This is a genomic window from Nocardiopsis quinghaiensis (genome assembly GCF_008638365.1).
GTDB classification, from domain to species: Bacteria; Actinomycetota; Actinomycetes; order Streptosporangiales; family Streptosporangiaceae; genus Nocardiopsis; species Nocardiopsis quinghaiensis.
In genome coordinates this window covers 1-57,671 of sequence record NZ_VWVU01000035.1, presented here as the reverse complement: position 1 = coordinate 57,671, position 57,671 = coordinate 1, and the positions used below count along the sequence as shown (strand labels likewise).

The window sequence follows — 57,671 nt, the reverse complement described above, 5'->3', positions numbered from 1 at the left end:
CCCGGATGCCCCGCGAAGGGCGCCCGGGGACCTTTTCCGTACCCGGGGCTTGCCTTCGGAAAGTTAGCGATATATCTTTGAGCTATCGGAACAGAGTATGACAGTCTCTCTGTGTCGCTACCTGTGAAGGAGAACACCATGAGTGCCATGGCACTTCCCGGTCCCTGGTCCTGGGACGCGCGCGGCCCGCGCCGTGCGCGCCGCCCCTGGGGTCGGCGCTCCGACGCCGCCCGGCCAGGGCGCCCCGAACACCACGGCCGCGGACGCGGCGGTGAGCGGGCCGAGTTCGGTCCGGTCCCGCCCGAGCCCCCGACACCGCCCGGAGTCCCGCCGTGGGGAGGCGGGCACTTCGGACCCGGTCAGCCCTTCGGCGGCTTCGGGCCCGGCGGGGGCTTCGGTCCCCGGGGCGGACGCGGCGGAGGCCGGCGCGGGGGCGGACACCGCGCCAAGCGGGGCGACGTGCGCACCGGCATCCTGCTGCTGCTCGCCGAGGAGCCGCGCAGCGGGTATGAGATCATCCGCGAGGGCCGTGACCGCAGCGGCGGCATGTGGCGGCCCAGCCCCGGCTCCATCTACCCCATGCTCCAGCAGTTGGAGGACGAGGGCCTGGTCGCCCAGCAGACGGGTGAGGGGCGGCGGCGCCCCTACAAGCTCACCGAGGAGGGCATCGCCCACCTGGAGGAGAACGGCGCCGACCTCACCCCGCCCTGGGAGGCGGTCGCCGACGCCTACGCCGACAGCCGGTCCCGGTACGAGGAGGTCGGCACGCTGGCCTACCAGCTGACCGCCGCCGCGGCACAGGTCGCCCAGGCGGGCAGCGCGGACCAGCTGGAGCGCGCCAAGCGCCTCCTGGCCGAGACCAGGCGGGGCCTGTACCTGATCCTCGCCGAGGAGGACGGGAGTTCCGGGACCGACGGCGGCACCGAGCTCTGAGGCCGACCGACCGGTCCCGATCGACGCGGGGGCGCCCGCGGAGGGCGATCCGTCCGCGGGCACCCCCGTCCTCTTTCCGCCGTCGGTCCCGGGCCCCGCCGGCGGAGGCGGCCTACTCGCCGGTCACCCCGTCGGCGAGTTCGCGCAGGATGTCCAGGTGGCCGTTGTGGCGGGCGGTCTCCTCGATCATGTGCAGCAGCACCCAGCGCAGCGTGGCGGGGTCCTCACCCCGGCACGGGAGCGCCGCCACGGCGTCCAGTTCCAGCTTGGCGGTGATCTCGCGTGAGCGGGCGCACTGGTCCTCGTACTCGTCGAGCAGACGGCCCAGGGGCAGCTCCGAGCCCCGGCGCCACTCCGCGTCCGGGTCCTGCGGGGTGGCGTAGCCCTCATCGGGCAGCCCCATCAGGGTCATCTCGAACCAGGCGTGCTCCACCCAGCGCAGATGGGACACGACGGCGCCCACGCTCATCAGCGGCGACGTCGGCAGGGGCGTCGCGGCGGCGTGCTCGGCGGACAGGCCGGCGCACTTGGCGTGGACCGTGGCCCGGTGCCACTCCAACCACGTGGTGAGCATCGTGCGCTCGTCGGCCGACTTGGGCGGATCCACACGACCGGGCGCGGCCGTGGATGCGTTCTCATCACTCATTCGGGCATTCTCCCGGCCCCGGGGGCACGCATCCACCGGTTTTGTGAATCTCGGCCGCCCGCTCGCCCGGAGGACGACGCGGGTGCCGGTGGGCCGCGGTCCGCGTCACCCGTGCGCCGTGCGCGGGTGGTCTATTCGCCGGTCACCCCGTCGGCGAGTTCGCGCAGGATGTCCAGGTGGCCGTTGTGGCGGGCGGTCTCCTCGATCATGTGCAGCAGCACCCAGCGCAGGGTCGGATGGGGGCGGGCGCGCCGCGCGCCCGAGCCCAGTTCCAGCTTGGCGGTGATCTCGCGCGAGCGGGCGCACTGGTCCTCGTACTCGTCGAGCAGGCGGCCCAGGGGCAGCTCCGAGCCCCGGCGCCACTCCGCGTCCGGGTCCTCCCCGCTGTAGGGGGCCAGGTCCGGCTGGTTGAGCATCACGGTCTCGAACCAGAACGCCTCCACCCAGCGCAGATGGCACACCACACCGCCCACCGTCATCAGCGGTGAGGTCGGTATCGGCGCCTTCGAGGACAGGTCCGGGGACAGCCCGGCGCACTTGGCGCGGACCGTGGCGCGGTGCCGGTCCAACCAGCTGGTGAGCATCGTGCGCTCGTCGGCGGCCCTGGGCGGGTCGACACGCTGGAGCACGGGGGTGGCCAGGGGACCGTCCTTGTCACTCATACCGGTATTCTCCGTTCCGGCCGTGCCCCGTATCCACTGGTTTTTCCGCAGGCCGGGACGGGACGGAGAGAGTGGGGGAGATGGCGGACCAGAACCGGTCGAACACGTCGGCGGTGCCGCGCCAGCTGACGGCGGGGGCGTGCGTCCTCGGGGCCCTGCTCCTGTTGGGCGCGCTCCTGGGCCCCTTGTGGTGGCAGATCGCGCCCCGGGCGGAGGGCACCGCCCTGGGCGGAGGCGAGGTCTTCACCGGCACCACCGAGGCCGTCTTCGCGGGGGAGGGCTACTTCGTCCTCATGACCGGCCTGGCGGGGCTGGCCACCGGCTACACCGCCTACATGGTCCAGTTCCCGCTGGCCCGCCGTCGGTTCCGGGACCTGCGCCTGGTCTGCCTGGTCGCGGGCTGCCTGGGCTCGCTGGGCGGGGCACTGCTCACGTGGCGCCTCGGCGTTGCCCTGGACGGCCCGGCGCACGCCGCCGTCGCCGCCGCCGAACCCGGCACCACCGTCCAGACCGGGCTCCAGCTCGACGCGACCGCCTTCCTGCTGGTCTGGCCGCTGATGTTCGTCCTGCAGTACGGGCTGCTCGACGCGATCAGCTTCGTGCGCCGCGACCAGCCCGGTGTGCCCGTCCACGTACCCGGACCGGAGACGACGGAGGCGCGGACGGGGACGGACCCGCGGGACACCGGCCCTCGCCCCGGCCAGGCGCCGCCCGCCCGGCCGATCCCGGCCGACGACCAGGCGCGGCCGGAGGACCCTCCCCGCTGACCCGCGCCGCCTCACAGAGTCTGGACGGTGTCCTCGTACATGCCGTCGAGCAGGTCCCGGTACTTGTTCTCGACCGCCCGCCGCCGCATCTTGAGGCTGGGCGTGATCTCGCCCTCCTCCACCGTCAGGTCGTTGGGCAGGATCGTGAACTTCTTGACGGTCTCGTGCCGGGGCAGGTCCCGGTTGAGCTCGTCGATGGCCTCCTGCACCATCTCCCTGGCCTTCGGCTCGCTGGCCAGAGCCGCGTAGTCGAGCTCGGCCAGGCCGTTGTCGGCCGCCCACGCGTCGATGGATTCGGGGTCCAGGGCCACCAGCGCCACGCAGTAGGGGCGCCGGTCGCCGTGCACCACCAGGTTGCTCACGTAGGGGCACAGCGCCTTGAAGCGGCTCTCGATGCTCTGCGGCGCCACGTACTTTCCGCCGGAGGTCTTGATGAGCTCCTTCTTGCGGTCGGTGATGCGCAGGTGCCCGCCCTCCAGGACGCCGATGTCGCCGGTGGCGAACCAGCCGTCCTCGGTGAGCACCTCCTCGGTGGCGCCGGACAGGTTGTGGTAGCCGCGCATCACGCCGCCGCCGCGGAGGAGGACCTCGCCGTCCTCGGCGATCCTGACCTCGGTGCCCGGCATGGGCAGCCCGACCGTGCCGAACCTGATGTCGCCGGGCCGGTTGACGAACGTCCCGGCGCTGGTCTCGGTGAGCCCGTATCCCTCCAGGATGGTGACCCCGGCACCGTAGAAGAACCGCCCGATGTCGGGGGACAGCGGCGCGCTGCCGGAGATGAGGAACTTCAGCCGCCCTCCGAAGAGCGCCCGCAGCTTGGCGAACACGAGCCTGTCGGCGATCCTGTGCTGGAGGGCCAGCAGGCCGGTGGGCTCCCCGCCCCCCTCCTTCCGGCGTGCGACCCGGTCCCCCACACCCACGGCCCACCGGAAGATCCGGTACTTGGCCGCGCCTCCCTCCTTGGCCTGCATGACCACCCGGTTGTAGACCTTCTCGAAGATGCGCGGGGCGGCGGCCATGAAGGTGGGCCGCACGACGGCCAGGTTCTGCACGATCCTGTCGACCCGGCCGTCCACCGCGGTCTTGAACCCGATCCGCAGCTGGCTGACCTGCATGACCTTGCCGAAGACGTGTGCCAGCGGCAGCCACAGGTACTGCACGTCGTCGATGTCCATGAGCTCCCAGCCCTGGGGGCGCAGCTCGGCGTCCAGCTCCTCCATGGCCCGGGCCTCGTAGAGCCAGTTCGCGTGGTCCAGACGCACGCCCTTGGGCCTGCCGGTGGTACCGGAGGTGTAGATCAGCGTGGCCAGGTGGTCGGGCCGCACGCCCGCCACCAGCTCCTCGAACAGGTCGGGCCGCTCGGCGTGCAGTTCGGCACCCGTGCGCGCCAGTTCGTCGAGGGTCATCACCCAGTCGTCGTCACCGCCCGCGGCGCCCTCGAAGGCGATCACCCTGGACAGCCCGGGCATCTGGGCGCGCTGGCCGACCAGTTTGGCGACCTGCTCGTCGTTCTCGGCGAAGGCCACCATGCTGCCGGAGTCGGAGACGATGTAGGCGCAGTCGGGCGGGGTGGAGGAGGGGTAGATGGTCGTGGAGGCGCCGCCCGCGCACAGCACGGCCAGATCGGCGAGGATCCACTCGATCCGGGTGCTGGAGGCGATCGCGCACCGGGCCTGGGGGGTCACCCCCAGGGAGTGCAGGCCCAGCGCGAGGTCGCGCACGCGGTCACGGGTCTGGGACCAGGTGAGGGTCTCCCACTTCTCGTGGGTGCCGCCCGGGTCGGGGAGGGGGTAGCTGAAGGCTTCGGCGTCGCCGGACTCCGCGACGCGGGAGAGGAACATTCCGGGGACCGACTGGAAGGGGGATGAAGTGTTACCCATGTCACAAAACTACTCCTGGGTAGATGGACCGGCAACAACTCGTGCACGGATCCTCCGGGGGAGTCCCGGTGCCCCGCGCGGGTTCCTCACGTGCCCGCGGTCCGGATCAGGGAGAGCCGATCGGCGCGGTGACCGCCTCGGTGAGCTTGATCAGGTCCTGGGGCTTCAGCTCCATCTGCAACCCCCGCCGCCCGGCCGAGACGTAGACCGTGGGCAGGGCGGTCACCGAGGCGTCGATCACGGTGCGCAGCCGCTTGCGCTGGCCCAGCGGGCTGATCCCGCCGCGCACGTATCCGGTGGCCCTCTCCGCCATGGACAGGTCGGCCATGGCGGCCCTCTTGCCGCCGACCGCCGCGGCCAGCGCCTTGAGGTCGAGTGTGGTGCTGACGGGGACGACCCCCACGGTGAGCCGCCCGTCCACATCGGCGATCAGGGTCTTGAAGACGTGCTCGCGGGGGACGCCCAGCGCGTCGGCGGCGTCGGTGCCGTAGGAGTGCCCGTCCGAGGCGCCGTCGGCCTCGTAGGGGTGCAGCGTGTACGTGGTCTTGGTCCGCCCCGCGGCTACGGTCGCGGGTGTGGCTTTTGCGCTCATCGAGTACCTGGTTCCTCTCCTGCGCGTGAACGCGCTGGTGCATGCGCTACGAACACGCCCGGGTTCGGGACCCCGGGCGCGCAGCACCGGTTCGCACAGCAGGCTAGGTGACCAGAGCCGCGAGTGCGTGATGGGGCGTGCGGGAAAGGTGGTGTTTTCGCCGCACGGGCCCGATGCCGGGACCTTCGGCCCATGTCCTCAGTTGAACGAGACGCCGTTGTCGAGGAAGGGACCCGCGGGGAGGTTGGGCAGTGTGGGAGTGGCCACGATGCGGTTCTCCCGACGCAGGAACCGGGCGGTGACGGCCAGCCGGGTCGCCGCGTCCTCCGCCTCCAGCAGCCGCTGCTTCTCCGCCTGGTCCAGGACCGTGGAGGCGGCCACGCTGTAGGACAGCGCGATGGGGTCCTTGGGCAGCTCCGGTGAGGCGTCGGGCGACATCCCGATCGACGCCAGGCGCTGGGAGTAGGTCGCGAACAGGTCCCGCACCCGCTCGGCGTGCTCCTCGACGTCCGGGCCCAGCGGCTCGGGCAGGAGGGCCACCGAAGCGGTCGCGTACTCCTCGGGCGAGGAGGCGTCCACCTCGGCCATGTCGGTGATGGCGAACCGCGCGCCGCCCTCCACAACCAGGTCGTAGCGGCCGTCCTCGTAGGTGCGCACGTCGCGGACCAGGGCGGTGCACCCGGTCGTGCTCACCCGGGGCAGCGAGGTCCCGGGACCGCTGGTGAGGGGCACACCGGTGTCCGCGCCCTCCGCGCTCTGGCCGGACTCGGCGGCCACCTCGTGGCCCAACTCGATCCACACCACCCCGAACCGGTGCGGCCCGCGGCCGGGACCGGTCAGCTCGCCCTGGGCGAGGGTGGGCCCGAGCAGCTCCGAGACCAGGCGGCGGTACCGCCGCTCGAAGACGTGCAGGGGGACGGTCATGCCGGGGAACAGCACGGTGTTCAACGGGAAGACGGGCAGGGCCAAGGGCATGATTCCAGTATGCCCCTCATGCCGGGAACGCGGGCGCCGGCGGCACACCCCGACGCGGGATTTACCGCGGTGGGTCGCCCATGCGGAGCGGCCCGGGCCCGGCGCCCGCGTTCCCCCCTCTGGAACGGGCGCCCGGAGCCCGGGCCGCGGGAGTGGCCGCCCGGAGGCGGCCCGTGGTCGGGGCCCTCAGGAGACGGAGGGGCCGGCGGTGCCGGGCGCGCCCTGGCTGCCGTTGTCCTCGCTGGGCATGTCGCGGGCGACGAAGGTCTCCACGTCGAACAGGTTGCCGTTGGAGCGGTCCACCACGTTGAGCAGGGTGGACATCTTGGCGACCTCCTCGGTCTGCTCCTGGATGAACCACTGCAGGAACTGCTCACCGGTGTAGTCGTCCTCGTCGCGGGCGACCTTGGCCAGGCGGTGGAACTGGTCGGTCACCTCGCGCTCCTGGCGCAGGGCCAGGGCGACCAGCTCGCGGGTGGCGGAGAAATCGGTCTTGATCTCGTCCACGCCCGGCAGGGCGAAGGAAACATCGTTGTCCAGGAGGAACCGCACGATCATCATCGCGTGGTCGCGCTCCTCCAGCGCCTGCTCGTAGAAGACCCGCGCCAACTGGGGCAGGTCCTGGTCGTCGAACCAGGCGGCGATGGCCACGTACTGGTGGGAGGCCGTGAACTCGTGCCGCACCTGCTCGACCAGGAGGCGGTGGAACTTGGAAAGGCCGATATCGCTGCTCGTGCTCGAAGTCATGGCTCCACGATAACGCATAAAAAAGCTTTTCGCGAAACTCCCAAAGTGTCCATGAATTTGTTAGGCAAGCCTTTCTAAAGGTTAATAAGGTTAGGTGTTCCAAAGTTAGGCGAAGCTTAATAGTGGCCTTTGTCGCACTCTGCCCGCCCGTGCTCGGAAGGACGTGTACCCGCCGGTGGAGCGGATGTGGTGTCCATCATTCGGACAGCACCACCCACTGAATGGGAACCTCCCCCTAGACTGGGGCCGTGATCAGTCGAATCGACCTCCGAGGCACCCAGGGCGACCCCCGCCAGGCCCTTCCCCGCGCGGAACTGGACGTGGCGGCCGCCGTTGACCGAGTACGTCCCATCTGCGAGGACGTACGCCATCGCGGGACCGAGGCGCTGATCGAACTCACCGAACGCTTCGACGGCGTGCGCCTGACCGACATCCGGGTCCCCGCGACCGCGATCGAGGCCGCCCTGGCCGATCTCGACCCCTCCGTGCGCGCCGCGCTGGAGGAGTCCGTCCGTCGCGCCCGCGCGGTACACCGCGACCAGCGCCGTACCGACCACACCACCCGGGTCGCGCCCGGGGGCACCGTCACCGAGAAGTGGATCCCCGTCGACCGCGTCGGCCTCTACGTGCCGGGCGGCCGGGCCGTCTATCCCTCCAGCGTCGTCATGAACGTCGTCCCCGCCCAGGAGGCGGGGGTGCGCTCCCTGGCGGTGGCCTCGCCGCCCCAGAGCGGGTTCGGCGGACTGCCGCACCCGACCATCCTCGCCGCCTGCGCCCTGCTCGGCGTCGACGAGGTCTACGCCGTCGGCGGCGCCCAGGCCGTGGCCATGTTCGCCCACGGCGCGGGTCCCTGCGAGCGCACCGACATGGTCACCGGCCCCGGCAACATCTGGGTGGCCGCGGCCAAACGCCTGCTCAAGGGCGTCATCGGCATCGACGCCGAGGCCGGTCCCACCGAGATCGCGATCCTCGCCGACGCCACCGCCAACGCCGACTACGTCGCCGCCGACCTCATCAGCCAGGCCGAGCACGACGTCGTCGCCGCCTCCGTCCTGGTCACCCCGGACGAGGCCCTGGCCGAGGCGGTCACCCAGCGCCTCGCCGTCCGCGTGGACGCCACCAAGCACAGCGACCGCGTCCGTGAGGCCCTGTCCGGCCCGCAGTCCGGCATCGCCCTGGTCGACGACCTCGACCACGGCCTCGCCGTCGTCGACGCCTACGCCGCCGAGCACCTGGAGATCATGACCGCCGACGCCGCCGCGTGGGCCGCGCGCGTGCGCAACGCGGGCGCGGTCTTCGTCGGTGACTTCTCGCCGGTCTCCCTCGGCGACTACGCCGCCGGATCCAACCACGTACTGCCCACCGGCGGCTGCGCCTGCCACACCGGTGGCCTGAGCGTGCAGACCTTCCTACGCGGGGTGCACATCGTCGAATACGACCGTGACGCGTTGGCCGACGTCGCCCACCACGTCATCACCCTGGCCAACGCCGAGGACCTGCCCGCGCACGGCGAGGCCGTCGCCGCGCGCGCGGACCAGGCCTGACCCGACGGCCAGCCAGCCCGGCGGGAACCGGGCGCACCGCGACCCACGGCCGCACCGGCCGGGGAGCCGCGCACCCGACCGCCGCCCACAACCGACCATGAGCGTGGAACCGTGAGCTTCACCCTGAACGACCTGCCCCTCCGCGACGACCTGCGCGGCCACTCGCCCTACGGCGCGCCGCAACTGGACGTCCCGGTGGTGCTCAACACCAACGAGAACCCGCACCCGCCCTCGCCGCGCCTGGCCAAGGCCCTGGCCGAGGCGGTCGCCAGCACCGCCCTGGGCCTCAACCGCTACCCCGACCGGGACGCGGTCCGCCTGCGGGAGGGCCTGGCCGCCTACCTCGGCCACGGCCTGACCGCCGACCGGGTGTGGGCCGCCAACGGCTCCAACGAGGTCCTCCAGCAGATCCTCCAGGCCTTCGGCGGGCCCGGGCGCGTCGCGATGGGCTTCGAGCCGTCCTACTCGATGCACCCGATCCTCTCCCGGGGCACCGGCACCGCATGGGTACCCGTACCGCGCGACGCCGACTTCCGCGTCGACGTGGACGCGGCCCTCACCGCGATCGCCGAGCACCGGCCCAGCGTCGTCTTCCTCACATCGCCCAACAACCCCACCGGTACGGCCCTGGACCTGGCCGACATCGAGCGCCTCGTCCGGGCCGCCCCCGGGGTCGTGGTCGTGGACGAGGCCTACGCCGAGTTCCGCCGCGAGGGCAGGCCCAGCGCCCTGGGCCTGCTGCCCGACCACCCCACGCTGATCGTCTCGCGCACCATGTCCAAGGCCTTCGCCCTGGCCGGGGCGCGCGTGGGCTATCTGGCCGCCCACCCGGCCGTGGTCGACGCCCTCCAGCTGGTCCGCCTGCCCTACCACCTGTCCGCCGTCACCCAGACGGTCGCGCTCACCGCGCTCGACCACGCCGACGAACTCCTCGCCGCCGTCGCCGACCTGCGCGCCGAACGCGACTCCCTGGTCGCATGGCTACGCGCACAGGGCCTCTCCGTCGCCGACTCCGACGCCAACTTCGTCATGTTCGGTAAGTTCGAGGACCGCACCGGGGTGTGGCGGGACATGCTCGACCAGCAGGTCCTCATCCGCGAGACCGGACCGCCCGGCTGGCTGCGCGTCACCGTCGGCACCTCCGAGGAGATGGACGCCTTCCGCCGAGCCCTGCTCCACGCCACCGGGCACTGAGCCGCGGACCGCCACCGGACCGACGCGCACCCGCCCCGCGACAACCACACCACCGAGAGAGTGACGTCACCATGAGCCGCACCGGACGCGTCGAGCGTGCCACCAAGGAAACCAAGGTCCTGGTCGAGATCGACCTGGACGGCACCGGCGTCGCCGACGTCTCCACCGGCGTCGGCTTCTTCGACCACATGCTCGACCAGCTCTCCAAGCACGGCCTGTTCGACCTGACCGTGCGCACCGAGGGCGACCTGCACATCGACTCCCACCACACCATGGAGGACACCGCCCTGGCCCTGGGCGCGGCCTTCCGCGAGGCCCTGGGCGACAAGCGCGGTATCCGCCGCTTCGCCGACGTCAAGGTGCCCCTGGACGAGGCCCTGGCCGAGGTGACCGTCGACGTCTCCGGCCGCCCCTACCTGGTGCACAGCGAGCCCGAGGGCATGGCCCCGGTGATCGGCCGCGACTACGACACCACCATGACCCGCCACATCCTGGAGTCGTTCGTGGCCCAGGCCCACGTGGCCCTGCACGTCCACGTGCCCTACGGCCGCAACGCCCACCACGTCGTCGAGTGCCAGTTCAAGGCACTGGCCCGCGCCCTGCGCGCCGCCACCGAGAACGACCCCCGCGTCAGCGGAATCCCCTCGACCAAGGGTGCGCTGTAGATGGACACCGACCTGTGGGGCATACTCCTCATCGTGCTGGGAGGCTTCCTCGCCGGAGGCACCTACACGGTGTGGAGGGCCAACCGGACCGTCGCCGTCGCCCTGGGCGCGTGCGCGGTGCTCGCGGTGGCCTCCGGTGTGCTCCGACTGGGCTACTTCTAAGAGGAAGGGCAGCTTCATGCCGTCACGTGTGGTCGTCTTCGACTACGGCTCCGGCAACCTGCGCTCGGCACAGCGCGCCATGGAGCGCACCGGCGCCGACGTCACCGTCACCTCCGACCCACACGCCGCCCTGGACGCCGACGGCCTCCTCGTCCCGGGAGTGGGCGCCTTCAGCGCCTGCATGGCCAGCCTCAGAGCCGCGGGCGGCGACCGGATCATCGGCAAGCGCGTGGCCGGAGGCCGCCCGGTCCTGGGCATCTGCGTGGGCATGCAGGTGCTCTTCGACAGGGGGGTGGAGAGCGCCGACCCGGGCGCCGAGGCCGGAACCGAGGTGACCGAGGGCTGCGGCGAGTGGCCCGGCACCGTGGACCGCCTGCGCGCGCCCATCGTGCCGCACATGGGCTGGAACACCGTCCGTCCGCCCGAGGACACCCGGCTCTTCGCCGGGACCGGCCCGCGGGAGCGCTTCTACTTCGTGCACTCCTACGCCGTACGCGAGTGGGAGTTCGCCGCCGTCAACGAGCGCGTCCCCGCGCCGAAGGTGACCTGGGCCGAGCACGGCGAGCCGTTCGTGGCCGCCGTCGAGAACGGGCCGCTGTGGGCCACCCAGTTCCACCCGGAGAAGTCCGGCGACGCGGGCGCCCGCGTCCTGGCCAACTGGGTCGACACCCTCTAGGGGCGCCGGCCCGTCCGCCGGGTTTCCGATCGACGTTCTCCCGACCGAACACGAGAGGGATCCGTAACGGGTTCTCCCGCCTGGATGCGGGGCTTTCGCCCACCGTGGCCGAGGGCCTGCCGTCACCAGCACCAGCCGACACCCGGAGAGGTGACTCGTTGGCCACGCCCCGCACAGGACCGAAGACCTGCCAGGCCGTGCTCCCTCAGCGGTCCGGGTGGCGGTGCGCGGCGGCCACACGCTCCAAACCCCGCGCGGCCCGGTCAAGGCCCCATGGAAGAACCCGCGTCCGCTCCAGCGGGCGGACGGTTACGGCTACAGCACACAGAAGGAGGTAGGGGCTTCCTCTCCCGCCTGAAGGCGAGGAGTATCCGCCCCACACATCAGATGACCGGCGAGACCACCACCCCCGTACTCGAACTGCTGCCCGCCGTGGACGTGGCCGGAGGCCAGGCCGTCCAGCTCGTCCAGGGAAGGGCCGGCTCGGGCGGGCAGTACGGCGACCCCTTCGAGGCGGCCACGGCCTGGCAGGACGCCGGCGCCGAATGGATCCACCTGGTGGACCTGGACGCCGCGTTCGGCCGAGGCCACAACCGCGACCTGCTGCGCGACATCGTCGGACGCCTCGACGTGAAGGTGGAGATGTCCGGCGGCATCCGCGACGACGAGTCGCTGGCCGCCGCCCTGTCCACCGGGTGCAGGCGGGTCAACATCGGCACCGCCGCCCTGGAGAACCCCGAGTGGTGCGCCAAGGTCATCGCCGAGCACGGCGACCGGATCGCGATCGGCCTGGACGTGCGCGGCACGACCCTGGCCGCGCGCGGCTGGACCCGCGAGGGCGGAGACCTCCTCCAGACCCTGGAGCGCCTGGAGTCGGAGGGCTGCGCCCGCTACGTCGTCACCGACGTCAACAAGGACGGCACCCTCAAGGGCCCCAACCTGGACCTGCTGCGCACCGTGTGCGAGCGCACCGACAGGCCGGTGGTGGCCAGCGGCGGCGTGTCCAGCCTGGACGACCTGCGGGCGATCGCCACGCTGGTGCCGCTGGGAGTGGAGGGCGCCATCATGGGCACCGCCCTGTACGAGGGAGCCTTCACCCTGCAGGACGCCCTGGCCGCGGTGCGCGAGGCGAAGGGGGCGGACCAGTGAGCGTGGCGGTACGCGTCATCCCCTGCCTGGACGTGGACGCCGGACGGGTGGTCAAGGGCGTCAACTTCGAGAACCTGCGCGACGCGGGCGACCCGGTGGAGCTGGCGGGCACCTACGACGCCGACGGCGCCGACGAGCTCACCTTCCTGGACGTCACCGCCTCCAGCGGTGACCGGGAGACCACCTACGACGTGGTGCGGCGCACCGCCGACCAGGTGTTCATCCCGCTGACCGTGGGCGGCGGCGTGCGCACCACCGATGACGTGAACAGGCTGCTGCGCGCGGGCGCGGACAAGGTGGGCGTGAACACCGCCGCGATCACCCGCCCCGAGCTCATCGGGGAGATCGCCGAGCGCTTCGGCCGCCAGGTGCTGGTGCTCTCCGCCGACGTGCGCAGGGTGCGCGAGGGCGGCCGGCCGACCCCGAGCGGGTTCGAGGTCACCACCCACGGCGGGCGCCGGAGCGCCGGCATCGACGCCCTGGAGTGGTGTGAGCGCGCCGCCGAGCTGGGCGCGGGGGAGATCCTGCTCAACTCGATGGACGCCGACGGCACCAAGGCGGGCTTCGACCTGGAGCTGATCCGGGCGGTACGCGCCCGTGTGGAGCTGCCGCTGATCGCCTCCGGCGGCGCGGGAGCCGTGGAGCACTTCGCCCCGGCGGTGGAGGCGGGCGCGGACGCGGTACTGGCCGCGACGGTCTTCCACTTCGGAGAGTTCACCATCGCCGACGTCAAGAAGAGCCTGCGTGAGGCGGGCCACCCCGTCCGCTGACCGGAACCGGCCCTGCCACGCCCCGGGACTGGACGGAATAGCGCTGTCGCACCCGACGCTGAAACAATCTGGTGGAACCTGTCGGTACCGCTGGATAGGTTGGCACGACACGCGCACTCCACGGCCCTTCGGCATGCCCGAGGGCCGTCGCGTGCCTGTCGGGCTGTGCCGGGCCTGCCCCGGCCAGGGAAGAGAACGGGGAGCGCATGGCGCAGGGCACGAGTACCAGGGACCCGGAGACGGAAGGAGGTTCGGCCCCGCCCGGGGCCGAAGAGGGCGGCGGGGACGCCGTCCCCCGGAAACAGTCCGGAACGGCCGCGCACACCGGTGTCTTCAGCCGGGGAATGCGCGTACTGGGGACCGCCGCCCGCACCGAGCCGTGGATCTTCCTCGTCGCCGTCATCGGCGCCATGATCCACGCCGCCGTCAACGTCGGCTCCGCCTCCGTGCTCGGCTACCTCACCGACAACACCATCCTCCCCGCCTTCCAAGAGGGCACCACCACCGCGGCGGCCCTCACCACCGCCGCGGCGCTGCTCCTGGCGGTCGGACTCGGCAAGGCCACCGGCATCGCCATGCGCCGCATGCTCGCCGCGCTCATGCAGTTCCGCATGCAGGCCCGCTACCGCCGCGCCGTCGCCCGCAAGTACCTCGGCCTTCCCCTGTCCTGGCACCACCGCCACCCCACCGGACAGCTGCTGTCCAACGCCAACGCCGACGTCGAGGCCGCCTGGCAACCGCTCGCACCGCTGCCCATGGCGGTCGGCAGCGTCTTCATGCTGGTCATCGCCGCCATCGCCATGATCACCACCGACCCGGTGCTCGCCCTGGTCGCCTTCGTCGTCTTCCCCGTCCTGGCCGTCGCCAACGTCATCTTCCAGCGCCGCGTCTCGCCCATGGCCTCCCGCGCCCAGGCCCTGCGCGCCGAGGTCAGCGGCGTCGCCCACGAGTCCTTCGACGGCGCACTGGTCGTCAAGACCCTCGGCCGCGAGGACACCGAGACCGAACGCTTCACCCACGCCGCCCACCGCCTGCGCGACGCGCTCGTCCAGGTCGGCCGGATGCGCTCGATGTTCGACCCCGTGATGGAGTCGCTGCCCAACTTCGGGGTGCTCGCCGTCCTGCTCCTGGGCATGTGGCGGATGTCCACCGGCGCCATCGACCCCGGCGACCTCGTCCAGATCGCCTACCTGTTCACCCTGCTGGCCCTGCCCATCCGCTCCTTCGGATGGATCCTCGGCGACCTGCCCCGCAGCGTCGTGGGCTGGGACCGCGTCCAGTCCGTCCTGAGGTCGGGCGGCGCCATGGAGTACGGCACCCGGACCCTGGAGGACACACCGACCGGTGTCGCCCTGCGCGCCCACGGTGTCACCTTCTCCTACGCCGACTCCTACGAAGGCGCCGGCGCCGAACACGACCTGATGGACGACGGCCCCACCACCGCCCGCGCGACCGTCCTCAACGGCGTGGACCTGGACATCGCCCCCGGTCGCACCGTCGCCCTGGTCGGTCCCACCGGAGCGGGCAAGTCCACACTCACCACCGTGCTCATGCGCCTGGTCGACGCCGACTCGGGCACCGTCACCCTCGACGGAGTCGACGTGCGCGACCTGGAACGCGACCAGATCCCCCGGCACACCGCCCTGGTGCCCCAGGGCACCTTCGTGTTCGAGGACAGCGTCCGCGACAACATCGCCCTGGGCGCCGACACCGACGACGAGCAGGTCTGGGCCGCCCTGCGCCTGGCCCGCGCCGACGGCTTCGTCAGCGAGCTGGACGGCGGGCTCGACGCCCGGCTCGGAGAGAAGGGCACCACCCTGTCCGGCGGCCAGCGCCAGCGCCTGGCCCTGGCACGCGCCGTCGTGCGCCGCCCCCGGCTGCTCATCATGGACGACGCCACCTCCGCCGTCGACCCGCAGATCGAGGCGCGGATCCTCGCGGGCCTGCGCGAACGCGACGACGCCGCCACCGTGGTCGTGGTCGCCTACCGGCGCGCCACCATCGAACTCGCCGACGAGGTCGTCTACATGGAACGGGGGCGCATCCTGGCCCGCGGCACCCACGAGGAGCTGCTCACCACCTCGCCCGGCTACACCAGGCTCGTCACCGCCTACGAGCGCGCCTCCGCCGAGACCGGGGAGGACGCGCCCCTCCCCGAGGAGCCCGGGCCGCTCGAAACCGCCCGACGCAGCGACGACGCCCCCGAGGAGACCAGCCGATGAGCGCACCCGCCCAGACCCGCGCCGAGCAGCAGACCGACCCCGGTGCGCGGCAGGCGCAGGAGGACGGCGCCGCCGACCCGGTCCTGTTCCTGCACCGCTCCTCCGACAGCGCGATGGACACGCTCAAGCGCGGCATCAGGCTCTCCCCGGAGTTCGCGCGGGGGCTGTGGCTCACACTGGCCTTCGCGGTCGTGGCCACCGCGGGCAAGGTCATCGTGCCCGTCGCCGTCCAGCAGATCATCGACAACGGCCTCTCCGGGGCCGACGGCCCCGACATGGGCTTCGTCACCCGCATGGTGACCGTCTGCGCCGCCCTGCTCGTGGTCACCATGGTCTGCTCCTACCTGATGAACGTGCGCCTGTACCGGGCCGCCGAGTCCGGCCTGGCCACGCTGCGCCGCAAGGCGTTCCGGCACGTGCACGACCTGTCCGTGCTCACCCAGAACAGCGAACGCAAGGGCGCCCTGGTCTCCCGGGTCACCAGCGACGTCGACCAGATCAGCACCTTCATGCAGTGGGGCGGCATGCTCCTGCTGGTCAGCAGCGGCCAACTCCTGGTCGCCACCACCCTGATGGCGGTCTACTCCTGGCAGCTCACCCTCGTGGTGTGGATCTGCTTCCTGCCCCTGCTGTTCGGTGTGCGCTGGCTCCAGAAGCTGCTGTCCAAGGCCTACCTCAAGGTCCGCGAGAACACCGGCGACATGCTCGGCGTCATCGGCGAGACCGTCACGGGCGCCGCCGTCATCCGCGCACACGGCATCGAGCGGCGCACCGCCGAGCGCATCGACGCCACCGTCCTGACCACCCGGCGCTCCCAGATCCGCGCCCAGCGGCTGTCCGTGGCGGTCTCACCCTTCGCCGAGATGATCGCGGCCGTCGGTAACACCGCCGTGGTCCTCGTCGGCGTCTGGCTCGGCCTGGGCGGCGACCTGACCGCCGGGCAGCTCATCGCCTTCCTGTTCCTGATGACCCTGTTCATCCAGCCGATGATGATGGCCACCGAGATCTTCAACGAGGCGCAGAACGCCATCGCGGGCTGGCGCCGTGTCCTGGGCGTGCTCGACACCGTCCCCGACATCGCCGACCCCGGCGAGGCGGGCCGGGAACTGCCGCGCGGACCCGTCCAGGTCTCCTTCGAGGAGGTCACCTACTCCTACCCCGAGGGCCCCGTCGTCCTGGACGACGTCAGCGTCGAGATCACCCCCGGTACCCGGATGGCCGTGGTGGGGGAGACCGGTTCGGGCAAGACCACCTTCGTCAAGCTGCTCACCCGCCTGATGGACCCCGCCGAGGGCACCGTCCGGCTCGACGGCGTCGACCTGCGCGAGGTGACCTTCTCCTCCCTGCGCAGCCGGGTGGTCATGGTCCCGCAGGAGGGCTTCCTCTTCGACAGCTCCCTGGGCGACAACATCCGCTTCGCCCGCCCCGAGAGCACCGACGCCGAACTGGAGACGGCCCTCACCGAACTGGGGCTGGCGGACTGGCTCGACGGCCTCGCACACGGGCTGGACACCCCGGTGGGCCAGCGCGGCGAGTCCATGTCGGCGGGGGAGCGGCAGCTGGTGGCCCTGGTACGCGCGTACATCGCCGACCCGGACCTGCTGGTCCTGGACGAGGCCACCTCCGCCGTGGACCCGCACACCGAGGTGCGTATCCAGCGCGCCCTGGAACGGCTCACACAGGGGCGCACCTCCGTGACCATCGCGCACCGCCTGTCCACCGCCGAGTCCGCCGACCGGGTGCTCGTCTTCGACGCCGGGCGCATCGTGCAGAGCGGCCCCCACACCGAGCTGGTCGCCCAGCCGGGTGTGTACGCCGACCTGTACGCCTCCTGGGTGAGCTCCTCGGCCTGAGGCCGGGGGAGCGTCACCGGTCCGAGGCGGCCCACCAGTGCGCCGCCAGCAGCTCCGCCACCAGCGGTTCCACCAGCAGGCTCACGTCCGGATCGAAGTCGCCCGGATAGCGCACCGTCAGCTCCGCCCCCGGCACGCGCTCGCGGCCGGGGGTGGGGCCCACCGCGACGAACGAACCCCGCAGGTGCCGCAGGTGCTCGGAGAACCGCTCGTCGTAGGCCGACCCCGCGAACAGCAGCGCCCGGTAGTCTGTCACCGCCGCCAGGTAGCGGTCGGTGTGCGACCACTCCCCGGTCTCGCACGCGTGCGCCACCCGCACCGGTCCCTTGCGCAGCGCCTGCACCCCCTGCTCGGCCGACGCCGACCGCTCGGCCGGGGCCACCAGGTGCACGCCGTGCGGCGACTCCAGGATCCGGGCGGCCCGGGGCACCCACTCCGGGGCGCCCCCCAACAGCGACTCCGTCGCGTTGGCCGCCCGGCGCAGCAACCCGGGGAAGTTCTGACTGCCCCCCGAGACCGGAGCGCCCAGGCGGTGCCCCAACAGCAGGAGCAGGGCCAGCGCGTGCTGGTAGGCGCGACAGCCCAGGCCGCTCTCCTCCGTGCCCGCGTGCAGCGGTACCAGCAGGTCCGCCTGGCGTCCCACCACGACGTCGACGGACGGAGCCAGCACGATCACCGGTGACCGCGCCACGTAGCGGTCCAGGGCCGTGTACAGCTCCCGTTGCCCGCCGCCCAGGCTCACCGCCACCACCAGCGTCTCCGCGCCCGCGGGCGGCTCCTCCACGGAGGAGGAGAAGTCCGCCGTCGCCGCGATCCCGGCCCGGCGCAGGCGCGCCGCCGCCACCGTGCACGCGTGCCGCGCCGCGCCCAGGCCCAGGAACCGCACCGAGGCGGGCTCGTCGTCCAGCAGGGCGGGCAGCGCGGCGTAGGGGTCCCAGCGCGGGAAGCGTTCGGCGAGCGAGGTCAGCGCGTCGGGCTTACCCGCCAGGTCGGCGGACAGGGACTCGGCGGTCACGGAACCCCCAGGGTGAGAGGAAGATGCGGTGACGGTACGGACGCACGAACTCTAGGACATGTCCCGCGTTCCCTCCCCACCGCGGCCGGACCCCCGGACACCACCCGGTGCGGGACGCTCCACGGCCGGCCATAACCTGGAACGCATGAGCGTCACCAGCCTCGACCCGGACATCGCAGCCCGCCTGAAGCGGAACCCGGACGGCCTCGTCCCCGCCATCGTGCAGCAGCACGACACCGGGGAGGTCCTCATGCTCGCCTGGATGGACGACGAGGCGCTGCACCGCACCCTCACCACCGGCGCCGCCACCTACTGGTCGCGGAGCCGCGGCGAGTACTGGGTCAAGGGCGCCACCTCCGGCAACACCCAGCGTGTGTTCTCGGTCGCACTCGACTGTGACGGGGACACCCTTCTGGTCCGCGTCGACCAGGAGGGCGGCGCCTGCCACACCGGCGACCGTACGTGCTTCGACGCGGGGGGACTCCTGTGAGCCCCTCCGCCCTCCCGGCGCGCACGGGCCGGGAGTACGGCCTGGCCATGCTCGCCCTGGCCGCCGGGGCCGCGCTGCTGCTCGCCGCGGCCGGACGCCACTGGGTGACCGGCCAGCTCGACGCGCCCGGACCGGTCGCCTCCGCGCCCGTCGAACTCACCGGCACCGACCTCACCGGCGCCCTGAGCGGTATCGGCTGGGCCGGACTGGCCGGAATCGCGGGCCTGTACGCCGCCCGCGGCTGGGCCCGCCGGGCGGTCGGCCTCCTCGTCGCCATCGGCGGCGCGGCCGCCCTCGGCGCGGTCTGGGACGCCACCCGTCCCGACACCCTCCTGTCCGCCGTGTCCGAGAACACCACCGACGCGGTCGGCAGTGCGCAGGTGGCCGCCGCCCCCCAGCTGTCCGCCCTCGGCCCCGCCATGGCCGTGGCGGGCGCCGTGCTGCTGGTCGCGGCAGGCCTGCTCGCCGTGGTAAGGGCCCCTGCCTGGCCAGGGATGGGCACCCGGTACGATCAGGACGCCGCACCGCGTGCGACCCGGGCCGAGACACCCTCCGACCTGTGGAAATCGCTGGACGCCGGTGACGACCCCACACTCGACGCCCCCGGAGGCGCCGCGTCCGCCAACGCGGTGAGAACGGACGGGGACGGCACGGAACACGCACCGCTGGCAGCACGGCCAGCCGAACCGAAGGAGTACCCCTGATGGCCGACGAACACCACGAGGACCACGGCAACACCGTTTCCGCCTGGTTCCTCACCCTCTCCTGGATCGTGGTGTGGAGCGTGGCGGCCTTCGCCATCGTCTTCTCCGGCGGTGGCGTGCTGCTGTGGACCGCCATCGCCCTGGGCGTCAGCGTCGTGCTCGCCGCGGTCGCCGGCGTCATGAAGAAGGCCGGTCTGGGCCGCAAGGAGCCCCGCCCCGTCCCGCCCACGCGCGAGGAGTGGGAGGCCGGCCGGAAGGCCGCCGCCGCCCAGCCCGAGCCCGCCGTGGCCCAGCCCGGACCCGTCCTCGACCCCGACGCCGCCAAGGCCTGAGACCGCGGGGGCGCACCGGAGAACCCGCAGATCACCACGGGCGCGTGGCAGAAAATGGACGGAGGTCGTGCGGGCCGGGTAGATTCGCTCCACCGGTCCTGACTGTCGCTTTGGTTCCGTTCAGTGAAAGTCCCACTGATCTGGCATCATTCGTCCTGCCCGCGGCGTATGCGCCCCGGTGATCCAGCCCTGCCCCACGTTGGGTCGGCGTGCTGTCGGCACGCCGTGTGAATCTCCTGAATCCCCTTTCGGAAAGTTGTCCCGAGTATGAGTTATGGTCCCCCACCCCCAGGTAACCCCGGCGGCTACGGTCCGCCCAGCGGCGGCTACGGAGCCCCCGGCGGCACTCCTCCGGACAACGGCCTCACATGGGCCATCGTGGCCATCTTCTGCTGCTGGCCCTTCGCCATCCCGGCCATCGTCAACGCCACCAAGGTCAACGACCTGTGGAACCGCGGTGACCAGGGCGGCGCCATGGAGGCCCAGGCCCAGGCCAAGAAGTGGACGAAGATCGCCTTCATCCTGGGCAGTATCGCCTACGTGCTGAGCATCGGCTTCTACATCGCGATCATCGCTGTCGCCGCGACCAGCACCCCGACGTACTACTAGAAGGCGCCCGCCTTCCGGTACCACGTCTGCCCCCGGGCGCCTCGGCGCTCGGGGGCAGAGCTCTTGCCGGCCCCGAGCCCCCTAAGCTGGTCGCGTGCATCCACACCACGAAAAGCCGTCGGAGGACCCGCCGTCCCCGCCCCCCGCGGCGCCCTCCCTGTCCGAACGGATCAGGCGTCGGGCCGAGACGTTCCACCCGGTCGTGTGGCCCGTGGGCCTGGGTGCCCTCGGACTGGCGGGGGCCGCGCTCCTGCACCTCGTGGACCCCAACGAGCCGGGCAACTACCCCACCTGCCCCTGGCTCCTGTTCACCGGCACCTTCTGCCCCGGCTGCGGGAGCATGCGCGCGATCGCCCTGCTCACCCACGGCGAGGTCCTCGCCTCCATCAGCATGAACCCCCTGGCATGGCTGCTGGCCCCCTACATCGTGTGGACCTACACGCTCTGGCTGGTCCGGACGGTCCGGCCGCCCACGAAACCGCCCAAGCTCACACCGGGCTGGTTCCTGTGGGGGCTCCTCATCGTCATCACCGGGCACTGGGTCCTGCGCAACCTGCCCTGGTTCTCCTTCCTGGCCCCCGGAACCCCGCTGTTCCCGGGCTGGTAGACGGAACCAGAACGGGCCCGACGTAGTCTGATCCGATGAGCGCGGCCGCCTCCTCCGCGCGGCACGCGACCATCCCACGTCCCGGAAGGTTTGATCACATGAGCTACGGACCCCCGCCCACCGGCGGCTACGGCCCTCCCGGTAGCTACGGAGGCCCTCCCGGATACGGTGGTCCGCCGCCCGGGGACCCACCCAAGACCTACATGGTGCACAACATCCTCGGCATCCTCAGCTGTCTGCCGTTCATCGGCATCATCGGCCTGATCTTCGCCCTCCAGATCAACAGCAAGTGGCAGATCGGGGACTACGCGGGCGCCGAGTCCTCGGCCCGGACCGCCCGGATCCTGGGCATCATCAGCCTGGTGCTCTTCATCCTCGGCGCGGTCTTCTTCGTGCTCTACATCGGGTTCATCGTCGTGATGGTCATCTCCGGGACGACCGCCGGTACGGTGGGCACCACCTACGACGCCTACTGACCACGGGCCCCGCTCCGTCCCCGCGGGCCGGGACGGAGCGCCCCCTCCCCCCGCCTCCCACGGAGTGTCACGCGGGGTCGCCGACCCCGCGCCCCCGGCGGGTGGATACGATGACCAGCGACACGGTGCGGCGGCGGTGTCCGGTCCCGCCGCGCGACTGTGGGCCCACCCCAGGGGAGCCCACCACCGCGACCGGCCCACCTTCACGAGGGAGCGGTAACTGGTGAGCGTGCTCGACGAGATCCTCGACGGAGTACGCGCTGACCTGGCGCAGCGGCAGGAGGACCTCCCCCTGGACCGCCTCAAGGCCCAGGCCGGGGCGGCGCCCACCCCGCGGGACGCCGAAGCCGCCCTGCGGCGCCCCGGTGTGCACGTCATCGCCGAGGTCAAGCGGGCCAGCCCCTCCAAGGGCCCCCTCGCGACCATCACCGACCCGGCGGCTCTGGCCCGCGACTACGAGGCCGGCGGCGCCGCCCTGATCAGCGTCCTCACCGAGCAGCGCCGCTTCAACGGCAGCCTCGCCGACCTGCGGACGGTCCACCAGGCGGTCGAGACCCCGCTGCTGCGCAAGGACTTCGTGGTCAGCTCCTACCAGTTGTGGGAAGCCCGCGCCTTCGGAGCCTCCGCCGTACTCCTCATCGTCGCGGCCCTGCCCCAGGAGGCCCTGGTGTCCCTGGTCGAACGGGCCCGCTCGCTGGGCCTGACACCGCTGGTGGAGGTCCACGACGAGGAGGAGGTCTCCCGCGCCCTGGACGCCGGAGCCACCGTCGTCGGCGTCAACGCGCGCAACCTCAAGACCCTGGAGGTGGACCGGGACACCTTCTCCCGGCTCGCCCCGCTCATTCCCTCCGACGTCGTCAAGATCGCCGAGTCCGGAGTCCGCGGCCCGCACGACCTGCTGGCCTACGCCGGCGCCGGAGCCGGCGCCGTCCTGGTCGGTGAGAGCCTCGTCCGCGGCCGGAACCCGCGTGAGGCCGTCGCCGACCTGGTGACCGCGGGAGCCCACCCCGCCCTGCGGGACCGGAACTGAAGGGCACCACAGCATGACGGGAACGACGCAGGTGCCGAGCGCGGCTGTGGTGCGCCCCGGCCCCCGATGGCGATGGCTCTAGGGAGCCCGCAGGCGTGAGCCGCGGGTTCCCGACGCCGCGTTGACCCACAGAACGAACGCGCCGCCGGTGCCAGGCGGCGCACAGCCGGTCGGCGCGCGGACCCCGCGGCGCAGGCCCGGGGAAGCCACGCGGTCGGCCCTTCCCAGGAGAACGTCCCATGAGCCACGACCAACCACTGCCCGACCAGAGCGGACACTACGGCCGCTTCGGCGGCCGCTTCGCACCCGAGGCGCTCATCGCCGCCCTCGACGAGGTCGCCTCCGAGTGGGAGAAGGCCAAGCAGGACCCCCAGTACCAGGCCGAGCTCGCCGCGCTGCTCAAGGACTACACCGGACGCCCCAGCGCCCTGAGCGAGGCCCGCAACTTCTCCGAGCACTGCGGCGGCGCCCGCGTCCTGCTCAAGCGCGAGGACCTCAACCACACCGGCTCGCACAAGATCAACAACGTGCTCGGCCAGGCCCTGCTCACCAAGCGCATGGGCAAGACCCGCGTGATCGCCGAGACCGGCGCCGGGCAGCACGGCGTGGCCACCGCCACCGCCTGCGCCCTGCTCGGCCTGGACTGCGTGATCTACATGGGGGAGGAGGACACCCGGCGCCAGGCGCTCAACGTCGCCCGCATGCGCATGCTCGGCGCCGAGGTCGTCCCCGTCACCATCGGCAGCCGCACCCTCAAGGACGCCATCAACGAGGCGTTCCGCGACTGGGTCGCCAACGTCGACCGCACCCACTACCTGTTCGGCACCGTGGCCGGTCCGCACCCCTTCCCCAAGCTGGTGCGCGACCTGCACTTCGTCGTCGGCCAGGAGGCACGCGAGCAGGTCCTGGAGCGCGTCGGCAGGCTTCCCGACGCGGTCGCCGCGTGCGTGGGCGGCGGCTCCAACGCCATGGCCGTCTTCGCGGCCTTCATCCCCGACGAGGACGTGGCCCTGTACGGTTTCGAGGCCGGGGGAGAGGGCGCCCAGACGACCCGCACCGCGGCCTCCATCACCGCGGGCAGCCACGGAGTCTTCCACGGGGCGCGTACCTTCGTGCTCCAGGACGAGTACGGGCAGACCCTGCCCAGCCACTCCATCTCCGCCGGACTCGACTACCCGGCCGTGGGGCCCGAGCACGCCTACCTCGCCGACACCGGACGCGCCGCCTACGAGCCGATCACCGACGCGGAGGCCATGGAGGCCTTCCGCCTGCTGTGCCGCACCGAGGGCATCATCCCGGCGATCGAGAGCGCGCACGCACTGGCGGGCGCACGCAAGCTCGGCGAGCGCCTCGGCCCGGACGCCGTCATCCTGGTGAACCTCTCCGGGCGCGGCGACAAGGACGTTGACACCGCGGCCGCCTACTTCGGCCTCGTGGACCCGGAGGGACAGGCATGACCGCTACCGCACTGCAGAACAGGCTTGCCGGGGCCCGTGAGGCCGGACGGGCCGCACTGATCGGCTACCTGCCCGCCGGATTCCCGGACGTGGAGTCCTCGATCAGGGTCGTCGAGGCCATGGTGGAGGGGGGATGTGACGTCATCGAGGTCGGCCTGCCCTACTCCGATCCCATGATGGACGGCCCCACCATCCAGCGCGCCGCGGACCGGGCCCTGGCGGCCGGGACCACCACCGACGACGTGTTCCGCGTGGTCGAGGCCACCGCCGCCACGGGCGCCGCCGCCGTGGTCATGTCCTACTGGAACCCGATCGAGCGCTACGGCGTGGAGCGCTTCGCCGCCGCCCTGGCCAAGGCGGGCGGGGCCGGAGTGATCACCCCCGACCTCATCCCGGAGGAGGCCGGGGAGTGGGTCGCCGCCTCCACCGACTCCGGACTGGACCGGGTGTTCCTGGTCGCGCCCTCCTCCACCGACCAGCGGCTGGCCCTGACCACGCGGGCCTGTAGCGGCTTCGTGTACGCGGCCTCGCTGATGGGCGTGACCGGTACCCGCACCCAGGTCGCCGACACCGCCGCCGAACTGGTGCGGCGCACCCGGGAGACCACCCGCGACTCCGGGCTGCCGGTCTGTGTGGGGCTGGGCATCTCCACGGCCGCCCAGGCCGCCGAGGTGGCCGCCTACGCCGACGGGGTGATCGTCGGAGCCGGGTTCTGCCAGCGGGTCCTGGACGCGCCGGACCTGGAGACCGGTATCACGGCGGTCCGCTCCTTCGCCCAGGAACTGGCGGCGGGTGTGCGCTCGGGCCGCGGCTGAGCACCGGGGCGTTTCGGCGCCCCGACACCGACGGGAGGCCGTCCCCCACCGGGGCGGCCTCCCGCCGTGTCTGTCGTGCCCCGCCGCCCCCACCCTGGTCAAGGGCACGGTTAAGAGCGTGAGAATCGGGTGAGAGGACCCTCCCGAAGCCGGTGAAACGCCTTCGCGACGGGGCGACGGATGGTGTGATGGTGGTGTCCGCCGTTCACGGGGGCGCCGGCCGGTGCCCCCGTGAACCAGAGCCCGGTGCCACCCACTCGGCACACCCAGTAGGATCTGACGCGACACGAAGAGTAACAAGGCAAACACCAAAAGCGACACGGTACCCCTCACTCCCCGAAGGCACAGGCAATGGACACACCCGACCAGACCCTCGCCCCCGATCCCGCACGCGGATCGCGCTGGGACGCCGTCCAGCCCTGGATCACGCTCGCCTGCCGGATCGGACTGGCCGCCGTCCTCGTCTTCGCCGCCGTCTCCAAGTTCCCCCCGGCCCTGTCCGTCCAGGCGGTGGAGGCCTACGACCTCTTCCCCGTCGAGATCGCCCGGCTCATCGGCTACACCCTCCCCCTGTTCGAACTCGCCCTGGCCGTCCTGCTCCTGGTCGGGCTCGCCACCCGCTACGCCGGCGCCGTCAGCGCACTGCTCATGGTCGTCTTCATCGCCGGGGTCGTCTCGGCCATGGCGCGGGGCCTGAACATCGACTGCGGCTGCTTCGGCGGCGGCGGACAGGTCGCACCGGGGGAGACCAAGTACGGGATCTCCATCGCCCGCGACATCGCCTTCGCGGCCCTGGGCGCCCTCGTCGCGGTGTGGCCCCGTTCGCCCTTCGCCATCGACCGCGCCATCGGCCTGTTCCGGTAGCCCCGGCACCGCACCCCGGTCGACCGTATCCAGCAGCAGAAACAGAGGAGAGCATGGGGAGTGAAGCGCGCAGGCGCTCCCGCGAGAGGATCAAGGAACAGAGGAGGAAGGAGAAGCGGGCGGCGAAACGCAACAAGACCCTCATCGTCCTCGGCGCCGCGGCCGCGGTGGTCCTGCTCATCGTCGGCGTCGGCTACCTCGTGCTCAACGCCGACCGCGCGGACTCCGGGTACGAGGGCGCCCTGGCACCGCGGACCCTGCAGGAGGACGGCAGCGTCGTCATGGCCCAGGAGGGGGCCGAGGCCCCCGTCGTCGAGGTCTACGCCGACTACCAGTGCCCCGCCTGCCGCCAGTTCGAACTGCTCAACGGCGACGTCCTCAAGGAGAACGCCGCCGAGGGCCAGGCCATCGTCCACTACCGGCCGGTGAGCATCTTCGCCCAGCGGCCGGCGCCCGTCAGCACCAACTCGCTGCGCGGCGGGGCCGCCGCCCGCGCCGCCGCCGACCACGACCGCTTCGTCCAGTACAACGACATCCTCTTCGAGAACCAGCCCACCGAGGGCGAGGAGGGCTTCACCCCGGACGACCTCAAGGACTGGTTCGCCGGCACCGACCCCTCCGAGGGGCAGCAGGAGCAGTTCGACCAGCGCGTGGACGAGGAGGCCGCCGTGGTCGCCGAGTTCACCGGGGAGTTCCTGCCCGCCCTGACCGAGGACGCCATGGAGCAGATCGGCGAGGACACCCTGGGCACCATGGTCCTGTCCGACCTGCTCGCCTGGGGCGACGGGCACGGACACGACTCCTCGTTCCTGGACGGGACCTACACGGGCCAGATCATCGAAGCCACCGGGAACGCCTACACTCGCTACAGCGGAGACAACGCCTTCCGCGCGACCCCCTCCGTCTACATCAACGGTGAGTTGCTCGACAACAACACCGCCCTGACCGCCCGGGGCCTCGACGAGGCGATCGACTCAGCCGGATCCGGCGAGGTCGACACCGAGCCCATGGGTGACGGGGGTGGCGTGGAGTAACACCCCTGAAGACACCCCCCGCACGCGGGGCGAATCCGAGAGCAGACCAGTGACATTGTCGTCGACAGCTTCCGAGGGCGCGGTCGAGTCCGGCCGTGCCCTCGCGGCCTTCCCCAGCCCGCAGGTCAACTCCATTCCCATCGGCCCGCTGGAGATCCACTTCTACGCCCTGTGCATCCTCGCCGGTGTCATCGTCGCCGTGCTGTGGAGCGAGCGTAGGTGGGCCGCCATGGGCGGTGAGAAGGGCACCATCATGGACATGGCCGTGTGGGCCGTGATCCTGGGCCTGGTCGGCGGCCGTCTCTACCACGTCATCAGCGACGCACAGCTGTACTTCGCCGAGGGCCGCGAACCCATCCGCGCCCTGTACGTGTGGGAGGGCGGCCTGGGCATCTGGGGCGCCGTCCCCATGGGCGCCCTGGGCGTGTGGCTGGTGGCACGCAGGCGCGGACTGTCCATGTCCAAGCTCTCCTTCGCCATCGCCCCCGCCCTCCCCCTGGCCCAGGCCATCGGCCGCTGGGGCAACTACTTCAACCAGGAGCTGTTCGGGCGGCCCACCGACCTGCCCTGGGCCGTGGAGATCTCCCCCTACCCCGAGGGCCACCTGCGCCCCGGCATGGAACTCGGCGTCAGCACCTACCACCCCACCTTCCTCTACGAGTCCCTGTGGTGCCTGCTCCTGGCGGTGCTGCTGGCCTGGGCCGGCCGCCGCTACGAGCACGCCCTCCAGGGCGGTCGCCTGTTCGCCCTCTACGTCATGGGCTACTGCGTCGGTCGGTTCTGGATCGAGTACCTGCGCGTGGACCCGGCCAACGACTTCCTGGGCATGCGCCTGAACAACTGGACCTCCATTCTGGTCTTCCTCGCCGCCCTGGCCTACTTCCTGTGGGCGGGCCGCCGCATGGACTCCTTCTCCAGCGCCGTCGTCCCCCCCGGCCACGACGCCGGAACCCAGGTGTTCGGTCCCGCATCCGACGGCGCGACCGCCGACGACGGCACCGTCTACAGCGCTCTGGACAGCGAGGAATCGCGGGTCGGATCGAAGAACACCAGCTCGGAGGAGGCGGGGACGGAATACCACCCGAGCCCTGAGCGATCTAGTAGCGAGGGCTCGACCGAGCGGGACACCGAAGAGGGAACCGATCCCGGGGCGAAGCCCGAGTAGACACAGGAAAGCCACGTGGGCCGGCCATGTCCGGACACGGATCTGGGCTCCCCCTGTACCTTCCGAGCAGACCACGGGTTGACGATTGAGAAGAACCGTGACCAGAGCTGAGTCCGGATACGGCCGCACGGGCCGTCGCGGGGGCACCCGCCGTGCCGAGCGCGCCTACACCGAGGACCACGCCGACGACTACGGCCAGGACGACCGCCAGGACGGGTACGACCCCGAGGAGGACTTCTCCGCGGAGTACGGTCACACCCTCCCCTCCGACACTGGTGACCCGGACGACGCCATCGACGGGGAACAGACCGGAGCCGAGGCCACCGGTCGCTCCCCGCGCCGCGGGGGCCGCGGCTCCGGGGCCTCCCGCCGCAGGGCCTCCGGCGGCAGGCGCGCCGGTGCGGGCAGGGCCTCGTCCGTCTCCGCCTTCTCCGCCGCCGCCATCAAGAGGGTCTCGGTCCTGGGGGACCGGCCCAACCAGATCGTGTACACCCTCGCCGAGCAGAGCAGGCGCAAGCGCGGCACCGCCACGTTGGGCGTGCTGCTCGGAGCGTTCAGCATCGCCCTGGTGACTCTGCTGGGCCTGCTGTCCTACCAGCTCCTCGCCGGAACCGGGGGCGCCACCGAGGGCGGTGACGAGACGGTCGTGGCACCGCCGTCGGGACACAGCACCCTCACCCCGGCGATGTACCTGTCCGAGCCCAACCGCGAGGACGTGTTCGGTCCCATCAACGAGCGCCCCGAGGGCGCCGATCCGATGACCGAGGACACCGTGTTCGGCGAGGTCGGGGAGATCGGGCTGGACGACATGGAGCTGGAGCTGCGCCAGGGCGGGGTCACCGACTCCTGCACCTCCCTGGTGTGGGGCGAGGAGCTGGGCCAGAGCCTCATCGACGGCAACTGCGTGCGGGCGGCCTCGGGTGTGTACACCGACGCCGACGAGGAGCACGTCGCGCAGTTCACCCTGTTCGACCTGGCCAGCGCCGAGAGGGCCGCCGAGGTCGAGCGGCAGCTGGACCCGACCAACCCCGAGGGCGGCGCCGGGTTCCTGCTGACCCAGACCAACGACGAGGTCCCCGGCCTGCAGGACGGCTACAGCCAGGCCAGCTCCCAGGTCATGGGCCACTACCTGGCCGTGTTCTGGGTGGCCGAGACCGACGGGTCCCAGCCCGAGGACAACGCCGACATGGCGACCCTGAGCGTGGCCTCCATGAACGCGGCGCGCCACGTTTACGAGGAGGTCGTCGAGGTGAAGCAGGCCGCGGAGTAGAGCGGGGAGCGGCCTGTTCCGCACCCTCGGAGGCCCCGATAGGATCTCGGACAGATCGGCCCGCCCGCAGGGCCGCACCAGGTACGGCGAGAGGCCGACCTGCCGTATACCACCGGTCCGGCCCACACGCGTGGGCCGGACCGCATCCTAGGAAAGGTCCATCGGGTGTCCCCTTCTGAACCGTCGGCGTCCGGACCCGCGGGGCGTCGGAGGAAGAGCAGCGAGTCCGACGGCGTGCCCGCGGAGCGGTCCTCCCAGGCGGGCGGGCGCCGCCGGTCGGGCGGCCGCAGGAAGAAGGAGTCCAAGCGCTTCGGCCCCCTGATCGGGATCCTGGCCGGAGCGCTCGTCGTGGCGCTGGTCGCTCTCGGCGCGGCGCTGTACGTACAGCTCGGCCCGGACGAGGACACCGGGCAGGCCGCCCGGCAGACCCGCCCGGTCATGTACCGGGTGATCGACACCGGCGGCATGAACGAGACCCTGGCCACTCGCGAGAAGGACAGCCGTCCCCTCAACGAGGGCGAGCTGTTCGCGAACAACAACGCCGAGATCTCCAGCCAGAGCATCGACTTCACGCTGCGCGACTCGGACCTGACCGAGGACTGCGCCGCCGCCATGTGGGGCGAACGGGCCCGGGCCGCGCTGGCCGAGGCCGACTGCACCCAGGCGGGGCGTGCCACCTACGTCTCCGACACCTACTTCGGTGTCACGGCCGTGTTCAACCTGGCCGACGTCGAGGGCAGTCGCGCTCTCGCCGCCGCCCTGGCCGAACCCGAGGAGCAGGAGGGCGGGGAGGCCCAGGAGAGCGCCGGATCCGACCTCGGATTCGTGCTCGCCCCCTCGGGCGACGACCCCTTCGACCGCCTGGGCCAGGGCTACAGCGCCAGCGACGCCATCGTCAGCGGCCACTACCTGGTCCTGGTGTGGGTCCAGCCCACCGGTTCGGAGTCGGTGGAGGAGCGGGTCAGCCTCTCCGGTCCGCTCGTGGCACTGGCGAACTTCCGCGACCCGCTCTACCGGCGGATGGTGCAGTTCGAGGACACCGGCACCGGATCCGAGCAGGAGCCCGAGGGCACCACGGAGGAGGGCCTCCAGGGAGGCGGCACCGACGGGACGGGCACGGGCGGAACCGGTACCACCGGTACGGACGGAACCGGTACAGCCGGTACGGACGGCACCGGCTGACACACGCTCTCGCGGGGCCCGGAGGAGTCCTCCTCCGGGCCCCTGGGCGTGTTCGGCGCGCTACACCGGGGCCTGCGCCCGGACGAGGAGGTCGGCGGCGACCTCCCGCAGCTCACCGAAACGGTGCTCGGGCAGATCCAACAGGGTGTGCCCGCACACCCACCGCGGGGCCGCGGCCACCGCGTGGCGGGCGGTGCGCTTGTTGACGGGGTTCTCCCGCCACGCCGTGACCTCGACCAACCCGGTCCGCAGGGTCGTCGTGAGCCTGCCGTGCGCCCGCTCCCGCAGGTGGACGAGCAGCCGATCCACCGCCGAGTCCGCGTCCGGACGCCGGGTCAACCGCACCGCCGTCAGATCGTTCGCGCCGAACCCGCGGAGGAACCGCACACGAAAACGCGGTTCCACCAGGGCGCGCAGCCCCAGCTGGCCCGCCTCGTCGCGCACGCACTCCGCCGACGAGGGCACCAGCACGTACACCGTGTCCCCGGTGGCCGCCAGGGCGGCACGCGCCGCCAGCCGCTCCCACCCTCCGGTGAGATTGACCACCGAGCACCCGTCGCCGCCGGTGGGCGCCTCCATCCACGTGGACAGGCGCACCCGGCCCGACTCCGCCACCTGCCGCGGCCACTCGCCCACCAGCGTCGGCTCCGGGCCCTCACCGGCCTCCTCGGCCACCCGGTCGAGCACGGCGCGGGCCCGGTCCGCGTCCAGACCGCCCCGGGCCTCCTTGGCGTTGCTGCCCTGGCTGTACACGCGCGCGTTCTCCCCCGAGGACCCGGGCAGGGTGCGCGACAGGGGCCGCAGCACGTACAGGTCCGAGGCGGCGCCGATCGACTCGGCCCCGTGGTAGCGGTTGAAGCCAGGCCACACCGCCTCCGTCAGCAGGTCCATCCGCACCAACCGGGACTGGGTGGCCGCGGCCAGCCTCGGAGTGGTCTCGCTGGCGCCGTAGGCCACCAGCACCCGTCCCCGGCGCGGGTCGATCATCCCCTCCGCGCCGCGCCGCACGAACAACTCCACCCCGTCGGGGGTGTAGGGCGGATCGGTGAACACCACGTCCGCGCAGTCGCGCACGGTGGGCGGCAGGCCCAGACGCAGGTCCGCGTGGTGGGTGCGCACCGGCAGTCCCAGGGAGTCGGCCAGGGCGTCGATGTGGGCCAGCACGCGCTCGTCGATGTCCACCACCTCCGCCCGGGCCCCCGGGCGGACCAGGGCCAGCGCGATCGAGGTCAGGTCGTGGTCACCCACGCACAGCAGGGTGCGGTCGTACAGGTCGAAGAGGGTGGACAGCAGCAGGGCGCGGCGCAGCGCCGTCTCGGCGGTCGCGGACACGTGGTCCAGGTCCAGGTCGGAGACCGGCCCCCCGTCCGTGGCGCGCACCAGCTCGGCCATGGCCCGGGTGTACCGGGGGAGCAGGTGGGCCACCGGGTCGGCCAGCTCCTCGACGGCGGCCGCACCGGCGTAGTCCCCGGGCCGGGCCAGGCGCGCCCTGCCCTGCCCGGCCCCGGTCTCGACGGTCAGCTCGCCGGCATCCACCAGGGCCCGGACCAGCTCGGACACGAGCGCGTACGCCACGCCGCTGTCCCGCACCAGGTCGTTCGTGCTCCACCAGCGACCGTCCGAGAGCAGCGCCAGCACACGGCGCAGCCGGGGCGCGGCCACGCCGTGGTCGCGCAGCAGCCTGAAAGCGGGCTCGGGAAGGGGCGGGGCGCTCTCGCCCGGGGTGGTCGGGTGCATGCGTCGATCGTCCCACGCACGGCGGGATACCCGCGGGCGGACGGCGCGCGGGTCGCGGGGTTCGCGGGCGATGAGGGACAGATCACCCGGTAACAGGTGCCCGCGCCCCTTGGGAGCAGGGTTAACACCGGGGTAATGTGAAGGGCGGCGCGTCGAGCCCGCGTGCCCGGAGTGACATCCCCGACTCCGCAGTCGGTGTTGTAGCCGCTCTGGGAGGTTTAGCGGGGGCCCTTCGTGGAAAAACCGGCTAGGCCAGCCCTCACCGGAGATCACGTCGGGAGGGACCGTGTCCGCACCCGCGAAGGCGGCACGAACGGCGCACCACGGCGCACCGCGGCGCCACATGGTCTAGACCTACGATTGGCATCGTGGCTGGACCAGCGTGTATAAGGGAACCTGCCCGTCACAGGTGCCCGGCCCGCCACCAGCGACCACGAGGACGTGGCCGCGCCACGGAGGCGGACAGACCACAGCACACACGACGGCAACCGCCGCGACACGCGGCACCACAACTTCATCCGCACGCAGCAGGGCCAACGTCGTCCCGGATGCGCTTTTTCACAAAGCCGACGCAAGACGACAGGAGGGTAGATGCCTGCTGGCCAGGTGCGGCGTTCGTCCGTCCGAACGAACGCGAAAACCACTTCCCAGGGCCTGTACGACCCCGCCTTCGAGCACGACGCCTGCGGTGTGGGCTTCGTAGCCGACCTCACTGGACGTCGCAGCCACGACACCGTCGAGAAGGCGCTCACCGTACTCCGCAACCTCGACCACCGCGGCGCCTCCGGCGCCGACCCCGACGACGGCGACGGCGCGGGCATCCTCACCCAGGTCCCGCACGAGCTCTACACCGAGGTCTGCGACTTCCCGCTCCCCGAGGCGGGCTCCTACGCCACCGGCATCGGCTTCCTGCCCGCCGACGCCGCCGAGCGCACCGCCGCCGTCGAGCACATCAACGCCATCGTCGCCGACGAGGGCCTGACCCTGCTCGGCTGGCGCGACCTGCCCTTCGAGCCCCGCTACAGCGGCCCCGCCGCCCGCCAGGCCATGCCCTACTTCGGGCAGCTCTTCATCACCGGCACCCCCGGTACCGCCACCGAGGGCCTGACCGGCATCGACCTGGAGCGCCACGCCTACTGCGTGCGCAAGCGCGCCGAGCACGAGACCGACGTCTACTTCCCGAGCCTGTCCCCGCGCACCATCGCCTACAAGGGCATGCTCACCACCCCGCAGCTGGAGCCGTTCTTCCCCGACCTGTCCGACCGGCGCTACACCTCCGGCCTGGCCCTGGTCCACTCCCGCTTCTCCACCAACACGTTCCCGTCCTGGCCGCTCGCCCACCCGTTCCGCTACGTCGCGCACAACGGCGAGATCAACACCGTCAAGGGCAACCGGAACATGATGCGGGCGCGCGAGGCCAAGCTCGCCACCGACCTCATCCCCGGCGACCTCGACCGGATCTTCCCCATCGTCGACCCCGACGACTCCGACACCGCCTCCTTCGACGACGCCCTGGAACTGCTGCACCTGGGCGGACGCTCGCTGCCGCACGCGGTGCTCATGATGATCCCCGAGCCCTGGGAGAACCACACCGAGATGGACCCGGCCGTCCGGGCCTTCTACGAGTACCACTCCACCCTCATGGAGCCCTGGGACGGACCCGCCTCGGTGTCCTTCACCGACGGCACCGTCGTCGGCGCGGTCCTGGACCGCAACGGCCTCCGCCCCGGCCGCTACTGGGTCACCGAGGACGGCTTCGTCGTCCTGGCCAGTGAATCCGGTGTCCTGGACATCGAACCCGGCACCGTCGTGCGCAAGGGCCGCCTGCAGCCCGGCCGCATCTTCGTCGTCGACACGGCCCAGGGCCGCATCATCGAGGACGAGGAGATCAAGGCCGAACTCGCCGCCGAGCACCCCTACCAGGAGTGGATCGACTCCGGCGTCCTGCGCCTCGACGACCTGCCCGAGAGCCAGCCCGTCCCGGTCACCGAACTCAACCTCACACAGCAGGTGTTCGGCTACACCGAGGAAGAGCTGCGCATCATCCTCACCCCGATGGCCCGCACCGGCGCCGAACCCATCGGCTCCATGGGCACCGACACCCCGGTGGCCGCGCTCTCCGAGCGCTCCCGCCAGCTCTTCGACTACTTCTCGCAGAACTTCGCCCAGGTCACCAACCCGCCCCTGGACGCCATCCGCGAGGAGATGGTCACGAGCCTGGCCACCCTCCTGGGCGCCGAACACAACATCCTCGACGCCGCACCCGGCGACACCCAGCGCCTCGTCCTGCCCACCCCGGTCGTCGACCAGGCCGAACTGGCCGCCATCGTCGCCGCGGGCCGGGACAACCCGGCCCTGAAGAGCTTCACCGTCGACGGCACCTACCCCGTCGACGGCGGCGGCGACGCCCTGTCCACCCGCCTGGAGCAGATCAACGACGAGGTCTCGGCCGCCATCGCCGACGGCGCCCACATCCTCGTGCTCAGCGACCGCCGCGCCGACGCGCACCGCGCACCCGTCCCCTCGCTGCTGCTCACCGGATCGGTCCACCACCACCTGGTCCGCGAGAAGACCCGCACCGAGGTCGGCCTCCTCGTTGAGGCCGCCGACGTACGCGAGTGCCACCACGTCGCCCTGCTCGTGGGCTACGGCGCCTCCGCCGTCAACCCGTACCTGGCGCTGGCCACCGTCCGCGACCTGGTCGAGAGGGGCACCATCGGCGGCATCGACGCCGACCAGGCCGTCCGCAACACCGTCAAGGCCTTCGGCAAGGGCGTCCTGAAGGTCATGTCCAAGATCGGCGTGTCCACGGTCAGCTCCTACACCGGCGCCCAGATCTTCGAGGCACTCGGACTGGGCCAGGAGGTCGTCGACCGCTGCTTCACCGGCACGACCTCCCGCCTGGGCGGCGTCGGCTTCGACGTCCTCGCCGAGGAGGTCGCCATCCGCCACCGCCGCGCCCACACCGCCAACCCCAACGCCCACCGGCGCCTGGAGGTCGGCGGCGAGTACCAGTGGCGCCGCGAGGGCGAACCGCACCTGTTCAGCCCCGAGACCGTCTTCAAGCTCCAGCACTCCACCCGTACCCGCGAGTACGACATCTTCAAGGAGTACACCTCCAAGGTCGACGACCAGGCCGAGAGGCTCATGACCCTGCGCGGACTCTTCCGCCTCAGGGAGGGCGTGCGCGAACCCGTGCCCGTCGAGGAGGTCGAGCCCGTCTCGGAGATCGTCAGGCGCTTCTCCACCGGAGCCATGTCCTACGGCTCCATCTCCGCCGAGGCCCACCAGACCCTCGCCATCGCGATGAACCGCCTCGGCGGCAAGTCCAACACCGGCGAGGGCGGCGAGGACCCCGACCGCTTCACCCCCGACGCCAACGGGGACCTGCGGCGCAGCGCCATCAAGCAGGTCGCCTCCGGCCGCTTCGGCGTCACCTCGCACTACCTCAGCAACGCCGACGACATCCAGATCAAGATGGCCCAGGGCGCCAAGCCCGGCGAGGGCGGCCAGCTGCCCGGCCACAAGGTCTACCCGTGGGTCGCCCAGACCCGCCACTCCACACCCGGCGTCGGACTCATCTCCCCGCCGCCGCACCACGACATCTACTCCATCGAGGACCTCGCCCAACTCATCCACGACCTCAAGAACGCCAACCCCTCCGCGCGGGTCCACGTCAAACTGGTCTCGGAGGCGGGCGTGGGCACCGTCGCCGCCGGCGTGTCCAAGGCCCACGCCGACGTCGTCCTCATCTCCGGCCACGACGGAGGCACCGGCGCCTCGCCGCTGACCTCCCTCAAGCACGCGGGCACCCCCTGGGAACTCGGCCTCGCCGAAACCCAGCAGACCCTGCTGCTCAACGGCCTGCGCGACCGCATCGTCGTCCAGGCCGACGGCCAGATGAAGACCGGCCGCGACGTCGTCGTCGCCGCCCTGCTCGGCGCCGAGGAGTACGGTTTCGCCACCGCGCCCCTCGTCGTCTCCGGCTGCGTCATGATGCGCGTGTGCCACCTCGACACCTGCCCCGTCGGCGTCGCCACCCAGAACCCCGCCCTGCGCGAGAGGTTCTCCGGCCAGGCCGACCACGTGGTGAACTTCTTCGAGTTCATCGCCCAGGAGGTCCGCGAGTACCTCGCCCAGCTCGGCTTCCGCAGCCTGGACGAGGCCATCGGCTCCGTCGACCTGCTCGACACCACCGAGGCACTCACCCACTGGAAGGCACAGGGCCTGGACCTGGCGCCGATCCTGCACGAGGTCGAGCCCTGGGCGGGCGACCAGCGCACCCAGCGGAGCAAGCAGGACCACGGCCTGGAGAAGGCCCTGGACAACACCCTCATCCAGCTCAGCGAGGGCGCCCTGGACTTCGGCCAGCCCGTCAGCCTCGAACTGCCCGTACGCAATGTCAACCGCACCGTCGGCACCATGCTCGGACACGAGGTCACCAAGCGCTACGGCGCCGACGGCCTGCCCGACAACACCATCGACATCTCCTTCACCGGATCCGCCGGCCAGTCCTTCGGCGCGTTCGTGCCCAGCGGCATCACCCTGCGCCTGTCCGGCGACGCCAACGACTACGTCGGCAAGGGCCTCTCCGGCGGACGCGTCATCGTGCGCCCCGACGCCGGCTCCCGGCTCGTCGCCGAGGAGCACATCATCGCCGGAAACGTCATCGGCTACGGCGCCACCTCAGGCGAGATCTTCCTGCGCGGCGTCGTCGGCGAGCGCTTCTGCGTCCGCAACTCCGGCGCCACCGCCGTCGTCGAGGGCATCGGCGACCACGGCTGCGAGTACATGACCGGCGGACGCGCCGTCGTCCTCGGCCGCACCGGCCGCAACTTCGCGGCGGGCATGTCCGGAGGCATCGCCTACGTCCTGGACCTGGACACCGAGCGTGTCAACGCCGGGATGGTCGACGTCGAGGCCCTCACCGACGAGGACCGCGCCTTCCTCACCGACGTCCTCACCCGCCACCACGCCGAGACCGGATCGGCCGTCGCCGAACGCCTCCTGGCCGGTGGCGACGCGGGACTCGACCGGATCGCCAAGGTCATGCCGCGCGACTACAAGCGCGTCCTGCTCGCCCAGGCCGAGGCCGAACGCGAGGGCCGCGACGTCGACGAGGCCGTCATGGCCTCCGCGCAGTCCTGAGCGTCAGCGAACACGAAAGGAGGAAGAACACATGGCTGACCCCAAGGGTTTCCTGAAGATCACCGAGCGCGAGCTGCCCAAGCACCGGCCGGTCGACGTACGCATCCAGGACTGGCGCGAGGTCTACGAGGACTTCGACCGGGGAACCGTCACCAAGCAGGCCTCACGCTGCATGGACTGCGGCATCCCCTTCTGCCACAACGGCTGCCCGCTCGGCAACCTCATCCCCGAGTGGAACAACCTCGTCCACACCCACGACTGGGCCGAGGCGATCGAACGCCTGCACGCCACCAACAACTTCCCGGAGTTCACCGGACGGCTCTGCCCCGCCCCGTGCGAGTCCGCGTGCGTGCTCGGCATCAACCAGCCCGCCGTGACCATCAAGAACGTCGAGGTCTCCATCATCGACCGCGCGTGGGAGGAGGGCTGGGTCAAGCCCCTGCCCCCCGCCACCCGCACCGGCAAGAAGGCCGCCGTCGTCGGCTCCGGCCCCGCCGGACTCGCCGCCGCCCAGCAGCTCACCCGGGCCGGACACGACGTCACCGTCTACGAACGAGCCGACCGCGTCGGCGGCCTGCTGCGCTACGGCATCCCCGAGTTCAAGATGGAGAAGCGGCACATCGACCGCCGCATCGCCCAGATGAGCGCCGAGGGCACCACCTTCCGCACCGGGGTCGACATCGGCGTCGACGTCACCGTCGACCGCCTGCGCGCCGAGCACGACGCCGTCGTGCTCACCGGCGGAGCCACCGCCTGGCGCGACCTGCCCGCCAAGGGCCGCGAGCTCGGCGGCATCCACCAGGCCATGGAATACCTGCCCCTGTCCAACCGGGTGCAGGAGGGCGACTACGACACCCCGGCCATCAACGCCCAGGGCAAGCACGTCGTGGTCATCGGCGGCGGCGACACCGGCGCCGACTGCGTGGGCACCGCCCACCGCCAGGGCGCCGCCTCGGTCACCCAGCTGGAGATCATGCCCAAGCCGCCCACCACGCGGCCCGGCCACCAGCCCTGGCCGACCATGCCCATGCTGTACAAGGTCACCAGCGCGCACGAGGAGGGCGGCAAGCGGATCTACTCCGTCAACACCCTGGAGTTCCTCGGTGACGAGAACGGCGACGTCCGCGCCCTGAAGCTGGTCGAGGTCAAGCGCACCGACAAGGGCTTCGAACCCGTCGAGGGCACCGAACGCGAGATCCCCGCCGAACTGGTCACCCTCGCCATGGGCTTCGTCGGCCCCCAGAAGGAGGGCATGATCGAACAGCTCGGCGTGGAGCTGGACGGACGCGGCAACGTCGTACGCGACGCCGACTACCGGACCACCGTCGACGGCGTCTTCTGCGCCGGCGACATGGGCCGCGGCCAGTCGCTGATCGTGTGGGCCATCGCCGAGGGCCGCTCCGCCGCCGCCGGGGTGGACCGCTACCTCACCGACGACAGCACGCTGCCGGTCGCCATCCCGCCGACCGAACGCCCGCTGGTCTAGGGACGGGCCCGAACAGAGGGAAACGCGCCGGGCGCGGGGGAGACCCCGCGCCCGGCGCCGTTGTCCACCCGTGACCCCGCCGTGTCGGCCACTCGACGCCCACGGGGAAGAATCCATGACAACGACGAGACGCGGAACGGGCGCGGCTCGTGCCGATCAGCCCCCTCCCCCCGCCCCTGGGTCCCCCCACCACCCACCCCGGGACAGGCGCATGCTCTACCGCATCATCGGCGACACGGCCATGGTCATCCACCTGGCCTTCATCCTCTACATGGCCATCGGCGGCCTCCTCGCCTGGAGATGGCCCCGCACCTTCTGGGTCCACCTCGGCTGCGCCCTCTACGGGCTCAGCATCAGCGTCGTCGGCTGGACCTGCCCCCTCACCTACGTCGAGAGCTGGGGCCGCGAACGCGCGGGCCAGGCCGGACTCACCGAGGAGGGCTTCATCGACCACTACCTCACCGGCGTCATCTACCCCGCCGACCACCTCGTCACCGTCCAGGCCGGCGTCGGCGTGGTCGTCGTCCTCTCCTGGGCCGGCCTGGCCGTCCTCACCCTGCGCAGACGGCGCGCGAAGGTTCCCGACCCCGCCTGAGAGACGGTCGCGCAGGCGATGGCCGACGGACCGCCGCCGCCTGCGTACGGGCCGGCCCCGCCGTCCACGGGCCCCACGACGCCCTGGCACGGCGAAGAGGCGACAGGGATACTGGGAGACGGGGGAACCCGCCCGCACAACCAGTCCCAGCCGCCCACACCGTCCTTACGAACCCGCACCCGTGGACGACACACCACCGTGAGGGGCCGCACGATGATCTACCGGCTGATCGCCGACACCGCCATGGTCGTGCACCTGGTGTTCCTCGTCTACGTCGCCCTCGGCGGCTTTCCCGCCTGGCGCTGGCCCCGCCTCATCTGGCCCCACATCGTCTGCGCCCTCTACGGGCTCGGCATCACCGTCATCGGCTGGCCCTGCCCCCTCACCCACGTGGAGGACTGGGCCCGCCGGAGGGCCGGACAGGCCGGACTCCCCGAGGGCGGATTCATCGACCACTACCTCACCGGCATCGTCTACCCGGCCGAGCACCTGCTCACCGTGCAACTCGCCGTCGCCGCCGTCGTCCTCGTCTCCTGGGCCGGCCACATCCACCTCGCACGAAGACGCAGACACCACACCGCCACGAACCGCACGTAAATATCGCGGATGGATTCGCCCGCCACCCATTTCGCCCACACGGACACGGACGTACCGTCGAAGACATGACCGTCGTGACCTGGGACTCCTTCCGCGCCGCGGAACACTTCACCATGCGCAGCGCCCGGCTGATCGACCGACACCGCTTCGCCCACCTGTTCCAGAACGGACCCGTCGAGCCCGTCCGCTCGGCACTCGCCGCCTACCGCAACATCGACGGCGGCTACGGCAACGGACTCGACCCCGACCTGCGCGGACACGCCAGCCAACCCGCGGCCACCGGGATCGCCCTGCGCTACCTCGACGACCTCGGACCCATTCCCACCAGCCTCGGCCGCGGCATCTGCCGCTACCTCTCCACCGCCACCAACCCCGACGGAGGCCTGCCTCCCGTCCTGCGCAACATCCGCTACACCGAGTCAGCGCCCTGGTGGCAGCGACGCGAGGACTTCTCCAGCGACCTCGGACTCACCGCGCTCACCGTCGGACACCTCCACAAACACCACATCACCCACCCCTGGCGCGACAACGCCACCGCCCACTGCTGGAAACGCATCGCCGCCATGCGCTGGACCGACCCGCACGAGGCCATCGGTGTGTGCACCTTCCTGCAACACGTACCCGACCGCCACCGCGCCATCCAGACCGTCAACCGGCTCCACCCCATGATCCGCGCGGTCGTGGACACCGGCCCCGACCCCAGCACCCATCACCACACCCACACCGCACTCGACCTGGCCCCCGACCCCGGCCACATCGCCCGACCGCTCTTCACCGACACCGAGATCGAACGCAGCCTCGACCGCATCGAACGGACCCAGCGCTCCGACGGCGGCTGGGACACCACAGGAGAGCACTGGGACACCGCCGCCACCATCGAACGCGAGGGCATGCGCACCATCCGACTCCTCCGCGTCCTTCGCGCCTACGGCCGCATCGGCGCCTCCCTGCCACCACCGCGCCGCGACCACTGACACCCCGGCCCGCACCCGCGCCACACGGCCACCCGCACATCCCGAACCGGGCCCGGACGGCCACCCGCCCCCCGGGGCCCGCCCGGACACCACGGGGACCCCTCCGGCGGGTCCCTCGCCCACACGGCGGGAAGGCCCTAGTGTTCTGGTTCGTGACCGAACCCTCCACCCACACCGACACGACGGCGGCCGCCTACGACGCCGTGGCGGTCCGGTACGCCGCCTACGCCCGAGACGAACTCGACGCCCTTCCGCTGGACCGCGCGGTGCTCGCCGCGTTCGCCGAACTCGCACGGGCCACCGGCACCGGACCCGTCGCCGAACTGGGGTGCGGCCCGGGACGCGTGACCGCGCACTTGCGGGACTTCGGACTGGACGTCTTCGGCCTCGACCTGTCGCCGGTGATGATCGACCTCGCCCGCCAGGCGTACCAGGACCTGCGCTTCGAGGTCGGCTCCATGGACGCCCTGGACCTGGCCGACGGCACGTTGAACGGCATCGTGTGCTGGTACTCGGTCATCCACACCCCGCCGCGGGACCTGCCCTCCCACCTCGCCGAGTTCCACCGGGTGCTCGCACCCGGCGGCCACCTTCTGCTTGCCTTCTTCGAGTCGGAGGGCGGCCCGGTCGCGGCGTTCGACCACCAGGTGACGACGGCCTACCGGTGGCCGATCGACGACCTCGCGGGCCTGGCCGGCGACGCCGGATTCACCGAGACCGGACGCATGCTGCGCGAGCCGCGCGAGACGGAACGGCACCGCCGGGGCCACCTGCTGATGCGCAAGGACGTACACCCCGGATGACCGCCCGCCCGCGTGGGAGCCCCGGGCCCCGTGAACGCGGCCCGAGGCGGCGCCAGACGGGCCCTCGGCCCCGACCCGGGGCCAGGGACCAGGACCTGTTCTCCGAACCGGGTCCTTCGCGCATGAAGGGCTGTCCGGGTGCCCGGACACGGACAGGAGCGAAGCGCAGGCCTGGGAAGACCGCCTAACCCAACGCCGGGAAGCGCACCCCGGCCGCCTCCAGGGCATCGCGCCCGGCGTCCGAGCCGGAGCGGCCCGTCACGGCGCGCACCGCAGCCACCCCGCCGGCGCGATCTGACAGGGCCCCGGGCAGCACCCGCTCCACGACCCCGCCGTCACAGCCCCCGAACAACAATCGCACCACCACGGCCAGCGCCTCGTCGGTCAACCACGGATCCCGGCCCAGCGCGTCCGCCAGATCCAACCCGTGCACCCCCAGCTCCACCACCCGCGTCACCAGGAAGTCCGTCAGCAGCATCGGATCACCGTGCCGCGTCACCACCACCCGGTCCACCGGTTCCGCCGCCACCCGCACGGCCAGCTCCGCCCAGGACGCCCCGAGTACCCTCCCCGGCTCGCCCGCGTCCGCCCCGCGCGCCGCCGCCTCCAGCGCCGACCCCACCCGTTCGGCGTTCACCTCCGGAGAAAAGCGCACGTCCGGCGCGTAGTACCCCGCCGCCGACACCGACGCGGCCCCCTCCGGCGTGTCGGCGTCCAGCATCACAAGGACCCGGTGCAGAGCACCCGCCGTGTGCGCCGCCAGCGCCGCCACGTCCCACGGCACGCACCGTGTCGGCAGCGCCGCCTCCTCCTCCGACAACCCCAGCAACACCCGTTTCAACACGCCCACCTCTGACGAAATGGCGGAAATCACCACATCACGTTTGAACACGGCACACCTCCCACGGTGGCGACAACCGCACGCGTCCCGTCGCCATACCACCCTGAACCGTCACCCGGGGTCACCGAATTCGTCACCACGCCACCTCACACACACCCACTCGCAACCTGGTTTAGACCACTGCATCCACCAGACGCTCTAGAGTGTTAGGCGTGACACGTCGAGCAAAAATCGTCGCGACCCTCGGTCCCGCCACCTCGAGCCCGGAAGTCCTCCGCAAGCTCGTCGACGCGGGGCTGAACGTCGCCCGAATCAACCTCAGCCACGGAACCCACGACGACCACAGCGCCAGCCTCGCCAACCTCCGGCAGGCCGCTGAGTCCGCACAACAGGCGGTCGGCGTCCTCGCCGACCTCCAAGGGCCCAAGATCCGCGTCGGCACCTTCCCCGACGGACCCGTCGAACTCACCACCGGTGACGAGTTCACCATCACCATCGACGACGTCCCCGGCGACGCCACACGCGTCTCCACCACCTACAAGGGACTCCCCGCAGACGTACGCCCCGGAGACCGCGTCCTCATCGACGACGGCCGCATCGTGCTGGAGTGCACCAAAACCACCAGCACCGAAGTCCACACCCGGGTCATCTTCGGCGGCACCGTCTCCAACCACAAGGGACTCAACCTCCCCGGCGTCGCCGTCAGCGTCCCCGCGCTCACCGAGAAGGACGAGAAGGACCTGCGCTGGGTCCTCCACCAGGGCGTCGACATGGTCGCCCTCTCCTTCGTCCGCAGCCCCGCCGACGCCGAAGAGTGCCACCGCATCATGGACGAGGAGGGCGTCGTCGTCCCCCTCATCGCCAAAATCGAGAAGCCCCAGGCCGTCGAACGCCTGCAGGACATCATCGAGGCCTTCGACGGAGTCATGGTCGCCCGCGGCGACCTCGGCGTCGAGCTCCCCCTCGAAAACGTCCCCATGGTGCAGAAGCGCGCCGTCGAGCGCTGCCGCGACAAGGCCAAACCGGTCATCGTCGCCACCCAGATGCTCGAATCCATGATCGGAGCCCCCCGGCCCACCCGAGCCGAGACCTCCGACGTCGCCAACGCCGTCCTCGACGGCGCCGACGCCGTCATGCTCTCCGGCGAGACCAGTGTCGGCAAGTACCCCGTCGAGACCGTCGAGACCATGGCCCGCATCGTCGGAGCCGCCGAGCAGGAATCCCTGCGCGCCTCCCACATCCTCAACCGGGTGCCCGAGACCACCGGCGGCGCCATCGCCCGAGCCTCCGCCGAGATCGGCGCCACCGTCGGCGCCAAGGCACTGGTCGCCTTCACCATGTCCGGCGAAACCGCACGCCGACTGGCCCGCTACCGCTCCCCCATCCCGCTGATGGCCTTCACCACCGAACAGACCACCCGCGGAAGGCTCTCCCTCACCTGGGGAGTCGAGAGCCACATCGTGCCCTGGGTCGACAACACCGACGACATGGTCCGCCAGGTGGAGAGCGAACTCCTCCAGTTCGGCGACTACCACAAGGGCGACACGATCGTCATCGTGGCGGGCAGCCCGCCCGGAACCGTCGGTTCCACCAACTTCCTGCGCGTCCACCGCCTCGGCGACGCCGTCGCCCTCGCGACACAGTAGGAACCAGGCGCCCCCCACAGGCGCCCACTGACGTGCCGCATCAGGTCCTGCCCGGAGGAAACGGCGTATGAGCCGCGCCGCCCACCGGGCCAGGACCAGGTGCGGCCGACGTCTCTCCAGGACATCCGGAGCCCCCTGAGGCCCTCCACAGGGCCCTCGGCTAGGGCTCCTGGTTGGTGGCCACACCGCCCTCGGGCAGCACCCGCTCCAACGGCATGTCCCACGGCAACAGGTTCCACGGACTCCGCGTGTCCTCCGCCAACAGGCCCAACGCCGCCCACACCCGGTCCGTGCCGCCGTGATCGCCCTCCACGCCCTTCTCGGGCCACAGCAGGTACCCCGCGTGGAAGGCCGTCGACAACTGCTGCCACGACGAGTACCGGCGCTGCAGATCCGACGCGACCCGCCGCAGCAGCGTCTGCGTCTCCACCGGACTCAGCCAGTCCAACGAAGCGCCACCGCACACCAGCCGGATCACGTGCACCGACTTCCACCACTGGTAGGCGCCGATCAGCACCGTCTCGTCCGCCTCGGCCACCCCCGTGACGGCGCGCAGCCGGGCCACCTGGTCATCGGTCAGACGCACCTGCGCGCCCGTGGACTCCCCGCCCCGCTCCCGCGGAAGACGCGACCTGGCGACCCCGGCGCGCAGATCCACCACCAGGTCCAGCGTCGGACCGGTGTGCAGATCCTCGAACAGGGACTCGACCGCCTCCCGCAGCGAATCGCGGTCGGTCACCCCCCACTGGTGCTCCAACATGCGCCGGTAGCGGCGGCGCAGCGAGGGCCGGGCCACCACGTCCCACGGCTCGGCCAGCGCCACCCGGAACGGCGCCGCCACGGCCGCGGCCCAGCGCTCGGTACTCAGAGGGGCGTCGGGGTCCTTGGTGCGCACCGCCGGGGACTCCCGGGAGCCGATCACCAGCTCGGTGAAGGAACCGGCGACCAGTACGGCCACGGGAAGGAACGCCCACCCGGGCTGGCCGAGGGCCACGAGCAGGACGATGAGCAGCGCGACGGGGGTCAGCAGCCAGGGCCGGCGGCGTGGGGAACCCCAGGCCACCACGACCCAGGCGCCGATAACCAGTGCGCCGATGATCCCGGCCACCGCGGTCAGCACCCGCTGCTCCTCTCCTGAGAACCTGCCTCCGAACCTCAAGGATCAGGGACGCGCGCCCACGCGGACGACCGAACCGACGGGTTGTGCTCAGGTTGTGGCCGTGATGTGACCGGTTCAGCCTGGTTGCCCCGGCATCAAGTGACAAAAGGCCTATTCGGGGTGGTACCGGCTGGGTGGTTACGCAGGTTCTGGCCCGTCTGTCCGATCCCTCAGCGCTTGGGCCCGACGAAGGCGTCCGTCCGCGCCACCGCGGCCTTCCCGGACACGGAGACGACGATCCTGTCGCGTCGAGGCGGCCGGGGGTTCACGTGGCGTTTCCAGGGAATCCCGAGGTGGCCGAGGGCGTCGGTGAACAGGCCGATGATGTCCCAGGACGCGTTGAAGAACTGGTAGCGGGGGTGTTCGTAGTACTTCCACTCGCCGCGGACCTGATGGCGGACCCTGTCGTTGATCCGGCATCCGTCGGAACGGACCAGCCCTCGAACGAAGGGTTCGGGACGGGCGTGAACGATCTCCCGCTGCCAGGGTTCCAGGATGATGGCCCGATCGTGCTTCCACCGTTGTCCCGGTACTTCGCGATGAGAGAACGGTCCCGCGACCAGTCGCGGAGGGTGGGCCGGTTGATGCCCATGCGTCGGCTGACCTCGCTGTAGGAGATCCCGGAGCCGGGCATGGATACCGCCGAGCGGCGGACGTGCGATGGGTACACAGCGTGAATACTTGCTCACGCATGTGACATTCCGTCGATCGCCTCGCTATAGAGGGCAAGATGTCTGAAATGACAAGAACCACCCTGTTGGGTGGCTCTGTACCTTTGTGCCCTGAGTGGGACTCGAACCCACACTGTACGAGGTTTGAGCTCGCTCTCTCTGCCGAATTGGAGTATCAGGGCTAGAGGGATTTGTCAAGACCTTCTCTGAGATTTTTTCTTCCCTTTGGGGGCGCCGCTCCGCCAACGGTGATGTCACGATTGACGCGCTGTGCCGGTCCCGACGGTCAGTATCCTAGCGGATCTCGGTAACCTCGTGTACGTGACGAGGACGCAGAGCCGTGTGGTGATCGCGGAAGACGAGGCCCTGATCCGCCTGGATCTCAAGGAGATGCTGGAAGAAGACGGCTACGCCGTCGTGGGCGAGGCCGGTGACGGCGAGACCGCCATCCGCCTTGCCCAGGAGCTCAAGCCCGACCTGGTGATCACCGACATCAAGATGCCGGTGCTCGACGGGCTCTCGGCCGCCGAACGCATCGCGGAGGAGAGGATCGCCCCGGTGGTGATCCTGACCGCCTTCTCCCAGCGGGAGTTGGTCGAGCGGGCACGCGAGGCCGGGGCCATGGCCTACCTGGTCAAGCCGTTCAACAAGACCGACCTCGTGCCCGCGATCGAGATGGCCACCTCCCGCTACGCGGAGCTGGCCGCGCTGGAGTCCGAGGTCAGCGACCTCCAGGACCGTCTGGAGACGCGCAAGCTGGTCGAACAGGCCAAGGGGCTGCTCCAGAGCCGCCACGGGATGAGTGAGCCCGAGGCGTTCCGGTGGATCCAGAAGAACTCGATGGATCGGCGCCTGACCATGCGCAAGGTCGCCGAGACCGTCGTCGAGACCCTCGGGGGGTAGGCAGGTAGCGCTTACGGTTCCACCCTCGTGAAACCCAGAGCAGGGGCCGCACCCGACCGGGTGCGGCCCCTGCCGTCGTTCCGGGAGGGCCCGGTCCGCCCGTGTCTCTCTGAACGATCCCGTCTCGCCCTGGGCGTTTGTGTGTCCTTCTGAGCACGAAGAGTGCGGACAACTGTGCAGATCAAGCCTGTGTGAGGGAGGAGACGAGACAGACGTTCAGGGTCAATCCGTTCCGGATACCAGTTTGGTCTCGTTTGCGCACAATGGGGTGACGGTTGGGTCACGTGGCTTTAGTGATGCTGAATGACCAGCCTAAATCGGGCTAAACTCACCGCACCGAACAGCAAAGGACATGCGGTGGCGAATGTGTTCATTCGGCACCGTCACCCTCAGATGCGCAAGGAGCGCGCGTGCGCACACGCCTCGTGACCGTGCTGCTCGCCCTGATCACCGCCATCCTGGTGATCCCCGGGCCAGCGGCGACGGCAGACGAACAGGGCGGTGAGTCGCTGCACGGTCAGATCCTCAACCCGGACGATCGGGATCAAGGTGTCGAAGGCATCGGGATCGCGGTCTTCGACGGTGAGGACGAGATCGGGGCGGCCCAAACCGACTCTGATGGAATATGGGAAGTGGAGTTGCCCGAACCGGGCACCTACCGCGTCGTGGTGGACCAGGAGTCCGTCCCCAGTGAGTTCGTCGTACGAGAGGGCATCGTCGTCGACGGCGAAACCGAGGTGGAGGTCGGGGCCGGCGACCAGCGGCCCCTCATCGTCGCGCTGGAACGTCCGGGCGGGTCCGACGACGGCTCCGCCTCCCCCTCGGAGGAGGAGAGCGAGGACTCGGGCGCCGCGGCCGGGGACGACGAGGCCGTCGCGCCCGTGGTGGACAGCGGCGGCTCCTTCGGTGAGCGGTTCGTCCAGCTCGCCGCGGCGGGTCTCCTGTTCGGCCTGGTGATCGCGGTCTCCGCGATCGGCCTCTCCCTGATCTTCGGCACCACGAAGATGATCAACTTCGCCCACGGCGACATGGTGACCTTCGGCGCGATGGTCGCCCTGATCTTCAGTACCGGGGCCGCGGGCATGGGCAACTCCCTGCTGGCGATCTTCGCGGGTCTGGGGGTGGCGGTCCTCCTCGGCGGTTTCCTGGAGGGCAGGCTGTCCCGGCCGGTGCTGATCACCGCGCAGTGGGCGGCGATCCTCGGCGGTATCGTGCTGGCCACCGTCCTCGGGGTCATGGGCGACTCGGTCGGCTGGAGCGTGCCGCTGTGGCTGGCCGCCACGGTCGCGGTCCTCATGGGCGCGGTGCTGGGCGCGTCGATGGAGCGCTACATCTGGCGCCCGCTGCGGCACCGCAACGTCGCGCTGATCCAGATGTTCATCGTCTCGATCGGTCTGGCGCTGATTCTGCGCCACCTGATCCTGGTGCTCTTCGGGGCGGGCCGCAGCCGTTACGCCGGCTACCAGATCCAGGAGTCGGTGCAGTTCGGCCCGGTGGCGATGCCGCCCCGCGACCTGGTGGTCATGGGCGTGGCGATCGTGGTCCTGGTGGGTGTGGCCTGTCTGCTGCAGTTCACCCGTATCGGCAAGGCGATGCGCGCGGTCTCGGACAACCGGGACCTGTCCGAGTCCTCGGGTATCGACGTGGACCGGGTCACGCTGTACGTGTGGGGCCTGGGCGGTGGCCTGTCCGCGCTGGGCGGGGTGCTCTACGGGCTCAACCAGGTCGTCGAGTACGAGATGGGCTTCCGTCTGCTGCTGATGATGTTCGCCGCGGTGATCCTCGGCGGCCTCGGCACGGCCTACGGCGCGATGGTCGGCGGCCTGGCCGTCGGCATGGTGGCGATGCTGTCCACCCTGTGGTTCCCGTCCCAGCTCATGCAAGCCTGGGCTCTGGCCCTGATGATCCTCATGCTGCTGATCAGGCCCCAGGGCCTGCTCGGTCGGCGCGAGCGGGTCGGCTAGGAGAGACACGATGGATATTCTTTCGATCCTCGCCGAGTCCACTCGATCGGCGCTCGGCCCGATCGCGGCGATCTACGCGCTCGCCGCGGTCGGCCTCAACTTCCACTTCGGTTACACGGGGCTGCTCAACTTCGGGCAGGTCGGTTTCATGCTGGTGGGCGCCTACGGCGTGGGCGTCAGCGTGGCGGTGTTCGATCTGCCGCTGTTGGCCGGTTTCGGTGTGGGCCTGTTGTGCGCACTCGTGCTGGCGTTGCTGCTGGGTGTCCCGACGCTGCGGTTGCGGGCGGACTACCTGGCGATCACGACGATCGCGGCGGCGGAGGTGTTGCGCCTGGTGTACCGGGCGGGTTTCGCCGAGCCGCTGACGGGCGGTGTGTACGGCCTGCAGAACCTGGCGTCGGATTTCCGTACGCTCAACCCGTTCGACGGGGGCACGCGTTACGGCGTGGGCGCGTTGGCCTACAACGGCAACCACATGTGGGTGCTGGTGGTGACGTGGGGCCTGGTGGCCCTGACGGTCGGTCTGACCTGGATGCTGATGCACAGCCCGTGGGGGCGTGTGATCAAGGGCGTCCGGGAGGACGAGGAAGCGGTCCGCAGCCTGGGCAAGAACGTGTTCGCGTACAAGATGCAGGCGCTGGTGCTGGGTGGTCTGATCGGTGCGATGGCGGGCTGCATGCTCGCGGTGTACCAGGCTTCGATCCAGCCGGACCAGTTCAAGCCGCAGGTGACGTTCTTCCTGTGGGTGATCCTGCTGCTGGGCGGTGCGGGGCGTGTGTTCGGCCCGGTTCTGGGCGCGATGGCGTTCTGGTTCCTGATGACCTTCACCGACGGTGTGCTCAAGGGGTTCGGCTCCATGGGCTGGCTGCCGTTCCTGTCGGGCCCGGACTACGGCGCGATCCAGTTGGCCTTCGTGGGTCTGTTGCTGGTGCTGCTGATCGTCTTCCGGCCGCAGGGCATCATCGGCGACCGCAAGGAGATGCTGATCAATGTCAAGTGACGAGACGAACGCCGGTGCGGACCGTATGGCCGGTGCGGAGCCGGTTCCGGGTTCGGCCAAGTCCGACCCGATCCTGGTGGCGGACGGCGTGCGGCGTTCCTTCGGTGGTCTGACCGCTGTGGACGTGGAGCACCTGGAGGTGCAGCGCGGCACGATCACGGCGTTGATCGGTCCGAACGGTGCGGGTAAGTCCACGCTGTTCAACCTGTTGACCGGCTTCGACCGGGTCGACGGGGGCCGGTGGACGTTCCAGGGCGGGGCGATCAACGGCAGGCCCGGTCACAAGGTGGCGCGGGCCGGGATGGTGCGGACCTTCCAGCTGACCAAGGCGCTGACCCGGATGACGGTGCTCGACAACATGTTGTTGGGTGCTCCGGGGCAGTTCGGTGAGCGGATGGCCGGTGCGTTCCTGCGGCCTGTGTGGCAGGGGCAGGAGCGGGAGAACACGCGGCGAGCCCTGGACCTGCTGGAGCGCTTCAAGCTGGTCGACAAGCGCGACGACATGGCGGGTTCGCTGTCCGGCGGACAGCGCAAGCTGTTGGAGATGGCGCGTTCGCTGATGACCGATCCGACCATGATCATGCTCGACGAGCCGATGGCGGGTGTGAACCCGGCGTTGGTGCAGTCGCTGCTGGGCCACATCACGTCGCTGCGCGACGAGGGCAAGACGGTGCTCTTCGTCGAGCACGACATGGACGTGATCATGGGTATCAGCGACTGGATCGTGGTGTTGGCGCAGGGGCGGGTGATCGCGGAGGGCCGTCCTTCCGACATCAGGTCCGACCAGCAGGTGATCGACGCCTACCTGGGTGCCCAGGTGGAGACGGCCGAGGCCCGGGGGAGTGGCGATGACTGAGAACGGGAACCTGCGGCCGGAGCCCGAGGAGGTTCCGGCGGAGGCCGGGGAGGCCTCGGAGGTCCAGGAGCACCGTGAGGAGCTCCTGGAGCACGCCGGCGCCGAGGAGGCGGAGGTGGGTGGTCCGCAGGACTACCTGCTGCTGGCCAAGGACGTGGTGGCGGGTTACGTGCCGGGGGTGAACATCCTCAACGGGTGCACCCTGACCCTGACCGCGGGCGAGGTCGTGGCGATCATCGGTCCGAACGGTGCGGGTAAGTCCACGTTGATCAAGACGATCTTCGGGCTCATCCCGGTCCGTGAGGGCGGTCTGACCCTGCGGGGGTCCAGCATCTCGGGCCTGCCCGCGCACAGCCTGGTGGAGCGTGGTGTGGGCTATGTTCCGCAGACGCAGAACGTGTTTCCCTCGCTGACCATCGAGGAGAACCTCCAGATGGGCGCGTTCCTGCGGCCGCGTACCTTCGCCGCGCGGTTCGGGGTGGTGGCGGGGCTGTTCCCGCTGCTGGCGGACCGGCGCAAGGCCAAGGCGGGGTCTCTGTCGGGCGGTGAGCGCCAGATGGTGGCCATGGGCCGTGCGTTGATGATGGATCCGTCGGTGCTGCTGTTGGACGAGCCGACGGCGGGCCTGTCGCCGATCTACCAGGAGGAGGTCTTCCAGCGGGTCAAGGAGGTCAACCAGACGGGTGTGTCGGTGGTCATGGTGGAGCAGAACGCCCGCCGCTGCCTGCAGATCTGTGACCGTGGCTATGTGCTGGACCAGGGCCGTAACGCCTACACGGGCTCGGGCGCGAACCTGCTGAAGGACCCCAACGTGATCGAGTTGTACCTGGGGACGCTCGCCAAGGGCTGATCCGGGGAGGAGGCGGGGCGGGACCCGGATCCGGGTCCCGCCCCTTTCCGTGGCGCCGCTGGTGTGGTCGGCGGCTGTCTCCCGGCGGGACGCGTGCACAGGTGCCGGTGGGGAATGGCGTATCGGGACCGGACAAATTACCCTGGTGGGACGAGCACGTCTGTGCTTGGCCGAAACCCCGCCCACACCGTGGGAACGGACGGCAGGGAGAACACGGCTGCGGCATGGCGACACCGGTGGCGGCTGTGCAGGAATGTCGGGCCGGTACCGGGTGTTGGGATCCGTTGAAGGGGACGGGACCCGCCGCGGCGGGCCGGTCCCAGACGCGACCGAGGGGTCGTCAGGCTAGCCGCAACCCCTTTCAGAGGAGCTTTACAACATGACGGTTCAGAGCGAGACCACCGAGGGGATCATCCTCACCGACGAGGCGTCTGCCAAGGTCAGGGCGCTCCTTGAGCAGGAGGGGCGGGACGACCTGCGTCTTCGCGTGGCCGTTCAGCCCGGTGGTTGCTCGGGGCTGCGTTACCAGCTCTACTTCGACGAGCGTGATCTGGACGGTGACGTCGTCGCCGACTTCGGTGGTGTGGAGGTCGTGACCGACCGGATGAGCTCCCCCTACCTGATCGGGGCCCAGATCGACTTCGTCGACACGATCGAGAAGCAGGGGTTCACCATCGACAACCCCAACGCCACCGGCTCCTGCGCCTGCGGTGACTCCTTCAACTAGGTGGACCGGGGGACGGCGACGTCCCCGTCCCGGCATGGACCGGGGCAGCGGTACCCGGGGGAGGGCGGCTTGTCCGTCCTCCCCTCATCGTGTCCGGGGCCCTCGCGGGCGGCCCGGCCGGGCGGCAGGTGAAGCTCCGGCCGTACTGGATACCCTGGTGCAGTCCGAACCGGGCGCGTCCCGGCCATGCCATCACTCCGTCCGGTCCCAGACCGACCCCTCCCACCAAGGAGCCTTCGTCCCGTGCGTATCGCGGTTGCCGGATCCATTGCCACCGACCATCTGATGTCCTTCGAGGGTCGGTTCGCCGAGCAGATCATCCCCGAGCAGATCCAGCAGTTGTCGCTGTCCTTCCTGATCGATGAGCTGGACGTTCGGCGCGGCGGCGTCGCGGCCAACATCTGCTTCGGTATGGGCCGGTTCGGCCTTGACCCGGTGCTGGTGGGCGCGGCCGGGGCCGACTTCGAGGACTACCGCGCCTGGCTGGGCCGCCACGGTGTGGACACCTCGGCGGTGTACATCTCCGAGTTGCGCCACACGGCCCGGTTCATCTGCACCACGGACCGGGACCAGAACCAGATCGCGTCCTTCTACGCCGGCGCCATGACCGAGGCCCGTAACATCGAGTTGCAGCCGATCGCCGACCGTGTGGGCGGGTTGGACCTGGTCCTGATCGGTGCGGACGATCCCGCGGCGATGGTGCGCCACAGCGAGGAGTGCCGTACGCGCGGGATCGCCTTCGCCGCGGACCCCTCCCAGCAGCTGGCCCGGATGGAGGGCCCCCAGGTGCGCACCCTGATCGAGGGCGCCCTGTTCCTGTTCGCCAACGAGTACGAGAAGGCCCTGGCGGAGCAGAAGACCGGCTGGTCCGACGCCGAGGTGCTGTCCCTGGTCGGTACCCGTGTCACCACGTTGGGGGCCAAGGGCGCCCGTATCGATCGCCGGGGTGAGCCGAGTGTGCACGTGCCCGCCGCCGCGGTCGGTGAGCTGGTCGATCCCACGGGTGTGGGCGACGCCTTCCGCGCGGGTTTCCTCGCTGCCCACTCCTGGGGCCTGTCCCTGGAGCGCGCGGCCCAGGTCGGCAACGCGACCGCGGTGCACTGCCTGGAGGCCGACGGTCCGCAGGAGTACACGTTGACCACGGACTCCCTGCTGGAGCGCCTGGAGAGGTCCTACGGGGCCGGGGTCTCCGCCGAGGTCGAGCCCTTCGTGTAGGGGCGGTGCCGGCTCGGTGAGGGGCGCGGGAGGCCCTGCGGCCGGGCCGGTCCCGCGCTCGCTGGTCGTGGTGGTGTCCGCGAGCCCGTAGAGTGGTGAGTCGCGACCCGCACGACCCGGTCCATGGACCGGGCCGCGCCCCGAACGACCGCCTCCCGCAGGGGACCGGCGGTCCGCACGGGGAGCCCCGTGCCCTCCGGTGCGCTGAAACGCGTGCCGGTGACCCAGCCCAAGCCGTTCGCGCCGGGTCGCCGCGACGGTGGGGAACCCGCCCCGCTTCCGTGCGCTCCGGCGCGCTGTCGTGGGCTCGGGCGCGTCGAGCGCCTCCCAGATCTAGGCCAGCCTTACCTGGGATTCCCCTGATTCAGCCTGAAAGGACATTGCATGCGCTACACCGGACCGAAGGTGCGGTTGTCCCGGCGCGCCGGCACCCCGCTGACCCGTAAGGCGGTCAGCTACTTCGAGAAGCGTCCCTACCCGCCCGGTGAGCACGGCCGCCGTGTTCGTCGCAACAGCAGCGACTTCGCCGTCCGCCAGGCGGAGAAGCAGAAGGTGCGCTGGTACTACGACCTGACCGAGAAGCAGCTGCTGCGGGTCTACGAGAACGCCAAGAAGCGTTCGGGCCGTACCGGTGAGGAGATGCTCGCCGAGCTGGAGCTGCGCCTGGCCACGGTCGTGCTGCGCTCCGGTCTGGCCGCGTCGGTCTACGCCGCCCGCCAGTTCGTCACCCACGGTCACATCACTGTGGACGGCAAGAAGGTCGACATCCCGTCGTACCAGGTCAAGCCGGGCCAGATCATCAGTGTTCGGGAGAAGTCCCGCAACATGGTGCCGTTCGTCGAGGCCGCCGAGGGCATCCACGCCGACGACAAGATCGCCGGCTTCCTCGCGGTGAGCCACAAGGACCTGCGTGTGGCGGTCACCGACCGTCCCAAGCGTGAGCAGATCCCGGTGCCCTTCGACGAGCAGCTCGTCGTGGAGTTCTACGCCCGCTAGACGTCAGCCGGGCAAGCTCCCGCGTGTGTCCTCCGGGGCGCTCGGGGGAGGAGGAAGGCCGTGCGGATCCGTCCGCACGGCCTTCCTCGTGTCCGGCTTCCCTTCTCCCCGCCGCGGCTTCTCCTCGGACTGTGGAGTCCGCCACGTCCCGAATTCGGCGCGGCATGAATTGTTACCGCACCGGAACCGCAACCGTTTCGGCGCCGCGCGGGGCCCCGCGGCGTCAGTACATGCGGCGGATGTGAAAGGCGCTCCCTCGGTCCAGGGGCTGCTCGGTGACGAACTCGTGCATCTTCATCCGGCACCAGGCGGGGATGTCGGCGTGCGCGGCCGGATCGTCCGCGGTGACCGCGATGACCGCGCCGATGGGCACTTCGTGCAGTCGGGCGGCCAGCATGATGATGGGGATGGGGCACTTGCGGCCCACCGCCTCCACGGTGACCGACGGCGCCCGCGACGGATGTTCGCGCACGTGGTGCACCCTCCGTGTGTCGTTGTCCTGTCGTGACCATCCTGACCCGATCGGGTCCGTAAGGCGAACCCGGTTAAGGGTGTCGTCAACCCAGCGATACGCTCGCCTTGGTCTCTCCTCGTGGAGCGTCCACGCGGCCCCTCGGGAGCGCGGGGACACGATCGAGGACAAGAGGGCCCGGGGGGACGCCGGGCCGCGCTCCGTAGCCAGCCGGGAGGTCATCCTCCGCGGGCGACCGGGCCCGGCTCCACGTACCACCGCGCGCTTTGCGCGGGGGCGTCTGGCAACACGCTGACCAGGTGAGCCCCTGAGCGGGGCGCTGGACGGTTCGCGATAATGTTTCCCCCTGAAAAGCTTTGGATACTTAGGCCGCCCGTGGAGGATCCACGGGCTACACCGCTGGGAAGGCAATCCGTGAGTCCGACCCGCCAAGAGAATCGGCGTTTCAACCCGCGCCGATGGGCACCACGCGGCGCCGCGCTCGCCGTGCTGGGGCTGGCCGCGACCGGCTGCGCGTCGAACGATCTCACTCGTTTGGGCATGCCGGAGCCGATCACCAACCAGGCCGAGCGTGTCATCTCGCTCTGGCAGGGCTCCTGGGTGGCGGCTTTCGCGGTCGGCATTCTCGTGTGGGGGCTGATCGCGTGGTCGATCATCTTCCACCGCAAGCGTTCCGAGCAGTTGCCGCCCCAGGTGCGGTACAACATGCCCATCGAAGCGCTCTACACCGTCCTGCCGATCGTCATCATCTCGGTGCTGTTCTTCTTCACCGCGCGGGACCAGGCGGTCCTGCTCGACACCGACGAGCCCGCGGACGTCAACATCGAGGTCGTGGCCTTCCAATGGGCCTGGCAGTTCAACTACCTCGACGACAAGAAGGAGAACGACGGGGAGGTGCTCTTCTCCCAGACGGGTGTTCCCAACCCCGACGGCACCGCCGACCCCTCGACCCAGACGACCCTGGTCCTCCCCGAGGGTGCGACCGTCCACTTCGACCTCCACTCGACGGACGTCATCCACTCCTTCTGGGTGCCGGCGTTCGGCTTCAAGATGGACGTCATCCCCGGCCGTGACAACGCCTTCCAGGTGAACCTCGAAGAGGACACCGAGGGCGAGTACATCGGCCGTTGCGCCGAGCTGTGCGGTGTCGACCACGCCCGCATGCTCTTCAACGTCGAGGTCCTTCCCCAGGACGAGTACGACGCGTGGGTCTCCGAGCAGGAGCAGGCCGCCTCGGAAGCCGAGGCCGAGGCCGCCGCGGTCGAGGACCAGCCGGAGTTCGGCGAGGGTACGGGTGCCGAGGGCGCCGGTACCGAGGGCGCCGAAACCGACGAAGAGGGCACGGGCTTCGGTGGAGCTGACACCGAGGAGAACGACGAATAATGACCACCAACGACTTCCCTCCCAAGGCCGGCGGCAGAACACCGTCGAGTCCGGGGTCGATGATCGTCAAATGGATGACGTCGACCGATCACAAGATCATCGGGTACATGTACCTGATCACCGCGTTCCTCTTCTTCCTGCTCGGCGGGCTGATGGCGGTGCTCATGCGCACCGAGCTGCTCTTCCCGGGCATGCAGGTGATGTCCAACGAGCAGTTCAACCAGCTGTTCACCATGCACGGCACGATCATGCTGCTGATGTTCGCGACCCCGCTGTTCGTCGGGTTCTCGAACGTGATCATGCCGCTGCAGATCGGTTCGCCCGACGTGGCGTTCCCCAGGATGAACCTGTTCAGCTACTACCTGTTCCTGTTCGGCAGCCTCATCGCCGTCAGCGGGTTCCTCACCCCCGGCGGCGCGGCCAGCTTCGGCTGGTTCGCCTACACGCCGCTCTCGGACGCGGTGCGTTCGCCGGGGCTGGGCGGTGACCTGTGGATCCTGGGCCTGATCGTCTCCGGTCTGGGCACGATCCTGGGCGCGGTCAACTTCATCACCACCGGGCTGTGCATGCGCGCGCCCGGCATGACGATGTTCCGCATGCCGATCTTCACCTGGAACACCCTGCTCACCAGTGTTCTGGTGCTCATCGCGTTCCCGGTGCTGACCGCGGCCCTGATCGCCCTGGGCGCCGACCGTATGATCGGTACGCACGTCTACGATCCCGAGCACGGCGGCGCGATCCTGTGGCAGCACCTGTTCTGGTTCTTCGGCCACCCCGAGGTCTACATCATCGCGCTGCCCTTCTTCGGCATCGTGACCGAGGTGCTGCCGGTGTTCAGCCGCAAGCCGATCTTCGGCTACAAGAGCCTGGTCGCGGCGACGATCGCCATCACGGGCCTGTCGGTGACGGTGTGGGCGCACCACATGTTCCCCACCGGCGCGGTGCTGCTGCCCTTCTTCTCCTTCATGAGCTTCCTCATCGCGGTGCCCACCGGGGTGAAGTTCTTCAACTGGATCGGCACGATGTGGCGGGGCCAGATCACCTTCGAGACGCCGATGCTGTTCGTCATCGGGTTCCTGGTGACCTTCCTCTTCGGCGGTCTGACCGGTGTGCTGCTGGCCTCGCCGCCCATCGACTTCCACGTCACCGACTCCTACTTCG

General features: G+C 70.8%; 53 protein-coding genes and 1 tRNA gene. 42 read left to right on the top strand and 12 right to left on the bottom strand.

Annotated features, from left to right (window positions below):
* Positions 1-138 precede the first annotated feature (138 nt).
* Positions 139-933, top strand: a complete 795-nt coding sequence (locus FYX01_RS24760) for a PadR family transcriptional regulator (protein WP_150245868.1) — start codon at positions 139-141, stop codon at positions 931-933.
* Between the two features lie 112 nt (positions 934-1,045).
* On the opposite strand, the gene FYX01_RS24755 is transcribed toward FYX01_RS24760, so the two are convergent.
* Together FYX01_RS24755 and FYX01_RS24750 are read right to left on the bottom strand one after the other, a co-directional pair.
* A complete protein-coding gene (locus FYX01_RS24755; RefSeq protein WP_150245865.1) occupies positions 1,046-1,579 on the bottom strand; it encodes a DinB family protein in 534 nt (177 codons plus the stop codon).
* A 131-nt stretch (positions 1,580-1,710) separates the two neighbouring features.
* Positions 1,711-2,241: a DinB family protein gene (locus tag FYX01_RS24750; protein ID WP_150245863.1), complete on the bottom strand. Its 531-nt coding sequence runs from the start codon at positions 2,239-2,241 to the stop codon at positions 1,711-1,713.
* Positions 2,242-2,321: 80 nt separating this feature from the next.
* Between FYX01_RS24750 and FYX01_RS24745 the strand changes: the two genes are divergently transcribed.
* Positions 2,322-3,008 (top strand): hypothetical protein, encoded by a 687-nt coding sequence (locus FYX01_RS24745; protein WP_150245859.1) that lies wholly within the window; start codon positions 2,322-2,324, stop codon positions 3,006-3,008.
* Positions 3,009-3,019: 11 nt separating this feature from the next.
* Here the strand turns inward: FYX01_RS24745 and FYX01_RS24740 are convergent, their stop codons facing one another.
* The 4 genes from FYX01_RS24740 to FYX01_RS24725 form a co-directional block, all read right to left on the bottom strand.
* Entirely contained in the window at positions 3,020-4,888 is a 1,869-nt protein-coding gene (locus tag FYX01_RS24740; RefSeq protein WP_150245855.1) for an AMP-dependent synthetase/ligase, read from the bottom strand.
* Positions 4,889-4,994: 106 nt separating this feature from the next.
* A complete protein-coding gene (gene ybaK, locus FYX01_RS24735) occupies positions 4,995-5,480 on the bottom strand; it encodes a Cys-tRNA(Pro) deacylase (RefSeq protein WP_150245852.1) in 486 nt (161 codons plus the stop codon).
* A 198-nt stretch (positions 5,481-5,678) separates the two neighbouring features.
* The gene (locus FYX01_RS24730; RefSeq protein WP_150245849.1) at positions 5,679-6,455 is read right to left on the bottom strand and encodes an LON peptidase substrate-binding domain-containing protein; all 777 of its coding nucleotides are present in this window, start codon (positions 6,453-6,455) and stop codon (positions 5,679-5,681) included.
* A 186-nt stretch (positions 6,456-6,641) separates the two neighbouring features.
* Positions 6,642-7,202, bottom strand: a complete 561-nt coding sequence (locus tag FYX01_RS24725) for a ferritin (protein WP_150245846.1) — start codon at positions 7,200-7,202, stop codon at positions 6,642-6,644.
* Between the two features lie 248 nt (positions 7,203-7,450).
* On the opposite strand from FYX01_RS24725, the gene hisD reads away from it, so the two are divergent.
* From hisD to FYX01_RS24680, 9 genes are all read left to right on the top strand, one after another.
* Entirely contained in the window at positions 7,451-8,746 is a 1,296-nt protein-coding gene (hisD, locus tag FYX01_RS24720; RefSeq protein WP_223830635.1) for a histidinol dehydrogenase, read from the top strand.
* 111 nt (positions 8,747-8,857) lie between these two features.
* Positions 8,858-9,940: a histidinol-phosphate transaminase gene (locus tag FYX01_RS24715; RefSeq protein ID WP_150245843.1), complete on the top strand. Its 1,083-nt coding sequence runs from the start codon at positions 8,858-8,860 to the stop codon at positions 9,938-9,940.
* 71 nt (positions 9,941-10,011) lie between these two features.
* Positions 10,012-10,605 (top strand): imidazoleglycerol-phosphate dehydratase HisB, encoded by a 594-nt coding sequence (hisB, locus tag FYX01_RS24710; protein ID WP_150245840.1) that lies wholly within the window; start codon positions 10,012-10,014, stop codon positions 10,603-10,605.
* Positions 10,606-10,767: a hypothetical protein gene (locus tag FYX01_RS26375; RefSeq protein WP_190394474.1), complete on the top strand. Its 162-nt coding sequence runs from the start codon at positions 10,606-10,608 to the stop codon at positions 10,765-10,767.
* A gap of 16 nt (positions 10,768-10,783) precedes the next feature.
* A complete protein-coding gene (gene hisH, locus FYX01_RS24705; RefSeq protein ID WP_150245837.1) occupies positions 10,784-11,443 on the top strand; it encodes an imidazole glycerol phosphate synthase subunit HisH in 660 nt (219 codons plus the stop codon).
* 387 nt (positions 11,444-11,830) lie between these two features.
* Positions 11,831-12,592: a bifunctional 1-(5-phosphoribosyl)-5-((5-phosphoribosylamino)methylideneamino)imidazole-4-carboxamide isomerase/phosphoribosylanthranilate isomerase PriA gene (gene priA / locus FYX01_RS24695; RefSeq protein ID WP_150245835.1), complete on the top strand. Its 762-nt coding sequence runs from the start codon at positions 11,831-11,833 to the stop codon at positions 12,590-12,592.
* On the top strand, positions 12,589-13,362 hold the full coding sequence (gene hisF / locus FYX01_RS24690; RefSeq protein WP_150245833.1) for an imidazole glycerol phosphate synthase subunit HisF: 774 nt from the start codon (positions 12,589-12,591) through the stop codon (positions 13,360-13,362). Before priA ends, hisF begins: the two co-directional genes overlap by 4 nt.
* Before the next feature lie 206 nt (positions 13,363-13,568).
* Complete coding sequence (locus FYX01_RS24685) at positions 13,569-15,584, top strand: ABC transporter ATP-binding protein (RefSeq protein ID WP_150245830.1); 2,016 nt, start codon at positions 13,569-13,571, stop codon at positions 15,582-15,584.
* A complete protein-coding gene (locus FYX01_RS24680) occupies positions 15,581-17,437 on the top strand; it encodes an ABC transporter ATP-binding protein (RefSeq protein ID WP_150245828.1) in 1,857 nt (618 codons plus the stop codon). The genes FYX01_RS24685 and FYX01_RS24680 overlap by 4 nt, the downstream gene beginning before the upstream one ends.
* A gap of 13 nt (positions 17,438-17,450) precedes the next feature.
* On the opposite strand, the gene FYX01_RS24675 is transcribed toward FYX01_RS24680, so the two are convergent.
* Positions 17,451-18,452: a phosphoheptose isomerase family protein gene (locus FYX01_RS24675; protein ID WP_150245825.1), complete on the bottom strand. Its 1,002-nt coding sequence runs from the start codon at positions 18,450-18,452 to the stop codon at positions 17,451-17,453.
* A gap of 145 nt (positions 18,453-18,597) precedes the next feature.
* On the opposite strand from FYX01_RS24675, the gene hisI reads away from it, so the two are divergent.
* The 14 genes from hisI (at position 18,598) to FYX01_RS24605 (ending at position 30,487) form a co-directional block, all read left to right on the top strand.
* Positions 18,598-18,942: a phosphoribosyl-AMP cyclohydrolase gene (gene hisI / locus FYX01_RS24670; protein WP_150245822.1), complete on the top strand. Its 345-nt coding sequence runs from the start codon at positions 18,598-18,600 to the stop codon at positions 18,940-18,942.
* Positions 18,943-18,989: 47 nt separating this feature from the next.
* On the top strand, positions 18,990-19,646 hold the full coding sequence (locus FYX01_RS24665; protein WP_150245911.1) for a Trp biosynthesis-associated membrane protein: 657 nt from the start codon (positions 18,990-18,992) through the stop codon (positions 19,644-19,646).
* Entirely contained in the window at positions 19,646-19,978 is a 333-nt protein-coding gene (locus tag FYX01_RS24660) for an HGxxPAAW family protein (RefSeq protein WP_150245819.1), read from the top strand. Before FYX01_RS24665 ends, FYX01_RS24660 begins: the two co-directional genes overlap by 1 nt.
* Before the next feature lie 267 nt (positions 19,979-20,245).
* The gene (locus FYX01_RS24655; RefSeq protein ID WP_150245816.1) at positions 20,246-20,587 is read left to right on the top strand and encodes a CD225/dispanin family protein; all 342 of its coding nucleotides are present in this window, start codon (positions 20,246-20,248) and stop codon (positions 20,585-20,587) included.
* A 94-nt stretch (positions 20,588-20,681) separates the two neighbouring features.
* Entirely contained in the window at positions 20,682-21,194 is a 513-nt protein-coding gene (locus FYX01_RS24650) for a DUF2752 domain-containing protein (protein ID WP_190394473.1), read from the top strand.
* 98 nt (positions 21,195-21,292) lie between these two features.
* Positions 21,293-21,670, top strand: coding sequence for a CD225/dispanin family protein (locus tag FYX01_RS24645; RefSeq protein WP_150245812.1), 378 nt, complete (start codon positions 21,293-21,295; stop codon positions 21,668-21,670).
* Between the two features lie 223 nt (positions 21,671-21,893).
* A complete protein-coding gene (trpC, locus tag FYX01_RS24640; RefSeq protein WP_150245809.1) occupies positions 21,894-22,700 on the top strand; it encodes an indole-3-glycerol phosphate synthase TrpC in 807 nt (268 codons plus the stop codon).
* Between the two features lie 239 nt (positions 22,701-22,939).
* A complete protein-coding gene (gene trpB / locus FYX01_RS24635) occupies positions 22,940-24,157 on the top strand; it encodes a tryptophan synthase subunit beta (protein WP_150245806.1) in 1,218 nt (405 codons plus the stop codon).
* The gene (gene trpA, locus FYX01_RS24630) at positions 24,154-24,972 is read left to right on the top strand and encodes a tryptophan synthase subunit alpha (RefSeq protein ID WP_150245802.1); all 819 of its coding nucleotides are present in this window, start codon (positions 24,154-24,156) and stop codon (positions 24,970-24,972) included. Before trpB ends, trpA begins: the two co-directional genes overlap by 4 nt.
* Before the next feature lie 351 nt (positions 24,973-25,323).
* Positions 25,324-25,836, top strand: a complete 513-nt coding sequence (locus FYX01_RS24625; protein ID WP_150245799.1) for a MauE/DoxX family redox-associated membrane protein — start codon at positions 25,324-25,326, stop codon at positions 25,834-25,836.
* Between the two features lie 53 nt (positions 25,837-25,889).
* Positions 25,890-26,870 (top strand): DsbA family protein, encoded by a 981-nt coding sequence (locus tag FYX01_RS24620; RefSeq protein ID WP_150245795.1) that lies wholly within the window; start codon positions 25,890-25,892, stop codon positions 26,868-26,870.
* A 55-nt stretch (positions 26,871-26,925) separates the two neighbouring features.
* The gene (gene lgt / locus FYX01_RS24615; RefSeq protein WP_150245791.1) at positions 26,926-28,035 is read left to right on the top strand and encodes a prolipoprotein diacylglyceryl transferase; all 1,110 of its coding nucleotides are present in this window, start codon (positions 26,926-26,928) and stop codon (positions 28,033-28,035) included.
* A gap of 97 nt (positions 28,036-28,132) precedes the next feature.
* Positions 28,133-29,305, top strand: coding sequence for a hypothetical protein (locus FYX01_RS24610; RefSeq protein WP_150245788.1), 1,173 nt, complete (start codon positions 28,133-28,135; stop codon positions 29,303-29,305).
* Between the two features lie 165 nt (positions 29,306-29,470).
* Positions 29,471-30,487: a hypothetical protein gene (locus FYX01_RS24605; protein WP_223830634.1), complete on the top strand. Its 1,017-nt coding sequence runs from the start codon at positions 29,471-29,473 to the stop codon at positions 30,485-30,487.
* A gap of 60 nt (positions 30,488-30,547) precedes the next feature.
* Here FYX01_RS24605 and FYX01_RS24600 read toward each other — a convergent pair whose 3' ends face one another.
* Positions 30,548-32,224 (bottom strand): bis-aminopropyl spermidine synthase family protein, encoded by a 1,677-nt coding sequence (locus FYX01_RS24600; RefSeq protein WP_150245785.1) that lies wholly within the window; start codon positions 32,222-32,224, stop codon positions 30,548-30,550.
* Between the two features lie 591 nt (positions 32,225-32,815).
* On the opposite strand from FYX01_RS24600, the gene gltB reads away from it, so the two are divergent.
* The 6 genes from gltB (at position 32,816) to FYX01_RS24570 (ending at position 41,827) form a co-directional block, all read left to right on the top strand.
* Entirely contained in the window at positions 32,816-37,372 is a 4,557-nt protein-coding gene (gene gltB, locus FYX01_RS24595; protein WP_150245782.1) for a glutamate synthase large subunit, read from the top strand.
* Positions 37,373-37,403: 31 nt separating this feature from the next.
* Positions 37,404-38,858: a glutamate synthase subunit beta gene (locus tag FYX01_RS24590; RefSeq protein ID WP_150245779.1), complete on the top strand. Its 1,455-nt coding sequence runs from the start codon at positions 37,404-37,406 to the stop codon at positions 38,856-38,858.
* A gap of 211 nt (positions 38,859-39,069) precedes the next feature.
* Positions 39,070-39,453, top strand: coding sequence for a DUF2784 domain-containing protein (locus FYX01_RS24585; RefSeq protein WP_150245776.1), 384 nt, complete (start codon positions 39,070-39,072; stop codon positions 39,451-39,453).
* Positions 39,454-39,666: 213 nt separating this feature from the next.
* A complete protein-coding gene (locus FYX01_RS24580) occupies positions 39,667-40,050 on the top strand; it encodes a DUF2784 domain-containing protein (protein WP_150245771.1) in 384 nt (127 codons plus the stop codon).
* Positions 40,051-40,124: 74 nt separating this feature from the next.
* A complete protein-coding gene (locus FYX01_RS24575; protein ID WP_150245902.1) occupies positions 40,125-41,024 on the top strand; it encodes a prenyltransferase in 900 nt (299 codons plus the stop codon).
* A gap of 152 nt (positions 41,025-41,176) precedes the next feature.
* Entirely contained in the window at positions 41,177-41,827 is a 651-nt protein-coding gene (locus FYX01_RS24570; protein WP_150245768.1) for a class I SAM-dependent methyltransferase, read from the top strand.
* A gap of 184 nt (positions 41,828-42,011) precedes the next feature.
* Here FYX01_RS24570 and FYX01_RS24565 read toward each other — a convergent pair whose 3' ends face one another.
* Positions 42,012-42,668 (bottom strand): maleylpyruvate isomerase N-terminal domain-containing protein, encoded by a 657-nt coding sequence (locus FYX01_RS24565; RefSeq protein WP_223830633.1) that lies wholly within the window; start codon positions 42,666-42,668, stop codon positions 42,012-42,014.
* A gap of 212 nt (positions 42,669-42,880) precedes the next feature.
* Here FYX01_RS24565 and pyk point away from each other — a divergent pair, with 212 nt between their 5' ends.
* Positions 42,881-44,314 carry a pyruvate kinase gene (gene pyk, locus FYX01_RS24560; RefSeq protein ID WP_150245762.1) on the top strand — a complete coding sequence of 478 codons (1,434 nt, stop codon included), beginning with the start codon at positions 42,881-42,883 and terminating at the stop codon, positions 44,312-44,314.
* A gap of 160 nt (positions 44,315-44,474) precedes the next feature.
* Here the strand turns inward: pyk and FYX01_RS24555 are convergent, their stop codons facing one another.
* Both FYX01_RS24555 and FYX01_RS24545 read right to left on the bottom strand, forming a co-directional pair.
* A complete protein-coding gene (locus FYX01_RS24555) occupies positions 44,475-45,434 on the bottom strand; it encodes a DUF1266 domain-containing protein (RefSeq protein WP_150245760.1) in 960 nt (319 codons plus the stop codon).
* Between the two features lie 817 nt (positions 45,435-46,251).
* A tRNA-Leu gene (locus FYX01_RS24545) sits at positions 46,252-46,326 on the bottom strand.
* A 160-nt stretch (positions 46,327-46,486) separates the two neighbouring features.
* Here FYX01_RS24545 and FYX01_RS24540 point away from each other — a divergent pair.
* The 8 genes from FYX01_RS24540 to rpsD all read left to right on the top strand — a co-directional run bounded on the left by FYX01_RS24540 (position 46,487) and on the right by rpsD (position 54,655).
* A complete protein-coding gene (locus tag FYX01_RS24540) occupies positions 46,487-47,047 on the top strand; it encodes an ANTAR domain-containing response regulator (protein WP_190394477.1) in 561 nt (186 codons plus the stop codon).
* A gap of 410 nt (positions 47,048-47,457) precedes the next feature.
* Complete coding sequence (locus FYX01_RS24535) at positions 47,458-49,011, top strand: branched-chain amino acid ABC transporter permease (protein ID WP_150245752.1); 1,554 nt, start codon at positions 47,458-47,460, stop codon at positions 49,009-49,011.
* A 10-nt stretch (positions 49,012-49,021) separates the two neighbouring features.
* Complete coding sequence (locus FYX01_RS24530) at positions 49,022-50,011, top strand: branched-chain amino acid ABC transporter permease (RefSeq protein WP_150245749.1); 990 nt, start codon at positions 49,022-49,024, stop codon at positions 50,009-50,011.
* The gene (locus tag FYX01_RS24525) at positions 50,001-50,867 is read left to right on the top strand and encodes an ABC transporter ATP-binding protein (protein WP_150245747.1); all 867 of its coding nucleotides are present in this window, start codon (positions 50,001-50,003) and stop codon (positions 50,865-50,867) included. The genes FYX01_RS24530 and FYX01_RS24525 overlap by 11 nt, the downstream gene beginning before the upstream one ends.
* A complete protein-coding gene (locus tag FYX01_RS24520) occupies positions 50,860-51,717 on the top strand; it encodes an ABC transporter ATP-binding protein (protein ID WP_150245744.1) in 858 nt (285 codons plus the stop codon). The genes FYX01_RS24525 and FYX01_RS24520 overlap by 8 nt, the downstream gene beginning before the upstream one ends.
* 379 nt (positions 51,718-52,096) lie before the next feature.
* A complete protein-coding gene (locus tag FYX01_RS24515; protein WP_150245741.1) occupies positions 52,097-52,444 on the top strand; it encodes a HesB/IscA family protein in 348 nt (115 codons plus the stop codon).
* A gap of 243 nt (positions 52,445-52,687) precedes the next feature.
* Complete coding sequence (locus tag FYX01_RS24510) at positions 52,688-53,659, top strand: carbohydrate kinase family protein (protein ID WP_150245738.1); 972 nt, start codon at positions 52,688-52,690, stop codon at positions 53,657-53,659.
* A 384-nt stretch (positions 53,660-54,043) separates the two neighbouring features.
* Positions 54,044-54,655: a 30S ribosomal protein S4 gene (gene rpsD / locus FYX01_RS24505; protein ID WP_150245734.1), complete on the top strand. Its 612-nt coding sequence runs from the start codon at positions 54,044-54,046 to the stop codon at positions 54,653-54,655.
* Between the two features lie 223 nt (positions 54,656-54,878).
* Here rpsD and FYX01_RS24500 read toward each other — a convergent pair whose 3' ends face one another.
* A complete protein-coding gene (locus tag FYX01_RS24500) occupies positions 54,879-55,127 on the bottom strand; it encodes a sulfurtransferase TusA family protein (protein WP_150245732.1) in 249 nt (82 codons plus the stop codon).
* A gap of 375 nt (positions 55,128-55,502) precedes the next feature.
* On the opposite strand from FYX01_RS24500, the gene ctaC reads away from it, so the two are divergent.
* Together ctaC and FYX01_RS24490 are read left to right on the top strand one after the other, a co-directional pair.
* Positions 55,503-56,510, top strand: coding sequence for an aa3-type cytochrome oxidase subunit II (ctaC, locus tag FYX01_RS24495; RefSeq protein ID WP_449406796.1), 1,008 nt, complete (start codon positions 55,503-55,505; stop codon positions 56,508-56,510).
* Positions 56,510-57,671 (top strand): cbb3-type cytochrome c oxidase subunit I (locus tag FYX01_RS24490; RefSeq protein WP_150245724.1); only part of this gene is annotated, 1,162 nt, incomplete at its 3' end. The genes ctaC and FYX01_RS24490, both read left to right, overlap by 1 nt.

Coding starts and splice junctions, on each gene's coding strand:
- ybaK (WP_150245852.1), bottom strand. CDS start 5,480: ATGAGCGCAAAAGCCACACCCGCGACCGTAGCCGCGGGGCGGACCAAG.
- FYX01_RS24665 (WP_150245911.1), top strand. CDS start 18,990: ATGCTCGCCCTGGCCGCCGGGGCCGCGCTGCTGCTCGCCGCGGCCGGA.
- FYX01_RS24580 (WP_150245771.1), top strand. CDS start 39,667: ATGATCTACCGGCTGATCGCCGACACCGCCATGGTCGTGCACCTGGTG.
- FYX01_RS24600 (WP_150245785.1), bottom strand. CDS start 32,224: ATGCACCCGACCACCCCGGGCGAGAGCGCCCCGCCCCTTCCCGAGCCC.
- FYX01_RS24745 (WP_150245859.1), top strand. CDS start 2,322: ATGGCGGACCAGAACCGGTCGAACACGTCGGCGGTGCCGCGCCAGCTG.
- FYX01_RS24755 (WP_150245865.1), bottom strand. CDS start 1,579: ATGAGTGATGAGAACGCATCCACGGCCGCGCCCGGTCGTGTGGATCCG.
- FYX01_RS24520 (WP_150245744.1), top strand. CDS start 50,860: ATGACTGAGAACGGGAACCTGCGGCCGGAGCCCGAGGAGGTTCCGGCG.
- FYX01_RS24625 (WP_150245799.1), top strand. CDS start 25,324: ATGGACACACCCGACCAGACCCTCGCCCCCGATCCCGCACGCGGATCG.
- priA (WP_150245835.1), top strand. CDS start 11,831: ATGACCGGCGAGACCACCACCCCCGTACTCGAACTGCTGCCCGCCGTG.
- FYX01_RS24515 (WP_150245741.1), top strand. CDS start 52,097: ATGACGGTTCAGAGCGAGACCACCGAGGGGATCATCCTCACCGACGAG.
- FYX01_RS24645 (WP_150245812.1), top strand. CDS start 21,293: ATGAGCTACGGACCCCCGCCCACCGGCGGCTACGGCCCTCCCGGTAGC.
- FYX01_RS24760 (WP_150245868.1), top strand. CDS start 139: ATGAGTGCCATGGCACTTCCCGGTCCCTGGTCCTGGGACGCGCGCGGC.
- FYX01_RS26375 (WP_190394474.1), top strand. CDS start 10,606: ATGGACACCGACCTGTGGGGCATACTCCTCATCGTGCTGGGAGGCTTC.
- FYX01_RS24740 (WP_150245855.1), bottom strand. CDS start 4,888: ATGGGTAACACTTCATCCCCCTTCCAGTCGGTCCCCGGAATGTTCCTC.
- gltB (WP_150245782.1), top strand. CDS start 32,816: ATGCCTGCTGGCCAGGTGCGGCGTTCGTCCGTCCGAACGAACGCGAAA.
- FYX01_RS24620 (WP_150245795.1), top strand. CDS start 25,890: ATGGGGAGTGAAGCGCGCAGGCGCTCCCGCGAGAGGATCAAGGAACAG.
- FYX01_RS24530 (WP_150245749.1), top strand. CDS start 49,022: ATGGATATTCTTTCGATCCTCGCCGAGTCCACTCGATCGGCGCTCGGC.
- FYX01_RS24730 (WP_150245849.1), bottom strand. CDS start 6,455: ATGCCCTTGGCCCTGCCCGTCTTCCCGTTGAACACCGTGCTGTTCCCC.
- FYX01_RS24655 (WP_150245816.1), top strand. CDS start 20,246: ATGAGTTATGGTCCCCCACCCCCAGGTAACCCCGGCGGCTACGGTCCG.
- FYX01_RS24680 (WP_150245828.1), top strand. CDS start 15,581: ATGAGCGCACCCGCCCAGACCCGCGCCGAGCAGCAGACCGACCCCGGT.
- hisB (WP_150245840.1), top strand. CDS start 10,012: ATGAGCCGCACCGGACGCGTCGAGCGTGCCACCAAGGAAACCAAGGTC.
- FYX01_RS24685 (WP_150245830.1), top strand. CDS start 13,569: ATGGCGCAGGGCACGAGTACCAGGGACCCGGAGACGGAAGGAGGTTCG.
- trpA (WP_150245802.1), top strand. CDS start 24,154: ATGACCGCTACCGCACTGCAGAACAGGCTTGCCGGGGCCCGTGAGGCC.
- trpB (WP_150245806.1), top strand. CDS start 22,940: ATGAGCCACGACCAACCACTGCCCGACCAGAGCGGACACTACGGCCGC.
- FYX01_RS24660 (WP_150245819.1), top strand. CDS start 19,646: ATGGCCGACGAACACCACGAGGACCACGGCAACACCGTTTCCGCCTGG.
- hisI (WP_150245822.1), top strand. CDS start 18,598: ATGAGCGTCACCAGCCTCGACCCGGACATCGCAGCCCGCCTGAAGCGG.
- FYX01_RS24585 (WP_150245776.1), top strand. CDS start 39,070: ATGCTCTACCGCATCATCGGCGACACGGCCATGGTCATCCACCTGGCC.
- FYX01_RS24525 (WP_150245747.1), top strand. CDS start 50,001: ATGTCAAGTGACGAGACGAACGCCGGTGCGGACCGTATGGCCGGTGCG.
- FYX01_RS24590 (WP_150245779.1), top strand. CDS start 37,404: ATGGCTGACCCCAAGGGTTTCCTGAAGATCACCGAGCGCGAGCTGCCC.
- hisH (WP_150245837.1), top strand. CDS start 10,784: ATGCCGTCACGTGTGGTCGTCTTCGACTACGGCTCCGGCAACCTGCGC.
- FYX01_RS24750 (WP_150245863.1), bottom strand. CDS start 2,241: ATGAGTGACAAGGACGGTCCCCTGGCCACCCCCGTGCTCCAGCGTGTC.
- rpsD (WP_150245734.1), top strand. CDS start 54,044: ATGCGCTACACCGGACCGAAGGTGCGGTTGTCCCGGCGCGCCGGCACC.
- FYX01_RS24725 (WP_150245846.1), bottom strand. CDS start 7,202: ATGACTTCGAGCACGAGCAGCGATATCGGCCTTTCCAAGTTCCACCGC.